The 55,399-nt window shown below is 52.7% G+C and carries 61 protein-coding genes and 1 tRNA gene (2 of these 62 cut by a window edge); 17 read left to right on the plus strand and 45 right to left on the minus strand.

The annotated features are described in order from the left end of the window. The 4 genes in view from ABJM21_RS09375 to hisI are tightly spaced (at most 55 nt apart) and all read right to left on the minus strand, a layout consistent with a single transcriptional unit that may run on beyond the window. A protein-coding gene (locus ABJM21_RS09375; RefSeq protein ID WP_348301411.1) for an acyl-CoA dehydrogenase C-terminal domain-containing protein crosses the window boundary here: on the minus strand, positions 1-513 show its beginning. 1,290 nt of this gene lie to the left of the window's left edge; the window shows 513 of its 1,803 coding nt (coding positions 1-513); it begins with the start codon at positions 511-513; the stop codon falls past the left edge of the window. 55 nt (positions 514-568) lie between these two features. After that, a complete protein-coding gene (locus ABJM21_RS09380; RefSeq protein WP_348301410.1) occupies positions 569-1,006 on the minus strand; it encodes a MerR family DNA-binding transcriptional regulator in 438 nt (145 codons plus the stop codon). Positions 1,007-1,043: 37 nt separating this feature from the next. After that, positions 1,044-1,580, minus strand: a complete 537-nt coding sequence (locus ABJM21_RS09385; protein ID WP_348301409.1) for a hypothetical protein — start codon at positions 1,578-1,580, stop codon at positions 1,044-1,046. Beyond that, on the minus strand, positions 1,577-1,951 hold the full coding sequence (hisI, locus tag ABJM21_RS09390) for a phosphoribosyl-AMP cyclohydrolase (RefSeq protein WP_348301408.1): 375 nt from the start codon (positions 1,949-1,951) through the stop codon (positions 1,577-1,579). Before hisI ends, ABJM21_RS09385 begins: the two co-directional genes overlap by 4 nt. Before the next feature lie 197 nt (positions 1,952-2,148). Between hisI and purF the strand changes: the two genes are divergently transcribed. Continuing rightward, positions 2,149-3,642: an amidophosphoribosyltransferase gene (purF, locus tag ABJM21_RS09395; protein ID WP_348301407.1), complete on the plus strand. Its 1,494-nt coding sequence runs from the start codon at positions 2,149-2,151 to the stop codon at positions 3,640-3,642. 27 nt (positions 3,643-3,669) lie between these two features. Further along, a complete protein-coding gene (locus ABJM21_RS09400; protein WP_348301406.1) occupies positions 3,670-4,371 on the plus strand; it encodes an SDR family NAD(P)-dependent oxidoreductase in 702 nt (233 codons plus the stop codon). On the opposite strand, the gene ABJM21_RS09405 is transcribed toward ABJM21_RS09400, so the two are convergent. The 7 genes from ABJM21_RS09405 to ABJM21_RS09435 form a co-directional block, all read right to left on the minus strand. Then, a complete protein-coding gene (locus ABJM21_RS09405; RefSeq protein ID WP_348301405.1) occupies positions 4,364-5,596 on the minus strand; it encodes a serine hydrolase in 1,233 nt (410 codons plus the stop codon). The genes ABJM21_RS09400 and ABJM21_RS09405 overlap by 8 nt on opposite strands. A 15-nt stretch (positions 5,597-5,611) precedes the next feature. Continuing rightward, positions 5,612-6,871, minus strand: coding sequence for a cyclopropane-fatty-acyl-phospholipid synthase family protein (locus ABJM21_RS09410; RefSeq protein WP_348301404.1), 1,260 nt, complete (start codon positions 6,869-6,871; stop codon positions 5,612-5,614). Positions 6,872-6,938: 67 nt separating this feature from the next. Next, on the minus strand, positions 6,939-7,721 hold the full coding sequence (locus ABJM21_RS09415) for an SDR family oxidoreductase (RefSeq protein ID WP_348301403.1): 783 nt from the start codon (positions 7,719-7,721) through the stop codon (positions 6,939-6,941). A gap of 160 nt (positions 7,722-7,881) precedes the next feature. Then, on the minus strand, positions 7,882-9,273 hold the full coding sequence (locus tag ABJM21_RS09420) for a deoxyribodipyrimidine photo-lyase (RefSeq protein ID WP_348301402.1): 1,392 nt from the start codon (positions 9,271-9,273) through the stop codon (positions 7,882-7,884). Next, positions 9,270-10,292, minus strand: a complete 1,023-nt coding sequence (locus ABJM21_RS09425; protein ID WP_348301401.1) for a metal-dependent hydrolase — start codon at positions 10,290-10,292, stop codon at positions 9,270-9,272. The genes ABJM21_RS09420 and ABJM21_RS09425 overlap by 4 nt, the downstream gene beginning before the upstream one ends. Positions 10,293-10,500: 208 nt before the next feature. Then, positions 10,501-11,529, minus strand: coding sequence for a 2-oxoacid:ferredoxin oxidoreductase subunit beta (locus tag ABJM21_RS09430; protein WP_348301400.1), 1,029 nt, complete (start codon positions 11,527-11,529; stop codon positions 10,501-10,503). Further along, positions 11,526-13,415: a 2-oxoacid:acceptor oxidoreductase subunit alpha gene (locus ABJM21_RS09435; RefSeq protein WP_348301399.1), complete on the minus strand. Its 1,890-nt coding sequence runs from the start codon at positions 13,413-13,415 to the stop codon at positions 11,526-11,528. The genes ABJM21_RS09430 and ABJM21_RS09435 overlap by 4 nt, the downstream gene beginning before the upstream one ends. Before the next feature lie 200 nt (positions 13,416-13,615). Between ABJM21_RS09435 and ABJM21_RS09440 the strand changes: the two genes are divergently transcribed. Genes ABJM21_RS09440 through ABJM21_RS09450 form a run of 3 tightly spaced genes read left to right on the plus strand, consistent with a single transcriptional unit; the run spans position 13,616 to position 16,027 of the window. Next, positions 13,616-14,560: an alpha/beta hydrolase gene (locus ABJM21_RS09440; RefSeq protein ID WP_348301398.1), complete on the plus strand. Its 945-nt coding sequence runs from the start codon at positions 13,616-13,618 to the stop codon at positions 14,558-14,560. Next, positions 14,557-15,045: an RNA pyrophosphohydrolase gene (locus ABJM21_RS09445; RefSeq protein ID WP_348301396.1), complete on the plus strand. Its 489-nt coding sequence runs from the start codon at positions 14,557-14,559 to the stop codon at positions 15,043-15,045. Before ABJM21_RS09440 ends, ABJM21_RS09445 begins: the two co-directional genes overlap by 4 nt. A 31-nt stretch (positions 15,046-15,076) precedes the next feature. Then, positions 15,077-16,027 carry a DUF481 domain-containing protein gene (locus tag ABJM21_RS09450; protein WP_348301395.1) on the plus strand — a complete coding sequence of 317 codons (951 nt, stop codon included), beginning with the start codon at positions 15,077-15,079 and terminating at the stop codon, positions 16,025-16,027. 27 nt (positions 16,028-16,054) lie between these two features. Here the strand turns inward: ABJM21_RS09450 and ABJM21_RS09455 are convergent, their stop codons facing one another. The 5 genes from ABJM21_RS09455 to ABJM21_RS09475 all read right to left on the minus strand — a co-directional run bounded on the left by ABJM21_RS09455 (position 16,055) and on the right by ABJM21_RS09475 (position 21,126). Then, positions 16,055-16,588 (minus strand): tetratricopeptide repeat protein, encoded by a 534-nt coding sequence (locus ABJM21_RS09455; RefSeq protein ID WP_348301394.1) that lies wholly within the window; start codon positions 16,586-16,588, stop codon positions 16,055-16,057. An 84-nt stretch (positions 16,589-16,672) separates the two neighbouring features. Further along, positions 16,673-17,851: an RsmB/NOP family class I SAM-dependent RNA methyltransferase gene (locus ABJM21_RS09460; RefSeq protein ID WP_348301393.1), complete on the minus strand. Its 1,179-nt coding sequence runs from the start codon at positions 17,849-17,851 to the stop codon at positions 16,673-16,675. After that, positions 17,848-18,057: a hypothetical protein gene (locus ABJM21_RS09465; protein ID WP_348301392.1), complete on the minus strand. Its 210-nt coding sequence runs from the start codon at positions 18,055-18,057 to the stop codon at positions 17,848-17,850. Before ABJM21_RS09465 ends, ABJM21_RS09460 begins: the two co-directional genes overlap by 4 nt. 12 nt (positions 18,058-18,069) lie before the next feature. Continuing rightward, positions 18,070-19,536 (minus strand): IMP dehydrogenase, encoded by a 1,467-nt coding sequence (gene guaB, locus ABJM21_RS09470; protein WP_348301391.1) that lies wholly within the window; start codon positions 19,534-19,536, stop codon positions 18,070-18,072. 63 nt (positions 19,537-19,599) lie between these two features. Then, a complete protein-coding gene (locus ABJM21_RS09475; RefSeq protein ID WP_348301390.1) occupies positions 19,600-21,126 on the minus strand; it encodes a M28 family peptidase in 1,527 nt (508 codons plus the stop codon). A 103-nt stretch (positions 21,127-21,229) separates the two neighbouring features. Here ABJM21_RS09475 and ABJM21_RS09480 point away from each other — a divergent pair, with 103 nt between their 5' ends. Both ABJM21_RS09480 and ABJM21_RS09485 read left to right on the plus strand, forming a co-directional pair. Next, the gene (locus ABJM21_RS09480) at positions 21,230-22,198 is read left to right on the plus strand and encodes an SPFH domain-containing protein (protein WP_348301389.1); all 969 of its coding nucleotides are present in this window, start codon (positions 21,230-21,232) and stop codon (positions 22,196-22,198) included. A 2-nt stretch (positions 22,199-22,200) separates the two neighbouring features. Further along, on the plus strand, positions 22,201-22,659 hold the full coding sequence (locus ABJM21_RS09485; RefSeq protein ID WP_348301388.1) for an NfeD family protein: 459 nt from the start codon (positions 22,201-22,203) through the stop codon (positions 22,657-22,659). Positions 22,660-22,688: 29 nt separating this feature from the next. On the opposite strand, the gene ABJM21_RS09490 is transcribed toward ABJM21_RS09485, so the two are convergent. Both ABJM21_RS09490 and ABJM21_RS09495 read right to left on the minus strand, forming a co-directional pair. Further along, complete coding sequence (locus tag ABJM21_RS09490; protein ID WP_348301387.1) at positions 22,689-23,069, minus strand: hypothetical protein; 381 nt, start codon at positions 23,067-23,069, stop codon at positions 22,689-22,691. Between the two features lie 28 nt (positions 23,070-23,097). Further along, the gene (locus tag ABJM21_RS09495; protein WP_348301386.1) at positions 23,098-23,673 is read right to left on the minus strand and encodes a DUF937 domain-containing protein; all 576 of its coding nucleotides are present in this window, start codon (positions 23,671-23,673) and stop codon (positions 23,098-23,100) included. 233 nt (positions 23,674-23,906) lie between these two features. Between ABJM21_RS09495 and ABJM21_RS09500 the strand changes: the two genes are divergently transcribed. Together ABJM21_RS09500 and ABJM21_RS09505 are read left to right on the plus strand one after the other, a co-directional pair. Beyond that, complete coding sequence (locus ABJM21_RS09500; protein ID WP_348301385.1) at positions 23,907-24,272, plus strand: DUF3597 domain-containing protein; 366 nt, start codon at positions 23,907-23,909, stop codon at positions 24,270-24,272. Positions 24,273-24,323: 51 nt separating this feature from the next. Continuing rightward, positions 24,324-24,974 (plus strand): uracil-DNA glycosylase, encoded by a 651-nt coding sequence (locus ABJM21_RS09505; RefSeq protein ID WP_348301384.1) that lies wholly within the window; start codon positions 24,324-24,326, stop codon positions 24,972-24,974. Here the strand turns inward: ABJM21_RS09505 and aguB are convergent. From aguB to rpsD, 8 genes are all read right to left on the minus strand, one after another. Continuing rightward, positions 24,971-25,822, minus strand: coding sequence for an N-carbamoylputrescine amidase (gene aguB, locus ABJM21_RS09510; protein WP_348301383.1), 852 nt, complete (start codon positions 25,820-25,822; stop codon positions 24,971-24,973). The two genes, ABJM21_RS09505 and aguB, sit on opposite strands and share 4 nt — an antisense overlap. A 7-nt stretch (positions 25,823-25,829) precedes the next feature. Further along, positions 25,830-26,180, minus strand: a complete 351-nt coding sequence (locus ABJM21_RS09515) for a DUF3147 family protein (RefSeq protein WP_348301382.1) — start codon at positions 26,178-26,180, stop codon at positions 25,830-25,832. A 14-nt stretch (positions 26,181-26,194) separates the two neighbouring features. Continuing rightward, positions 26,195-27,046 (minus strand): methyltransferase, encoded by an 852-nt coding sequence (locus tag ABJM21_RS09520; RefSeq protein ID WP_348301381.1) that lies wholly within the window; start codon positions 27,044-27,046, stop codon positions 26,195-26,197. Between the two features lie 66 nt (positions 27,047-27,112). Further along, positions 27,113-27,973, minus strand: a complete 861-nt coding sequence (locus ABJM21_RS09525; RefSeq protein WP_348301380.1) for a hypothetical protein — start codon at positions 27,971-27,973, stop codon at positions 27,113-27,115. Positions 27,974-28,048: 75 nt separating this feature from the next. Continuing rightward, positions 28,049-29,569 (minus strand): FMN-binding glutamate synthase family protein, encoded by a 1,521-nt coding sequence (locus ABJM21_RS09530; protein ID WP_348301379.1) that lies wholly within the window; start codon positions 29,567-29,569, stop codon positions 28,049-28,051. Positions 29,570-29,657: 88 nt separating this feature from the next. Beyond that, positions 29,658-30,632 (minus strand): agmatine deiminase family protein, encoded by a 975-nt coding sequence (locus ABJM21_RS09535; RefSeq protein WP_348301378.1) that lies wholly within the window; start codon positions 30,630-30,632, stop codon positions 29,658-29,660. Between the two features lie 21 nt (positions 30,633-30,653). After that, the gene (locus ABJM21_RS09540; protein WP_348301377.1) at positions 30,654-32,333 is read right to left on the minus strand and encodes a M28 family metallopeptidase; all 1,680 of its coding nucleotides are present in this window, start codon (positions 32,331-32,333) and stop codon (positions 30,654-30,656) included. 147 nt (positions 32,334-32,480) lie between these two features. Next, positions 32,481-33,095 (minus strand): 30S ribosomal protein S4, encoded by a 615-nt coding sequence (gene rpsD, locus ABJM21_RS09545; RefSeq protein ID WP_108809763.1) that lies wholly within the window; start codon positions 33,093-33,095, stop codon positions 32,481-32,483. 219 nt (positions 33,096-33,314) lie between these two features. Here rpsD and ABJM21_RS09550 point away from each other — a divergent pair, with 219 nt between their 5' ends. Further along, positions 33,315-33,626: a chorismate mutase gene (locus ABJM21_RS09550; protein ID WP_348301376.1), complete on the plus strand. Its 312-nt coding sequence runs from the start codon at positions 33,315-33,317 to the stop codon at positions 33,624-33,626. A gap of 12 nt (positions 33,627-33,638) precedes the next feature. Here the strand turns inward: ABJM21_RS09550 and ABJM21_RS09555 are convergent, their stop codons facing one another. The 4 genes from ABJM21_RS09555 to rpiB are packed head-to-tail and all read right to left on the minus strand — an operon-like array spanning position 33,639 to position 36,629. Beyond that, complete coding sequence (locus ABJM21_RS09555; RefSeq protein ID WP_348301375.1) at positions 33,639-34,370, minus strand: RNA methyltransferase; 732 nt, start codon at positions 34,368-34,370, stop codon at positions 33,639-33,641. Positions 34,371-34,380: 10 nt separating this feature from the next. Beyond that, positions 34,381-34,857: a transcriptional regulator NrdR gene (gene nrdR, locus ABJM21_RS09560; RefSeq protein WP_348301374.1), complete on the minus strand. Its 477-nt coding sequence runs from the start codon at positions 34,855-34,857 to the stop codon at positions 34,381-34,383. Positions 34,858-34,872: 15 nt separating this feature from the next. Then, the gene (gene glyA / locus ABJM21_RS09565) at positions 34,873-36,183 is read right to left on the minus strand and encodes a serine hydroxymethyltransferase (protein ID WP_348301373.1); all 1,311 of its coding nucleotides are present in this window, start codon (positions 36,181-36,183) and stop codon (positions 34,873-34,875) included. Then, entirely contained in the window at positions 36,180-36,629 is a 450-nt protein-coding gene (gene rpiB / locus ABJM21_RS09570; RefSeq protein ID WP_348301372.1) for a ribose 5-phosphate isomerase B, read from the minus strand. Before rpiB ends, glyA begins: the two co-directional genes overlap by 4 nt. A 140-nt stretch (positions 36,630-36,769) precedes the next feature. Here rpiB and ABJM21_RS09575 point away from each other — a divergent pair, with 140 nt between their 5' ends. Further along, a complete protein-coding gene (locus ABJM21_RS09575) occupies positions 36,770-37,390 on the plus strand; it encodes a class I SAM-dependent methyltransferase (protein ID WP_348301371.1) in 621 nt (206 codons plus the stop codon). A gap of 2 nt (positions 37,391-37,392) precedes the next feature. Here ABJM21_RS09575 and ABJM21_RS09580 read toward each other — a convergent pair whose 3' ends face one another. The 8 genes from ABJM21_RS09580 to ccmC form a co-directional block, all read right to left on the minus strand. Beyond that, complete coding sequence (locus ABJM21_RS09580; RefSeq protein WP_348301370.1) at positions 37,393-39,333, minus strand: potassium transporter Kup; 1,941 nt, start codon at positions 39,331-39,333, stop codon at positions 37,393-37,395. A gap of 152 nt (positions 39,334-39,485) precedes the next feature. Continuing rightward, positions 39,486-40,139 (minus strand): tetratricopeptide repeat protein, encoded by a 654-nt coding sequence (locus ABJM21_RS09585; protein ID WP_348301369.1) that lies wholly within the window; start codon positions 40,137-40,139, stop codon positions 39,486-39,488. Then, complete coding sequence (locus tag ABJM21_RS09590; protein ID WP_348301368.1) at positions 40,139-40,552, minus strand: cytochrome c-type biogenesis protein; 414 nt, start codon at positions 40,550-40,552, stop codon at positions 40,139-40,141. The genes ABJM21_RS09585 and ABJM21_RS09590 overlap by 1 nt, the downstream gene beginning before the upstream one ends. Continuing rightward, positions 40,549-41,076, minus strand: coding sequence for a DsbE family thiol:disulfide interchange protein (locus tag ABJM21_RS09595; protein ID WP_348301367.1), 528 nt, complete (start codon positions 41,074-41,076; stop codon positions 40,549-40,551). The genes ABJM21_RS09590 and ABJM21_RS09595 overlap by 4 nt, the downstream gene beginning before the upstream one ends. Next, positions 41,073-43,010 (minus strand): heme lyase CcmF/NrfE family subunit, encoded by a 1,938-nt coding sequence (locus ABJM21_RS09600; protein WP_348301366.1) that lies wholly within the window; start codon positions 43,008-43,010, stop codon positions 41,073-41,075. Before ABJM21_RS09600 ends, ABJM21_RS09595 begins: the two co-directional genes overlap by 4 nt. Continuing rightward, complete coding sequence (gene ccmE, locus ABJM21_RS09605) at positions 43,007-43,456, minus strand: cytochrome c maturation protein CcmE (protein ID WP_348301365.1); 450 nt, start codon at positions 43,454-43,456, stop codon at positions 43,007-43,009. The genes ABJM21_RS09600 and ccmE overlap by 4 nt, the downstream gene beginning before the upstream one ends. Before the next feature lie 13 nt (positions 43,457-43,469). After that, a complete protein-coding gene (locus ABJM21_RS09610; RefSeq protein WP_348301364.1) occupies positions 43,470-43,604 on the minus strand; it encodes a hypothetical protein in 135 nt (44 codons plus the stop codon). Next, the gene (gene ccmC, locus ABJM21_RS09615) at positions 43,601-44,317 is read right to left on the minus strand and encodes a heme ABC transporter permease CcmC (protein WP_348301363.1); all 717 of its coding nucleotides are present in this window, start codon (positions 44,315-44,317) and stop codon (positions 43,601-43,603) included. The genes ABJM21_RS09610 and ccmC overlap by 4 nt, the downstream gene beginning before the upstream one ends. A 248-nt stretch (positions 44,318-44,565) precedes the next feature. On the opposite strand from ccmC, the gene ABJM21_RS09620 reads away from it, so the two are divergent. After that, positions 44,566-46,755, plus strand: a complete 2,190-nt coding sequence (locus ABJM21_RS09620) for an EAL domain-containing protein (RefSeq protein WP_348301362.1) — start codon at positions 44,566-44,568, stop codon at positions 46,753-46,755. 49 nt (positions 46,756-46,804) lie between these two features. Here the strand turns inward: ABJM21_RS09620 and ABJM21_RS09625 are convergent, their stop codons facing one another. From ABJM21_RS09625 to gspJ, 4 genes are all read right to left on the minus strand, one after another. Next, positions 46,805-47,854 carry a Glu/Leu/Phe/Val dehydrogenase dimerization domain-containing protein gene (locus ABJM21_RS09625; protein ID WP_348301361.1) on the minus strand — a complete coding sequence of 350 codons (1,050 nt, stop codon included), beginning with the start codon at positions 47,852-47,854 and terminating at the stop codon, positions 46,805-46,807. Positions 47,855-47,987: 133 nt separating this feature from the next. Then, positions 47,988-48,064 (minus strand) — tRNA-His (locus ABJM21_RS09630). 120 nt (positions 48,065-48,184) lie between these two features. After that, positions 48,185-49,174, minus strand: a complete 990-nt coding sequence (gspK, locus tag ABJM21_RS09635; RefSeq protein WP_348301360.1) for a type II secretion system minor pseudopilin GspK — start codon at positions 49,172-49,174, stop codon at positions 48,185-48,187. Continuing rightward, positions 49,171-49,797, minus strand: a complete 627-nt coding sequence (gene gspJ, locus ABJM21_RS09640) for a type II secretion system minor pseudopilin GspJ (protein WP_348301359.1) — start codon at positions 49,795-49,797, stop codon at positions 49,171-49,173. The genes gspK and gspJ overlap by 4 nt, the downstream gene beginning before the upstream one ends. Before the next feature lie 109 nt (positions 49,798-49,906). On the opposite strand from gspJ, the gene ABJM21_RS09645 reads away from it, so the two are divergent. Genes ABJM21_RS09645 through ABJM21_RS09665 form a run of 5 tightly spaced genes read left to right on the plus strand, consistent with a single transcriptional unit; the run spans position 49,907 to position 54,175 of the window. After that, the gene (locus ABJM21_RS09645) at positions 49,907-50,545 is read left to right on the plus strand and encodes a 2OG-Fe(II) oxygenase (protein WP_348301358.1); all 639 of its coding nucleotides are present in this window, start codon (positions 49,907-49,909) and stop codon (positions 50,543-50,545) included. A 48-nt stretch (positions 50,546-50,593) separates the two neighbouring features. Further along, positions 50,594-51,814, plus strand: coding sequence for an Nramp family divalent metal transporter (locus tag ABJM21_RS09650; RefSeq protein ID WP_348301357.1), 1,221 nt, complete (start codon positions 50,594-50,596; stop codon positions 51,812-51,814). Further along, complete coding sequence (gene pxpA, locus ABJM21_RS09655; protein ID WP_348301356.1) at positions 51,811-52,569, plus strand: 5-oxoprolinase subunit PxpA; 759 nt, start codon at positions 51,811-51,813, stop codon at positions 52,567-52,569. The genes ABJM21_RS09650 and pxpA overlap by 4 nt, the downstream gene beginning before the upstream one ends. Then, positions 52,566-53,231: a carboxyltransferase domain-containing protein gene (locus tag ABJM21_RS09660; RefSeq protein ID WP_348301354.1), complete on the plus strand. Its 666-nt coding sequence runs from the start codon at positions 52,566-52,568 to the stop codon at positions 53,229-53,231. The genes pxpA and ABJM21_RS09660 overlap by 4 nt, the downstream gene beginning before the upstream one ends. Continuing rightward, positions 53,228-54,175, plus strand: coding sequence for a biotin-dependent carboxyltransferase family protein (locus ABJM21_RS09665; RefSeq protein WP_348301353.1), 948 nt, complete (start codon positions 53,228-53,230; stop codon positions 54,173-54,175). Before ABJM21_RS09660 ends, ABJM21_RS09665 begins: the two co-directional genes overlap by 4 nt. Before the next feature lie 30 nt (positions 54,176-54,205). Here the strand turns inward: ABJM21_RS09665 and rpmE are convergent, their stop codons facing one another. The 3 genes from rpmE to ABJM21_RS09680 all read right to left on the minus strand — a co-directional run. After that, on the minus strand, positions 54,206-54,436 hold the full coding sequence (gene rpmE / locus ABJM21_RS09670) for a 50S ribosomal protein L31 (protein ID WP_348301352.1): 231 nt from the start codon (positions 54,434-54,436) through the stop codon (positions 54,206-54,208). Positions 54,437-54,556: 120 nt separating this feature from the next. Further along, on the minus strand, positions 54,557-55,015 hold the full coding sequence (fabZ, locus tag ABJM21_RS09675) for a 3-hydroxyacyl-ACP dehydratase FabZ (protein WP_348301351.1): 459 nt from the start codon (positions 55,013-55,015) through the stop codon (positions 54,557-54,559). Between the two features lie 9 nt (positions 55,016-55,024). Further along, positions 55,025-55,399: the 3' portion of an OmpH family outer membrane protein gene (locus tag ABJM21_RS09680; RefSeq protein WP_348301350.1), read on the minus strand. 282 nt of this gene lie beyond the right edge of the window; the window shows 375 of its 657 coding nt (coding positions 283-657); the start codon falls outside the window, past its right edge; it ends in the stop codon at positions 55,025-55,027.

The raw sequence follows: 55,399 nt of genomic DNA on the forward strand, positions 1-55,399 counted from the left end.
GCCGCAATGTGGTTCGGTCAGGTTCATTGTACCGGTCCATTCACCAGACAACATTTTGGGCACGAACTTGGCCTTCTGCTCTTCGCTACCTTTTGCAAGAATCGAGGAAATAGCACCGTGAGTAAGGCCCGGATACATAGCAAAAGCCATGTTGCCGCTGGCCATATATTCCTCAAAGGCCATGGAAACGATATGGGGCAAGCCTTGGCCGCCAAATTCTTCTGGACCCGACAATGTACCCCAACCTGCTTCGCGATATTGTTTATAGGCATCTTTGAAACCGGTAGGCGTGGTCACGCTGCCGTCTTCGTGCCGCGTGCAACCCTCTAGGTCGCCGACTTGATTGAGAGGGAACAGTACATTCTCGATGAATTTGCTACCTTCGGTCAGAATGGCATCAATCATTTCCGGCGTCGCATTTTCAAACCCTGGCAGGTTAGAATAACGCTCCACACCCAGAACATTGTTGATGATAAATTGTGTGTCCCGCACTGGGGCTTGATAATTAGGCATTATCCAAAACTTTCTCTTAATTGGGTACAGCCAGACAATACTGGCGCTCTATCCTCTAATTTTGTTGCGCTTTGGCGTCCGTTACGGCGTCCTGCACAATCTTAATAAATTCTGTCAGTTCTTTGATCGAACTATCAATGTCACTTCGCTGCTTTTTGAGAAGGTCGACCTTCTCTTGGCATCTGTCGAGAGTCACTTCCATTTGCGTGATCCGCCCGTCACCCAGATCATAGAGATCAATCATCTCGCGAATCTCAGTCAGGCTAAATCCGACATTTTTCGCGCGCATGATCCACGCAAGGCGTGCACGATCTCGCTTTGTATATATACGCGAAAGACCTTTGCGATGCGGCGCTATAAGCCCCTCATCTTCATAGAAACGAAGCGCACGAGCCGTGACGTCAAATTCTTCAGATAAATCCGAAATTGTAAAAGTTTCGCGATTCTTCAGGTCGGGCGTATCGATTTCAGCGTGATTAAGCGGTTTCGACATGGATCATGTATAGCTTACGCTAACGTAAACGTCAATACTATCCACCCGGGCACAGGTTTTCAATTTCACGACCACGCGTTGATCGCGCGACCGCGTCCCCTTCCCCAACCAGATAAAAGCTCACACCGTTCAAGCCGGCACGTGGCGTACAGTAACTTTCACAAGATTCCGGTAAATTTCCCGGTAGTCGAAGAGCAACGCCATCAAAGCTGGCGGTAAAACTACACCTTTGCTCACTGTCTAGGGTAATCCGAACATCTTCACCGTCTCGTTCAGCAGCGCCCAAGCCTTCACATTTGCTATCGGGACCAAAAACGGCAAGTAGCCCAACTTGATAGCCGCCCTGATCATTGCCCACTGCACAAAAGCGGTCCTCACCAAGATCGCTTTGCCGTTCGAAAGCGCCAGATAGACTTACATTTCGGACGTCAGGAATAACGCCAGCCTCGATCGCGGCTTGCTCCAGCGAAGATAGCGGTTCAGTCTGATTTTCAGTGGCGGGGCGTTTCTGATCAGCAATTTGGTCACAACCGCTTAGCAATAACAAAAAAAACAGTGCAAATTTGCGGGTCACTCAACGCGTTCCAGTTTGCCGCTCTCTATTTTACGATAGAAGCAACTTGCCACTCCGGTATGACAAGTGGGACCTGCTGGCTTGGCCTTGATCCACAAAGCGTCCTGATCACAATCAATCAGCAACTCGCTTACATGTAGAACATGACCCGATGTTTCACCCTTTTTCCAAAGGCTCTGCCGGCTCCGCGAATAGAAATGCGCAAATCCCGTTTCTTGCGTCAAGGCAAGCGCCTCAGCGTTCACAAAAGCGATCATCAGAACGGCACCTGACGAATCATCTGTCACTACGGCGCTCATCAAACCGTTCGAATCATATTTCGGATTAAGCTGCGATCCGCTCTCCCGGTCGGCATTTTGGTCATGTGTCATCCTTTTCAATTAGGGTTCCGAAGCGTGCTGTGCAACGCAAAACCGGCCTTTGTTCGATTGAAGCGATCCAGGGCTAAAAAATATGATATTTTTATGACCAAGGGGGCAGACAAACTGAGGAATCAAATCTATATCCCTGCCATCCCCTGCTGGCGTCATTACGGCGCGTGTATTTTGGGCAGCAAACAAGGTGCGATATGCTTACAACTCACCCGTTTGACGATGACAAGCTACGAGAAGAATGCGGCGTTTTTGGTGTCGCCGGTGTTGAAGATGCCGCAGCGATGGTTGCACTGGGCCTTCACGCCTTGCAACATCGTGGACAGGAAGCCGCGGGCATCACATGCCGTAACGGGCGTGAATTTTATAGTCATAGAGCCCTTGGCCCTGTCGCAGGTAACTTCGATAGCCAGGAAGTTATGGACAAGCTGCGCGGCGACTATGCTTGCGGCCATGTACGATATTCCACTACGGGCGCAGGCACTTTACGGAACATCCAACCGCTAGAAGCAGACCTTGCCTCTGGCGGTTTTGCTATTGCCCACAATGGCAATATATCCAATGCATTGAAACTTCGCGAAGAGCTGGTGCGCAACGGATCGATATTCCAGTCTACCAGTGACACCGAAGTCATTATCCATCTGCTGGCAACATCAAAATATCGCACGCTTCTGGATAAGTTTATTGACGCGTTACGGAAAGTGGAAGGCGCCTATTCCCTCATCTGCATGACGCCAGAGGGCATGATCGCATGCCGTGATCCATTAGGTATCCGTCCGCTTGTCATTGGCAAGATTGGTGATGCTTATGTGTTCGCGTCCGAAACCGTTGCTCTCGATCTTGTCGGCGCAGAATATGTGCGCAGTGTGGATGCCGGAGAGTTGATTGTCGTTTCAAATGGCGAGATGCGCTCGCACAGGCCATTTGGGGAAACCAGTGCACGCCCCTGCATTTTTGAGCATGTCTATTTCTCGCGCCCCGATTCGATCGTTGATGGGTCATCAGTTTATAGCGTCCGTAAAGAAATCGGCGCTCAACTGGCAATCGAAAACCCGGTTGATGCTGACTATGTAATCCCTGTGCCAGACAGCGGAACCCCCGCAGCCATTGGCTATGCTGAACAGTCCGGCATTCCATTTGAACTGGGAATCATCCGCTCTCATTATGTTGGGCGAACATTTATTCAACCTGGCGATGGCGTTCGACATCTCGGCGTGAAACTAAAGCATAACGCCAATCGGCCGCTGGTGAATGGGAAGAAGATCGTCCTTATCGATGACAGCATCGTTCGCGGCACAACCAGCCTGAAAATCGTTCAGATGATGCGCGAAGCGGGGGCCGCTGAAGTACATATGCGCATTGCCAGCCCGCCAACCATGCATAGCTGTTTTTATGGTGTGAACACACCTCAGCGTGAGAAGCTGCTCGCGGCGATGAAATCGGTTGAGCAAATGTGCGAATATATTCAAGCGGACAGCCTGTCCTTCATCTCTATTGATGGCCTTTATCGCGCCGTTGGTGAGGAATCACGACAGGACATCCAACCGCAATATTGTGACGCTTGTTTCACCGGTGCCTATCCGACACCGCTAACAGATCAGGAAGGCCTGCAACAACCCGATCAGTTGACAATGTTGAACGAAAAGGTCGGAGCCAACGAGGCGCCGATACTGGCTGAACAAGTTGGGTAGTTGTGACGCTTACAGGTGGATTTACCAATGAGTTTTGAAAATCAACTAGCGCTCGTTACGGGTGCAAGTCGCGGTATCGGTGCTGCAACTGCAATTGCACTGGCCGCAAAAGGTGCACATGTCATATTGACGGCGCGCAACGCCAAAGACCTAGAGGCGGTTGAAGAAACAATTCATCAAGCTGGCGGTCACGCGACTATTGCGCCGCTGGATCTGACCGATGGCGACAGTGTTGGGCGGCTTGCCCAAGCTATCTCAGAGCGCTGGGACGCGCTTGATATCATGGTTTTGAATGCCGCAATGCTAGGAACATTGACGCCCGTGCCTGCCATAGATGGCAAAGAGTTTAACAGCGTTCTGACTCTCAACCTTATTGCCCAGCAAGCCCTTATTGCCGGATTTGATCCGATGATGCGCAAGAGTGAAGATGCCCGTTTACTGGCCATTACCAGTAGCGTTGGCCGATCTCCTCGCGCCTTTTGGGGCGCCTATGGCGCATCCAAAGCGGCTCTGGAAACACTGGTGATCAGCTATGGCGAAGAGATGCGCAATCTCGGTAAATTACGTACCGCTATCATCAATCCAGGGCGCACTCGTACTGATATGCGTGCAAAAGCCTATCCCGGCGAAGACCCGCAATCGGTGAAATCGCCAGAGGTTGTGGCTGATCGCATGATTGAAATTCTCGCCAGTGACTTCGAGACTGGCGAGAGTTTCGATATCAGTTAGCAGCAGCGTTTTCTGGCGCCTCTCCAGCCTCTGAATCCAGATATGTTTTCACTGCATTGAAAAAAGCAATGCGCTGGTCTTTCTGCTCATCTGGCGTCGCGCTTGGCCAATTGCCGTTGCTGGCAATAACCAATTTGCGGGCAGGATCGATAAATATCCCCTGTCCGAAAATCCCCTGCCCGGCAAAGCTACCATCATCAAAAGTCCACCATTGATAGCCATAGCCGCGGCCCGGAGCACCGATATCCGCCTGTTTCGTGCCGGCCTTGGCAAACCAGCCATCGGGCACCACGGATTCCTCGCCAATCATGCCGCCATTCATCGCAAATTGACCAAAGAGCGCATAGTCCCTGACGGTGGCGGAAATGCAGCAACCGCCAATTTCCTTGCCGCCTTCATTGAGCAACCATTCCCCATCTTGTGACATGCCATAAGGCGCCCAGACTTTCTCCGACAGATATTCGGAGATGGTCTTTCCTGTCGCCTTCGCCACCAAAACGCCGATGAGATTGGTCTCGCCGGTATTATATTGCCAGCGCGTACCGGGCTCAGCCTCATTCTCCAGAGTCTTCATGTAAACAATGATTGGATCAATACCATCAACCGGTTTCGTATCGTTGAACAAAGCCACATCGGACTTCGGATCGGCATAATCCTCATTCCATTTCACACCTGATGTCATGGTTAGAAGCTGCTGCACCGTCACTCCATCATAGCCGCTGCCTTTCAGCTCAGGGATATAGTCTGTCAGCGGATCATCGATCGATTTGATAAAGCCGTCTTTGATCGCCGCGCCCACCATGGTTGAGACCAGTGACTTGGCAACAGAGAAAGACGTCCAGCGATCATCCTTCTCAAAATCCATGCGATATTCTTCCAGCCGGATTTTGCCGTCCTGCAATATCACAATGCCAGCCGTGCGCTGGTCAGCCATATATTGATCGACAGACAGCATCTTGCCATCCACTTCAAATTCTGTCGGGAGTGCTTCGCCTTTTTCCAACACCTTCGGTGCTTCACCAGCCGCGATCGTGTTCGACGGGACCAGCGTATCCATCATCCGGAAGGCTTTGTTGCGCTGATCATCGGTCCAGAAAAGGATGTTCTTGTCGGTCGGCAGTCCAGCGGCGTCCGCAGCTACTTCCTTGACCTTCTCACAACCCGGTAATGCCAGACACAGGCCAACACCTGTCATCGCAAGCGTCAGTTTTTTACTCAAACCCATGATCCACTCCCGTTCCTATTTTTCTTTTGTCAAAGTAACTTGCGCGACGTTGATACCACCGCCACTGAAACCACCTTCGCAATAGGCGAAATAATAGCGCCAGAGCCGGACAAAATGTTCATCAAATCCAGCCGGCAATTGGCCCTGCTCGACAACCGCATCGAACCGCTCGCGCCAGAGCCGAAGGGTCTCGGCATAGTCAGGGCCGAAATCATGCTGATCCAACCAATTCAGGCCCCGTTCTTCGGCCAGCGCCCGAAAGCGGCTTTCGGACAGCAACATTCCACCGGGGAATATGTAAGTCTGGATAAAGTCTGCACTAGCCGCATATTGTTCAAAAATATCGTCGGCTATGCTGATATATTGGATTGCGGCCCGCCCGCCGGGTTTCAGATTGCGCGCAATACAATCGAGGAAATCCGGCCAATATTTCTGACCGACCGCTTCGACCATTTCAACGCTGGCTATCGCGTCATATTGGTCATCAACATCGCGATAGTCCTGAATAAGATAATTGGCTTCCGGATGATGCTCCCGCGCCCATATGGTTTGCTCGTCCGACAAGGAAATGCCTGTCACATCCAAATCATATTCACGCGCCAAGGTTCCGGACAGATATCCCCATCCGCAACCTATCTCCAAAACCTTCTCACCGGGCTGGCTGTCCAACCGCCGCGCTATCGCCCCAACCTTTTTGGCTTGCGCTTCCTCTAGCGTCTTCGCTTTGCCGGCGGTGTCTTCAAAAAGCGCGCTCGAATAGCTCATGCTTTCGTCGAGCCACAACCGGTAAAAATCATTGCCCAGATCATAATGATATTGGATATTCTGACGTGCGCGCACCTTGTCATTGTGGCGCCGCGAATGGCGTAACTTCGCGATCATCCGGAATATCCCGCCGGCTCTTCCTGTATCTTTCAGGCCAGCGCGGTTGCGGGTGAATAGATCGAAAACCGGAACGAGATCGGGGCTCTCCCACTCACCCAATTCCCAAGCGCGATACCAGCCGACGGAACCGCTATTCACCAAGCGCAACAAGGCATTCCAGCTATGGAGCGTAATTTCCGCCATTGGCCCTTCGCCGCGACCGCCGACAATACGCGTAGTGCCATCGGGCAACTTGCCTTCAAACGTACCGTGATCCAATCCCGCATCAATCCGGTCCAATATCCGGTGAAATCCTGGCGCAGCGAGACGCGCGAGCAGCCCACCACCTGTCCCGAAGCGCTTGCGCGCGTCGAGCAGGTGGTTGCCACGTTTTGGTGCCTCAGCATTCATCGCGCAAATATGGACCAGAGGTAACTGCTTGGCAATGCGTTACTATCCTTAGGAAACAAACGCTGCTTCATGAACCCGGAGCCGCAGCAGAACCAGCCAGTATGCCGCCGTCAATCGTCATCTCGGTGCCGGTAATATAGCTTGCTTCATCAGAAGCCAGCAGCACAGCAACCGCCGCGACTTCATCGGCCTCTCCAAAACGTTGCATCGGCGTGTCTTTCACCAATGCTGCCATCGCAGCCTCGCGCTGCTCGCCCTCACCCAACATGGGTTCCCACATTGGAGTCATAATCGCTGCGGGATGGATGGAATTACAGCGGATATTTAAACCCAGTTGCGCGCAATAGAGCGCCACCGATTTGCTGTGGTTGCGGATCCCCGCCTTGGACGAGGCATAGGCCGCAGCACCGGGAATGCCGACCATGCCGGAACGTGAAGAGATGTTGATGATTGAACCCGCCCCCTTCTCCTTCATGGCGCGGATCGCATAACGGCACCCCATGAACGTGCCGTCGAGATTAACCCGGTGCACGGCCCGCCAGTCTTCAAGCGACGCATTTTCCGGATCATGGGGCGCTAAGCCCGCTTCAAATCCGGTAATGCCGGCATTGTTGACCACGACATCTGCCGTGGGATGCAGCTCTGCCAGTTGTTTCCAATCGGCTTCTTTTTCCACATCAAGGACGAGGGTTGGGCTTCCCAATTCCTGTCCAGCCTGCGCCAATGTTTCAGCGTCCTTATCGGTCAAAAGGACTGACGCCCCTTCCTCGACAAAGGCTGTGGCAATAGCTTTACCAATACCGCGGGCAGCACCGGTGATAACGCAAAATTTTCCTGATAGTCTGTGCATAAAAGATCCTGAATCTAGGTGTCAAAATATCCAGCCCAAGGGACTGAAGTCACTTCATTTTGATGTGCCAAATGGCGACCTACTTATTCATCGACCTGATATCCTTCTTCAGATTGCGATTATTGATAATCGACCTCTATCGGGATTACAATCCCTTCCCTCACTTCACCTGCGCATAGGCATCCAAAGCCCGTGCACGCGCCACTTTATGGGCGATGATCTTTGACCTGTAGCGCGCGGGCTTCGCGCCGCTTTCTTCCGGATCGTGGATGTACGGATCGCTGACATCAGCCAGCTCCGGCACCCATTTGCGGATATAGTCACCGGCGTTGAATTTTTCTGACTGGGTCAGCGGCGCCATGATCCGGACGAACATATTGCTGTCGACTCCGGTGCCCGAGGTCCACTGCCAATTGACGCTATTCGATGCAAAATCGGCATCGACCAACGTGTCCCAAAACCATTTTTCGCCCTCGCGCCAGTCGATCAGCAAATGCTTGATCAGGAAGCTCGCCGTGATCATCCGCACGCGGTTATGCATCCATCCTGTTGCCCATAGTTCTCGCATGCCGGCATCGACAATCGGATAACCGGTCTGACCGTGACACCAGGCGTTGTAATCCTTGCGCACCTTGGGGTCAGACATATCGCGCCACGGGAATGCCCGGAATTTTTCGCGATAGCTTTCCCCGCCATATTGCGGGAATTGCTGAACGACATTCTGCGCATAGTCCCGCCAGACAATCTCTTTCAGATAGGTTTCTACTTTGGCGCCCTGCCCGGCAATCCGGTTCCAGATCGCTGCTGGACTGATTTCCCCGAAATGAAGATGCGGAGACAGGCGGGACACCAATTGTTCGGATGGCAGATTGCGGCCTTCATCATATTGCGCGGCTTTATCGACAAAGGCTTCAAGACTGTCCTGTGCGCCTTGCTCACCGGGAGACCACATATCCACAAAGCCGGTCGCCCAATCGGGTTTGATCGGCAACAAGTGCCAATCTTCGAGAGAGTCGCTTCCGGGCCAAACATCCGGCGCGGCAATATGTTCTGGCCCAGCCATAGGTTCTGCGGGCGGCATCCGCTCGCGGAGAGATTTCCAGAAAGGCGTGTAGATTTTATAGGGGCTGCCACCACCGGTTTTTAACGTCCCGGGCGGGAGCAGATAATTGCCGTGGTGCAAGATTAGTTCTGTGCTGCCATCCAATTTGGCCCGCAAGTCCTTCTGCGCATTAAGCCACCACGGTTCATAATGATGCAGCGCGTGGATTTCTTGGGCGCCGTGTTCCGCAGCAAGTTCAGCCAATATGTCGGCCGTCTTGCCGCGTCGCAAGATCAGCCGTGATCCTTTGACCCGCAGATCGGTGTCGAGAGATTTCAGGCTATGATGCAACCACCAGCGCGATGCGCCGCCCATTTTGCGGTGTTTTGGCGTTTCGTCGTCTAGTATATAAACTGGGATTACCGGGCCTTTGGCAGCGGCTGCGGTCAATGCCGCCTGATCAGAAAGACGCAAATCCCGGCGGAACCAGAGGATCGTGGGCGATGTCATTGGCCGCCTATGGCAGTTTCTCCTGCTCCCGGATTTTCATCGCTCGATATTACAGTGCTAACGGCAAAACGGTCCTGAACCAGAGGGCTGCGAAACCGCATGTCAGAGACATTCAGGGTCACACCTTCTTCGGATGCAGCACTCTTGTCCTGTTGCAAAATTGGCATTCTCGACCAAAAAAGATATGCGTCTGCATTTGGGTCTGATCTTTTAGCTTTTTCAACCATGGCCTGAGTTGCATCATTTTCAATCCATTCGCCTTTCCAATAAAAGGGCTCCGGATCGATGAGGTCAAATATCGTTTCGCCATATTTGGCATCGACACCTGCGCCCATTTGCCAAAGCATTTCCCGCCGCCAGAAAGTGATCGGTACGGGATTCGCCACCACCTGATCCGGTTTTTGCCCTGTATGCTGAACAACCGCCATTTCGGTATCTGCTTCCGCCTTGCCGGTAATCAACCCGTTGGCAAAAATATACGCACAGATGGTTGCAAAACTGACCCACGCCGGTCGCTGCCAGTCGTCCCTGCCCTTTTTCTCGCGTCGCCGTGATATCCAGACGCCTGCGATCAACGCCGCCCAAATCCAGATATCGATGATGAAGATGCTATCGCCGTAAAACCATTGCGACGAAAAGGGTTCGAGTAGACGAACGCCATAGCTGTTTAGCCAATCGAGCGCGGGGTGGCTGAGGCAACCAATATAGGCCAAGGCCAATAGCCAGCCTTTGTGGATCGGCAAGCGATCCGCTGGCCGCTTGCCACGCATGGTTTGCCAGCGATCGAACCACAACATGATGCCAGTGAGGATGAGCGGCAGCAATACCATCGCTATCGGCCCGTGCGTGATACCCCGGCGAATGGCAAGATGCTGATGCCCGTCTAGCAACGTCGCAAATGCATCAATATCCGGAATATTGGCCGCGATTATCAAGGTCGCCATGCCCAGACCGGTTTTCTTTTTCAGTCCGAGCTGGCCAAGAACGGCTCCGGCGAGACTGTGAGTCAGATTATCCATGCGATCGACAGCCGGCTAAATCGGTCCGAGAAATTATACAGTATATACGCAAAACGGGGGTCATCTTCGGTTGAACTGTTTCATATGAGCGACGAAATCTCTGTTCAGAATCGCCCCACCCCATAGCGTGACGAAAAGGACTGAAGCCTTACCCGCATGCTGGCAAAGCATTTCCTACATTGCAAGCATCAAGTATCGGAAAAGGCCGCTAAAGTTCCGGCCCGTCCTCGGTCACCGTCCAGGTCTGACCCTTGTTGAGCAAAGCCTGCAGATCCGCCTTCTTGTCTTCGGCCGCCTGCGCATTTTGCTCAACCACTGCCGCTTCGAAAGTGGGACGCGGATCATCATATAGCACGCCGATGGCCATCGGGAATTCCCCGAACGGCATTTCGATCAACATATGGGCGACCGAACGATTGGTCACATCATGGACAATCACACCCGCTGCCTGCCAGTCGCCATCAACAACATCGACCACTTTGAGCGAGAGCGTTTCGCGATCCATTGCGATGCCCTTCTCGCCTTTTTCAAACAGCATCGGTTCACCATTCGCGAGCAAAAGCTGCGTCGACGCGGCTGTTTTCTTCGCCGCAAATTCATCGAACACATCTTTGTTGTAAACGATACAGTTCTGAAAAATCTCGATAAAGGCAGCGCCCTTATGGGCATGCGCCGCTTTCAGAACATTGGTCAGATCTTTATGAATATCGATGCCACGCGCAATGAACCGCGCGCCTGAACCCAATGCAAAAGCACACGGACTAGCAGGACGATCGACTGACCCATAAGGCGTCGACGGAGTATTCGTACCCACCCGCGATGTTGGCGAATATTGCCCTTTGGTCAGGCCGTAGATTTCATTATTGAACAGCATGATCTGGCAATCCAGATTACGTCGCAACAAATGCATCGTGTGATTACCGCCAATGGAAAGCGCGTCGCCATCACCGGTTATGATCCAGACATCCAGATCAGGATTGGCGAGTTTCGCTCCGGTCGCCACGGCAGGCGCACGGCCATGGATCGTATGAAAACCGTAAGTTTCCATATAATAAGGAAAGCGAGAAGAACAGCCGATGCCGCTGATAAATAACGTATCTTCCGGGCGCACACCAAGTTCCGGCATGGTCCGCTGAACCGCTTTCAGGATCGCATAGTCACCGCAACCCGGGCACCAACGCACTTCCTGATCGGTTTCCCAGTCTTTCAGCGTCGTGATTTTTGTCATCTCGTTCATGAGAGATTCTCCTCAATCGCCGCATCAATTTCGGCAATGGTAAAGGGCTGGCCCGATACTTTGTTGATCGGTTTCGCGTCGACCAGATATTGATCGCGCAATACGGTTTTAAGCTGCCCGGTATTCATCTCTGGCACAATCACGCGGTCATAGCTTTTCAGCAACTCGCCAAGATTTTTCGGCATCGGCCAGATATTCCTAATATGGATATGGCTTACGTCTTTACCAGCCTCCACCGCACGGCGCACGGCCTGATGGATCGGGCCATAGGTTGAACCCCAGCCAACAACAGCCAGTTTACCGCCTGCATTGCCCAAAGCAACATCCTGATTGGGGATACTGTCCGCAACACCCAATACCTTGTCACGCCGAATCTCGGTCATTTGCTGGTGATTGGCAGAGCCATAATCAATATGGCCGGTATCAATGCCTTTTTCGATGCCGCCAATACGGTGCATCAATTCCGGGGTGCCCGGCTTAATCCATGGCCGTGCGAGCTTGTCATCGCGGCTATACGGTTTCAGGCCGCCGTCCGGCATTGTGTCGAGATAGGTGACCGGAAATGGCTCCAGTGAACCAACATCGGGAATTTGCCACGGCTCTGCTGCGTTGGCAATATATCCATCGGTTAGCAGCATGACTGGCGTCATATATTGCACGGCGATCCGAACTGCTTCAATCGCGCATTCAAACGCATCGCTGGGCGAACGAGCGGCGATGACTGGCATCGGCGCATCGCCATTGCGGCCATAAATCGCCTGATAGAGATCCGATTGCTCGGTCTTGGTCGGCAGGCCTGTCGAAGGTCCACCACGCTGCGAATTGATAATCACCAATGGAAGCTCGGTCATGATAGCCAAGCCCATGGCTTCGCCTTTCAGCGCAATACCTGGACCCGATGATGACGTAATGCCGAGTTTACCAGCATAGCTCGCGCCAATTGCCGCTGCGATAGCTGCGATTTCGTCTTCCGCCTGAAATGTCGTCACATCAAATTCTTTAAGCCGCGACAGGTGGTGGAGAATCGCAGAGGCTGGCGTAATCGGATAACCACCAAAAAACATTGGAATATCAGCCAGCTGTGCACCGGCGACAAGACCAAGGGACAATGCTTCCGCACCCGTCACGGTACGATATTGGCCGGGTGCTGACGGAGCAGCACCCACTTTGCGGGTGGTCAAATGACCGCTACCGAGTCCATCACCGGAAAGCTCAGCGGTTTCGCCATAAGCATGACCGGCATTTAACGCTGCGATATTGGCATCTGCGACATCGGGCAGTTTCGCAAACTTCGCCTTGAGCCAGTCGATAATCGGTTGCCGCTCGCGCTCGAACATCCATAGCGCCAGACCCAGCGTCCACATGTTTTTACTACGCAATGCTTCTTTATTGCCGAGTCCAAACGGTTTCACTGCTTCCAGCGTCAGCGCAGAAATATCCAGCTTGAGCAGCTGCCACTTGGCCAAAGACCCGTCTTCCAGCGGATTATTCTCATATTTGGCTTTGTCGAGATTGCGTTTCCCGAACTCGCCGGCGTCCGCGATGATCAAACCGCCTTCGCGCAGAGCATCCACATTGGTTTTCAAAGCAGCGGGATTCATTGCAATCAAGACATCAGGCTGGTCGCCCGCCGTTTCAATCGCGCGGCTGCCGAAGTTAATCTGAAACGCGGAAACACCAAATAAAGTGCCTTGCGGTGCCCGGATTTCAGCGGGAAAATCTGGGAATGTCGCCAGATCGCTGCCCGCCAATGCGGTGGACAAGGTAAATTGCCCGCCGGTAAGCTGCATGCCATCGCCGCTGTCACCAGCGAAACGAACGACGACATTTTCCGCATTCTCCGGTTGGTTGTTGCTATTGTCGTCCTGTTTAAGCGCCGTAGCCATATATAATTTCCGTACCCAAAACTCTTTAGAAGATGCGGTAAAGCACTTCTCCCCTCTGCTTCAAACCATAAAAACTACTAGGGATAAAGTTTTTGTTTGAAGCTGAAGAAATAGATTACACCTTGCCTAGTGAACCCTGGCTGATCTAGTCGCCAGAAGTTCAGTAGCAAATCAATATGCAAAAATACGGAGATTAAAGGATGACGACGGCTTTTGTGCGACCCGATACCCAAGCGATGTTGGCCATGCTGGAAACCGCCATGGAGGTCCCAATGGACCAGATGGAGCCAGCCGCAGCGCGCGAAGTATATGTTGGAATGCGGTTTCTGGTCGATGCGGAACCTACCGAACTGGCGGTTATCAAGGATCTGACTTGCCCCGGACCTGCCGGTGATATCAAGCTGCGCTATTATGACAAACGGGAAAGCCGTGAAGCCGGTCCGGCGATTATTTTTTATCATGGTGGCGGTTTTGTTATTGGTGATCTGGAAAGCCATCACCCTTATTGCACGGAAATGGCGGCGCAGATGGATTTGCCGTTGATTGCAGTTGACTATCGTCTCGCGCCGGAAGCGCCCTTCCCGGCCGCACCGGACGATTGTGAAGCGGCCACCCGGTGGATTGCGGAGAATGCGAAGACAGCTTTGGGTATCGAGATAGATGGCCTTATCCCATGCGGTGACAGCGCCGGCGGCAATCTCGCAATTGTTGTGGCACAAGACTTGGCTAAAAACCCGGCAGCAGCCCCCGTTATTGCGCAGGTGCCGATCTATCCTGTTGTCGACAATGCAGCTTCCGAAGGATCCATGGAAGAATTTGCAGAAGGTTTTTTACTGACCAAGGACTCGATGGAATATTTCATGGGCCATTATGCCGGCGTTGCAGGCGACCCGCGCTGCGACCCAATCCACGGCGATTTGGCAGGCAGCCCGCCAACCGTGCTGATTACAGGCGGACTCGATCCGTTAAGGGATCAGGGTCGTGCCTATGCCGCCAAGCTCATAGAAGCTGGTGTTCCGGTCAACTTTACCGAAGCAAAGGGCAATATCCATGGGTTAATCTGTCTGCGCAAAGGCATTCCATCTTCACAACAAGATGTCGATGGTATCTGCAACGCCCTGAAAGCGACCCTGGCGGCCCTATGACCGATTTTAGCGACCTTCCTTACCGTCCCTGTGCTGGTATCATGCTTGCCGACAAGAAAGGGCAAATTTTTGTTGGCCAACGGCTGGATGCAAAAGACAGCGCCTATCCCGATTCCTGGCAAATGCCGCAAGGCGGTATTGATGATGGTGAGGAGAGCGAGACGGCTGCCGTTCGGGAGCTGGAAGAGGAAACCGGCGTCACCACATCGCATGTGGAGATAATCGCCCGCAGCGCGGAAGAATATTATTACGATCTGCCCGATGAGCTATTGGGTAAAATCTGGAAGGGAAAATATCGCGGCCAGCGCCAATCATGGTTTCTGATGCGGTTTACAGGCGAAGACAAGCATGTCAATATTGCCACAGACCATGCGGAATTTTCGGATTGGAAGTGGGCCGATCCGTCAGATTTACCGGATATGATCGTGCCGTTTAAAAGAGATCTTTACCGCGCGATTTTGAAGGAATTTGGACCGCTAATCTGAGTGTAAACTGTAATAGCCACAGGATTAGAGTATGTTGTACAAGGTAGTTTGGCCGTTTTCTCTGGCGGCCGTTGGCTTTGTTTCGCCAGCACAAGCAGCCCTTCCGGAACCTGTAAAAGCGATGATCGATGCCGCGATAGAATCCGGTAAAGACGCTGAAGTCAAATCGGTAATCAAGTTTGCCAAAGTGGTAAATCCCGATGATATCGCTGAAATTGATGCAATGCTGGCCACATATACCGCAAAGCGCGCACAGCTCGCAGCGGCCGAAAAAAAAGCAAAAATGGAAGCGCCCTTCTTTGAAAATTGGAAGGGCGAAGGAGAGCTTGGTGGGTTTCGTAACACCGGCAATTCGAGCAACGTTGGCTTGAGTGCTGGAGTTAAACTCGCCAAGGATGCCGTCAAATGGCGCCTCAAATTTCGGGCCCGCGCCGATTATCAGCGCAGCAATGGCGTAACTAGCAGAGAACAATATGCCGCCGCACTGGAGCCCGAATATAAAATTGATGATCGGCTATTCATCTATGGCCTAGCGCAATATGATCGCGATCGTTTTCAGGGCTTTTCCTCACGCTACACGGTATCTGGCGGTATCGGTTATTCGGTGATCAAAGAGAAAGATATCTTCCTCGATCTAAAAGCTGGTCCGGCCTGGCGGCTTACCGAGTTTACCGATGGCGGGTCTGATAGCAGTCTCGCTGGTCTGATCGGTCTGGATATGGGATGGCAAATCGCGAAAAATCTCAAATTAACGCAGGGCGCAGGCGCGACCGTGGCCTCGGATGCGCAAAGTTTGACGAGTGCCAATGTGATATTTTCATCGGGTACCAATACCCTTACCGCCACGACGGGGCTTGATGCCAAGATAAATGGCAAGCTGAAAGCCCGTCTATCCTATGCGATTGAGCATGAAACAAATCCGCCAGAAGGTCGCCAGAAGACGGACACACTCAGCCGAGCAACGCTGGTTTACGACTTTTAAGCTGGAGTTTGCGGCTTTTGATTGCCGTTAGTTAGGCGCAACTTCTTCCGATTTTTCGTCGCCGACTTTTGGTTTCGGCGTTACAGCCTGTGCTGACAATACAGGCGTTTTCTCCGATGTCTTGATAACAGAAGAAAGCTGTGTTGTCTGTGAACAACGGGTTCGGCACAGGGTTTCAATCCGCGAAAGATTGATCTTCGCTTTTTCAACGGCTCCGCGCTGAACAAGCGCTTCGCCCTGCCCAGCCAGTGCATCCAGATTATTGGGATCGAGGATCAACGCCTCACGGTAAAATCTTATGGCTTTGCCCGGCAGTTTCTGCACTCGCGCGATCTGAGCAAGAGCGATAAATGCTGATCCATTGCGCGGATCCACTGCCAAAGCGGTCTCGTATAAATCCGTCGCCAGTTCGAGATTGCCTTGTTTCTGCGCCGTTTCACCCTGCTCCATATAGGCAACCGAACGGGCCTTGATTTCCACATCAGCGGACTGGCCAAAACCAGCACTGGAAACAGTGGCTAAAACCAGGGACATCGCAAGGGCGGCGGGTGAAAAACGCATAATTAGCTCCAATAAAGACTCAGGCTTTTTAGCAGGGCCACCTGCACGTTCGGTGAACATGCCTGCGCCTGTCATGATCTGCTATCACAATTTTTCGAGGCAGGTAAAATAAAAGCCATCCGTTCCGTCTTGATACGGGGTGAGTAGAGTTCCTTTACGATATGGCCGCCCTATCGGCAAATCAACCTCTATATCCCGCCATTTCGGATGGTTTTTCAGGAAAGCCTCTGCTTGATCACCACCTTCAGCGTCCAGAAGGGAGCAAACCGCATAAACCAGCCGTCCGCCGGGAGCGACCATATTGCTAGCCAGTTCCAGCAAGCGTGCCTGCAATTTTGTCGTTTGATCCAACCTTTTCGACGTCATCCGCCAGCGTAATTCCGGGTTACGCCGCCACGTACCGGTACCGGTACAAGGCGCATCGACCAGCACCAGGTCGCACTTGCCCTTGAACGGGCCAAGCGCCTCTTCTTCTTTATTGGGTGATAACAACACTGTTACGATGTTTCGAGCGCCGGACCGGCGCAGGCGCGGTTCTATGCGACTCAAACGGCCGCGATCCGTGTCAGCGGCAATGATCCGCGCATCATCCGGTAATTGCGCCGCCAGTCCCAGAGTTTTACCGCCTGCCCCTGCACACATATCCAGAACCAGTTTCGGCGCGCTAGGTAAACATGCAGCGACTATTGCCTGACTTCCCAGATCCTGAATCTCGATCTCGCCGCCGTTATACTGCTTATCATTCTCGACATTTGTTCCGGTCGGCAAGCGATAGGCATTAGGTAAAGGCAACGCTTCGATTTCCGGCCAAGCAGCCTCGATCGTCTTGGCATCACCTTTTTTGGGATTAAGCCGGATATCCAAAGGCGCGCGGTCAAACAACACCGCCTGCTCGTTACCATCAATCAGCGCGGCAAACCGATCCAAAAGCCAATCCGGTATTGTTTCACCGCTTGCTCGAAGCTCACTGTCCGTAAGCGCAGCGGGGCCATAAGCGGATCCATCGAATAGCTCCTGCAATTCGGGCTGTTCTGTCGCCAATCCGACCATTGCAGCGCGTCCATTTTCTGGCCGATCCCCAAAACGCCGGATCGCGGTATAGACATGTTCGCGTACAGCACGGCGGTCTTTGGACCCGGCATAGCGACGCGCTTTGAAAAATCTCTTGGCGATATTGTCGCCCGAAGCTCCATTGTCCCGCGCCGCGACAATGATTTCGTCGAGCAGTTCAATGGCTGCCTGTAGGCGCGCTGAGGGCGTCATTCCTTGATACGGCTATCTTTGTTCAGACATTGAAATTGCGTTTGAGCATTAGCGCCATGTTTCTTTATCGCGTCTTCGACGGCTATTATCGCATAGTCCTGACAGGCCGCGACAGTCTCGAAGGGTTCAATTGTCCACAAGGGATCGCTTTGATCCTGCCCTTCGGGCCAAACCAACAGCAGCAAAAATATTTTCAATTCTACCATGGATCGCCCTCTTTAACGGGTCGGATAATTGGGCGCTTCGCGGGTAATGGATACATCATGGACATGGCTTTCCTGCAACCCGGCATTGGTAATCCGCACAAATTCAGCATTTTCACGCAAATGCTGCAATGTCTCTGAACCGGTATAGCCCATGGCCGCTTTAACGCCGCCAACCAATTGATGAACGACATCACCTGCTGGGCCTTTGAACGGCACTTGCCCTTCAATACCTTCGGGCACCAGTTTCATTTGGTCTTTAATATCCTGTTGGAAATAGCGATCAGCGGAACCGCGCGCCATAGCGCCTACAGAACCCATACCGCGATAGCTTTTATAGGCCCGTCCCTGATAGAGGAATGTCTCGCCCGGTGCTTCTTCCGTACCGGCCAGCAGCGAACCGACCATGACCGATGAGGCACCAGCGGCCAGCGCCTTGGCAACATCGCCTGATGTCCGCAAACCGCCATCCGCGACAATAGGAATACCAGATTTAGCCGCTTCCTCGGCGCAATCCATAATGGCCGTCAATTGCGGCACACCGACACCAGCAACCACACGCGTGGTACAAATCGAACCAGGACCGATGCCGACTTTGATACCATCCGCACCCGCATCGATCAGCGCCCGCGTTGCAGCGGCGGTCGCCACGTTTCCGGCAATAATCTGGGTCTGATTGGAACGCTTTTTGACCTCTTCCACTGCCTTAGAAACCATTTTACTGTGGCCATGGGCTGTGTCGATGACAACCAGATCACATTCTGCGTCGATCAAGGCTTCCGTGCGTTCGAGACCAGTATCACCAACCGTAGATGCCGCAGCCACGCGCAGGCGGCCGGTACTATCTTTCGTCGCATGGGGATAGGTCACCGCTTTTTCGATATCTTTTACGGTGATTAGACCCACACAACGATAGTTGTCATCAACTACCAACAGCTTTTCAATACGCCGTTGATGCAGCATGCGCCGTGCTTCTTCCTGACTGACACCGACCGGCACCGTGACAAGATCATCTTTGGTCATGAGTTCGGAAACCGGCTGCCGAGGATTTTCTGCAAAACGCACATCACGATTGGTGAGTATCCCGACTAGCTTGCCGCTCGCTTCCACCACCGGAATGCCGGAAATCTTGTTTTGCGCCATGATTGCCTCGGCATCGGCCAATGTTGCGTCCGGCGCGATCGTGATCGGATTGACCACCATACCGGATTCAAAGCGCTTCACTTGCCGCACCGCTGCAATCTGTTGCTCCAGCGTCAGGTTACGATGGAGCACGCCAATGCCACCCATTTGCGCCATGACGATCGCCATATCGGACTCGGTCACGGTATCCATGGCAGAGGACAAAACTGGAATATTCAGCGCGATATCCTTGGTTAGCCATGTCTGGGTATTGGCTTGACTGGGCACAATGTCAGATGCACCGGGCTGCAGCAGGACGTCATCAAATGTTAGTCCGGTTCGGATTTCTCTGCTGCTCATGGAAGGCCACTTTCTGATATGCTGGATTTGATTCTGTGGCGGCCCATGTAATCAGTTCTGTATCTATTCGCCAGCACTATTAGCAGCACTATTCGGGTCAGATTCCTTCCGATAGGTGTCGACATTGCCAAAATAGCGTCCCAGCGCGACATGAAAATTAGCATCGTCGGCGGCACCGCCAAGCAATAGTTGCTCATCAACTTCATCGCTGGCGTCATGATAGCGGCTTTCCAAATAGCTATCGAGCCGCTTCTGATCAGAAAAAGCGCTGGTGATCATGAAGGCCGGAATATCCTGTTCTAGAAAGACATATGCGTCCTGACGTTTGATAAACGCATTGGCTTTGTCGCTTTTGTCTATCTCTCTCTCATGCGCAGCTGCCACTTTCTCCAAATCTTCATCCAGATCAGTTTCCCCCCGTCCTACTACAGCAATCAGCTTGCCATCTGGAGCCAGTGCTACCGTGTCAGCGTTGAAAACCGCGACCAGACGATCAAGCGTAAAACTTGGCTGTGCCGCAAAGGCGCGTGCGCCAAGCAACCCACTTTCTTCCGCGGTTGTCGCCAGAAAATAAATATCGCGATCCAGCCTGCTGCTGGTCAATCGTTTGGCGGTCTCGATGAGCAAAGATATCCCGCTCGCATTGTCCACTGCTCCATTACAGATGCGGTCGACTTCGGCTTCCCCGCGACATTCGCCAAGATGATCCCAATGTCCCATAAACAGAACGGCGCCGCTGGCCGGTTTGCGTCCTGCTATCTTTCCGATGACATTATGCGATTGATAGGTTCGGACCTGCGTTTCAGCCGATAAATCCGCATAGACACCGGTCATTATGGGCTGAAATTCCTCCAATTTTGCATCTTCGAAGAGCTTCTTGGGATCAATTCCGGCTTTGCGTAGCAATTTATCGACTGCCTTGCCGCTGATAAGTCCCTCCAGATTGGCGTGCTTGCCCTTGCCATCCAAACTCGTACTGGCCGTGCGAAAGCGTCGTGCAGTCCGTGCAAAGCGGGATTCACTTCTGATCACAGTTAAGATGCCGGACGCGCCAGCAGCGATGATATTTGCTTTTCGCTCGCGATAGCCGGGAAAATCCTTCGCACCGGGCCGTGATGAGAGAAACATCAAAGCAAGTTTGCCCGATATAATCGGCTCCATTTCTTCAACCGGACGATTGCCATAGCCGACATGGATGACAGGCGCATTGGACAAAGTGCCAAATTGCATGGCCCCCCGAAGGAAAATCTGATCGTCATCAATCCGAACGGTTTTCGTCCGCTTGCCGTTTGAATATTTGAAATCAAAGGTTTGTTTCAAAGGTGTCCTGTCCACCAAACTAACGGGAGCATACCATGAGTTTGTCCCTGTTCCTGTCTGCAATCCCGCCTTCTGCCATTCTGTTGCAATATATTCGACTGTCTTGTTCTCACCCACCGTCCCGGGTTTACGGCCACCAAAATCGTCGCTGGCCAATATTTCTATATGCCCGCGCAAATCAGTTTCTGAAATTTCTCCCAATATATCTTTGGCTTGAGCGCCTCCTGAAAAAAACAGCATGAGAATGGCGACAGCAACAGAAAGACGCATAGACTGTGATAACCTTGTTCTTTGGCGAAATATGCGCTTTTTCCTTGGCATTATAGCGCAAATAATCAATGACAATCGGACATAAAGTTGGAGGGCTTAGCAGATGGAATTAACAGCCGCATTTTTCTTTTTCCTTTTGGTGATCATATATCTGGGTGCCAGCATCAAGATTGTTCGTCAGGGCTATCAATATACGATCGAGTATTTTGGCCGTTTTACCAGCATCGCAAAGCCCGGCTTTAACTTTTTTCCCGCGTTTTTTTATCGCGTCGGCCGCAAGGTCAACATGATGGAGCAGGTCTTGGATATTCCTGGACAGGAAATCATCACTAAAGATAACGCGATGATCTCCACCGACGGCGTGGTCTTCTTTCAGGTGCTTGATGCACCCAAGGCGGCCTATGAGGTCAATGATCTTTATAACGCCATCCTGAACCTTGTGACGACCAACCTGCGTACGGTGATGGGCTCGATGGATCTGGATGAAACATTGTCCAAGCGCGACGAGATTAACGGGCGCCTGCTAACCGTAATTGACGATGCGACGACACCTTGGGGCATTAAAATTACGCGTGTGGAAATTAAAGACATTCGGCCGCCACAAGATATCATCAACGCCATGGCCCGGCAGATGAAAGCAGAACGTGAAAAACGTGCTAACATCCTTGATGCTGAAGGCGCTCGTGCTTCTGAAATTCTTCGTTCAGAAGGCGAGAAACAAGGACAGATTCTACAAGCAGAAGGTCGCCGGGAAGCCGCGTTTCGTGACGCAGAAGCCCGTGAGCGTGAAGCAGAAGCAGAAGCCAAAGCAACCCAGATGGTGTCGGAAGCAATAGCAACCGGAAATGCGCAGGCGATCAACTATTTCGTCGCGCAGGATTATGTCAAAGCGGTCGAAAAATTCGCGACTTCACCCAATGCAAAAACCATCTTGTTCCCTGTCGAAGCGACCCAGCTTATCGGCACATTAGGCGGCATCGGCGAACTGGCCAAAGAGGCGCTGGGTGAGCATGGCGGTGCCATTACACCGCCGCCACGTCGCAAAGGTCCGTTTGAACAACAAGGCGAATAAGCATGGATATCATTGAACAGGTAATGTCGCTGGAATCGCATTATCACTGGCTGATAATCGCGCTGCTCCTGGGTATCGGAGAAATATTGGTGCCCGGCGTGTTCCTGATCTGGCTGGCTGCGGCCGCAGCGGTTACCGGCTTTGTCGCGATGTTCGTTGACATTACTGTTGCTGGTCAATTCACACTGTTCGGATTGCTTTCGCTGGCATCGGTCTTCTTCGGCCGCCGTTGGTATCTGACAAACAAGGTCGAAAGCGAGGATCCGCTGCTGAACGATCGTTCAGCGCGGCTGGTGGGTCAAACCGTTACAGTGGTTGAGGCGATTAGCGCGACCGGGGGCCGAGCAAAGGTCGGAGATGGCGAATGGCCAGCCACCGGACCTGATATGAAAAAAGGGACCACCGCACGTGTGTCAGCTGTCCAAGGCGGCGTCCTCCAACTCGAAGCGTTGGAGGACTAGAACCGCTTTTTGTCTAAATCAGCCAGAGCCTATTTCTTAAAGAAGCCCTTGGCCATATCCGTGATATCGTTCAGTGGATTGCCATCGCCATCGCGGTCCAGAAAACCGCCAACTTTGCCAAGAAGACCGCCTTCACCGCCCAATTTCTCCATCAGGCCGCCTTCGCCGTCCAAACCGGCTTTTTCAGCCATCGCAGGCATCAGACCTTTCAGCTTTTCCGCGTCAACACCGGCTTCTGCGGCCGCTTCTTTGATCGCCGTAGCTTTATCGACACTGCCGTCCTGTAGTTTGGAAAACAGAGCTTCGCCGCCGGATTTCAACTCATCCGCAGACATGCCAACTTTCTCAGCCATAGATTCCAAGTTTACATTGTCGGGCAACATACCCAATGCGCTATCCAATAGTCCCATTTTCTATCTCCTTCAGTTGATAATCGTCTTAGCGGACAAGCTTACCGGCCATGCCGATAATGTCATCCAGCGGATTTCCGTCGCCATCAAGATCAAGCAATGATCCCAGACCGCCGAGGCCGCCGGACGATGTATTTGAGCCGCCGCCGAGCAGACCGCCGATAAGCCCCCCTAAGCCGCCGCCACCGCCAGAGCTCTCACCGCCCTGTTTGGCCATATAACCGGCAACCATCATCGCAACGACGGGAAGCATCTTCTTGAGCAAATCGCTGCTAATGCCTGTTTGTTGCTCGGCTCCGGCCGCAACCGTACGGCTCACTTCTTTCGAACCGAATATCTGGCCGAGCACCTCATTACCCTGATTGACCGGTGTAGGCTGGGTGCCAATGACGCTGTCTAACAGCCCTCCACCGCCTAGTTGCCCCAAAAGGCCGCCTAGTCCGTCGAGGCCGCTTGGCTGTGCCTGGGTCGTCTTCTTGAAACCGCCCAATATGGCAGGAAGCAGCGCCGCAGCACCAGCTTGCGCAACATTCTCGTTAATGCCCAATTCCTTGGCCATGGTCCCGATACCACCCGATTGCTGCAAGATTTCTAAAATGCTCATACCCGTCTCCTTCGGCTCTTTTGGCCCCATCATTGATTCTGCTGATCGACTCGATAGTAGCATATTTTTTGCTTTAAAATCGGGAACTCGAAAGCTTTACCAGTGTTTACACACCTGTTTACCTCAAGCTTGTAGAAAATAGACATCCGGCATTTGACTCTAGCCTATGTAGGACCGAAGAAAGATCGCAAGGATAGCAAGTTTATCCCCCATGAAAAAAGAGGAGCATGATCATGAGCATATTCGGAAAAATCAAAAGCGCGATTTTCGGCGGCGAAGCCAAGGCCGCTGAGCCAGAGGCAGCAGCCCCAGCAGCAGAAGCGGCACCAGCGGCCCGCGCAGCAATTACCGAAGTGGACGTTACCGCTCGGCTGAACAGCATACCGGGATCAGACAAGCTGAACTGGCAATCGTCAATTGTCGACCTGATGAAGCTTGTCCAGATTGATGCGAGCTATGAAAACCGCAAAGCACTGGCGCAAGAGCTAGGCAATGCCAGCTATAGCGGATCTGCGGAAGACAATATCGCTCTACACAAGCGAGTCATGTCGGAAATTGCAGCCAATGGCGGTATTGTTCCAGCTGAATTGAAAGACTGATTATTCAGTCCTTTACTGGACGTAATGTCCAAATGATTTTAGGCGGGGGCTATGAGCGATCATAGCCCCCTTCCTTTTGCCGAAGCGCCGAAAAACTGCCGCCGCTGCCCGCGCTTGGTGGGCTTACGCAAATCGCTCCGCAAAGAGCATGATGACTGGTGGAACGCCCCTGTTCCAGCTTTTGGTGATCCGGACGCATGGCTGGCAATTGTAGGTCTCGCACCGGGTAAGGAAGGTGCAAACCGGACGGGCAGACCTTTTACTGGAGATGCATCGGGTGACCTGCTTTTTGCTACGCTGGATAAGGTGGGGCTATCCAACGGCTCTTTCCAATCCCGCATAGATGATGGTGTGACCCTGAATGGCACCATGATCCTCAACGCGGTCAAATGCCTGCCACCCGAAAACAAACCGAATGGTGCAGAGATTAACAATTGCCGCCCCTATATGATCAAGGCGCTGGGCGGCTTGCCCCATTTGCAAGTAATATTGGCTCTTGGCAAAATCGCCCATGACAGCGTGATCCGAATGGCAGGAGCAAAGCTCGCTGATCATAAATTTGGCCATGGCGCAGAGCATACACTGCCGGACGGCCGCCTTCTGATCGACAGTTATCATTGCAGCCGATATAATGTGAACACGAAGCGATTAACGCCAGAGATGTTTGAAGCGGTTTTCAAAGCCGCAATCATGCAGCGCTAGCGATCCTCAACCAACCGCCCATAAAGCTCCGGTCGGCGGTCCCTAAAAAACCCCATGCCAGCACGATGCTTGCGCGCCTGTTCCAGATCAAAAGTCGCGACCAAAACACCGCTTTCCTCCGCGCCATATTTCAGCACCAGATCACCCCATTCATTCGCGATGAAGCTGTGACCGTAAAAGGCCTGTCCCTCTTCCTCGCCAATGCGATTGCTCGCCACGATTGGCATACAATTGCTCACCGCATGCCCCTGCATCGCGCGCCGCCACATCCGGCTGGTATCTAGATCGGCGTCATAGGGCTCTGATCCGATGGCGGTTGGATAAAACAAGATTTCTGCACCCATCAGCGCCATCGCCCGCGCTGTTTCAGGGTACCATTGATCCCAGCATATCCCGATGCCAATGGTCGTGCCAAACACATCCCAGACCTTGAAACCGCTATTGCCGGGACGGAAATAGAATTTTTCTTCATAGCCTGGGCCGTCGGGAATATGGCTTTTGCGATAGATGCCCATGATCTCACCATCGGGATCGATCATCGCGATGCTGTTATAATAGTGCTGACCATCCCGTTCAAAGAAACTGGCCGGGATCGCTACGCCCAGACGCTTCGCCATTTTTTGCATGGCCTGAACCGGCGCGCTGTCTTGCGCCGGTTTGGCGAGCGCGAACAACGCTTCATCTTCGGTCTTGCAGAAATAGGGCCCGGCAAATAGTTCCGGCGGCAAGATAATCTGCGCGCCTTGCTCCGCTGCTTCGGCCACATGCGCGCTGATTGCTTCGATATTTTCCGCTTCGCTGCCATTTAAGGAAAGCTGCAGAGCGGCAACCGTGATATTCTGTGTCATGCGGCGCTCATAGCTTGATGCCGAAACGGGCCGCAATCGGAATCGTTGCGATATACAGGATTATCGTGACCAATATGCCAGCCGACAGCGAAGCCCAGAAATTCATCCCCTGCCGCAACATGATTGGAATGATGAGAAACATGGGAAGGCTGGGAATGACATAGAAGAAAGTCGCTTGCACATGCCCGGCGAGCAACTCTGTATCGCCGGTATCCCGCCACAGCCAGATCATCGCCAATATGGAAATAAGCGGCAGCGACGCGATCAGCGCGCCCATGGCGGGATAACGTCGGGCGATGATTGCAACAATAGCCACAATCACGCCCGAAACTATCGCCCGAACCGCGAATTCACCCATTGCTCAGCCGGCAATCATGGTAGTTTTTTGAACAGCAAAGTCATGCGGTCAGACTCGCCGATTGCAGCATATTTTGCCTTGTCGGTATCCCCTTCTGCATAGCGTGGGGGCAGCGTCCAGACACCTTTGGGATAGTCCGCCGTATCTTTCCGGTTCGCATTTATCTCCGACTGTTTGACCAGTTCAAAGCCATGAGCCTCCATGAATTTGACAACCGTATCTGTTCTCAAATAGCCCTTATTGCCGTCGGCATAGCTAAATGGCGTCCCGTCTTTGGCACGGTGTTGAATGATGCCGACCATGCCGCCATCTTTCAGCATGTTACGCATCACTTTGATTTCGCTATCCGCCAGATTCCAGCGCATCAGATTGTGCATCATGCGCGGGATGATGACAAAATCGGCTGTACCATTTGCTTCTTCCGGCACTTTGTCGGTGGTGTAGGCGGTAAATTTTGCTGCCGGCATGCCAGTCCATTCTGCAACATCATTTGGAAATTTCGTCGGAAAATTGCGAATGCGCTCTTTCGCCTCATCGCCAAACGGCAAAGGATCTGGCGCAAAGGTCAAACCGATAAACTTGCCGTTATCCGCTACATAAGGTGCCAATATCCGGGAATACCAGCCGCCACCGGGCACATATTCCACCACCGTGTGATTGGTTTTAATGCCAAAGAAGCCAATTGTCTGGGCTGGGCGACGGTATTTGTCGCGCGCTTTGTCTTCTGCGCGGCGTTCATGCGTGATGATAGTGCGCAGATTCGTTTCTTTGTGAGCGCCGTCTTCTTCATGATGTTTTGCCGAAGCGGGGGCCATGGCAACCACTCCCAGCGCCGTCAACGCGCCGATCATCAGTTTCTTTTTCATCATCATTCCTTTCATTCCAATTCATGCGATGGCCGGAAGAAAGCCCAGCTGCTCGCTCGTGTCAAACTAAGGTCGTTTCTTGAACAGCAATGTCATGCGATCAGATTCACCGATGGCTTGATATTTAGACCTGCCTTCATCCTTGTTGGTCAGAACGGGCGGCAGTGTCCACACGCCTTTCTCATAGTCTTTCGTGTCTTTGGGGTTGGCATTTATCTCGGATGAATCAACCAGTTCAAAGCCGTTTAACTCGAACAGCGCGACAACCGATGCCTGCTTCAAATAGCCTTTGGTTCCCTTGGACATCGCGTAAGAAGCGTCGGCATTTGCACGATGCTGGACAACTCCAATCATGCCGTCATCTGCCAAAATTTCCCGGAGGTTCTGCAGTTCAGAATCAGACCGAGCGCCATTCAGCATTCCGTGCATCGAACGGAAGATCAAAACCCGGTCAATCTTGCCCTTCATTTCATCTGGCACTTCATCGCTTTCAAAAGCAGCAATCTTGTCCGCAGACACATCGGTCCATTTGGATGCTGCGTCCGGGAAGCGTTCTGGCCAGCTTTTTGAACGACCTTCGCGCGAACGACTGGTAAAATTGATGCTGTCGCTATCCCCGTTGATCGCAACATATTTTCCGTTGCTGCTCAAATAAGGCAATAATATCCGCGTATACCATCCGCCACCCGGACCATATTCGGCAACCGTGTGCGTGGGCTTAACCTGAAAAAAAGCCAAAGTTTCAGCAGGATTGCGATAAACATCGCGGGCCTTGTCATCCTTGCGCCGATCATGGCTGATCACCACTGACAGGTCGGCATCACTGTGCATCGCGCCATCTTTGGCATGATGCTTCGCAATCGCGGGAACCGCAGCCGTTGCCAATAATCCAGTCGCGATACCAGCGAATAGGAGCTTCTTTGTCATTCTTACGGGCCTTTCAGTTGGGGAATGTCTTTCTGATAGAGAACATAAATCAGCTGCACGGTCATGCAAAGCAGTTTATCCAGAGACGTCTTCTATCACCTTGAATTTCTTGAGAACCTCTGGTCGAGGATAGAGTTCATCAAGAGGAACAGACTTGCCGGTATCCTGGACAATACGAACATGTTTACGGCCCAATTGACGCGGTTCATCAACGCCGCAACTATGAGCCAGAACTTCCACCTCATGAACCAGACTTTTACAATAGTTCGCAACCTTGACCTTCTTATCCGATGGATCAAGGCCGCGCTGGAGACGGGGGTCGTGGGTTGTAATCCCGGTCGGACAGGTATTCTTGTTGCATTTCATCGCCTGAATACATCCTAGCGAGAACATGAAACCGCGAGCACTGTTGACGAAATCCGCACCCGCACAAATTGCCCAAGCGACCTCACTAGGTGTAATCCTTTTCCCCGATGCGATAATCCGGACACGCTGCCGCAGATCATATTTGTGCAAGATATCAGAGAGCATCGGCAGGCTTTCATCCAGCTGCAGACCAACATTGTCCATCAATGGCATGGGCGCTGCGCCCGTCCCGCCATCGCCGCCGTCGAGGGTGAAAAAATCCGGTGCACTTTCGATACCGCGACGATGAATTTCCTCGCAAAGGCTTTCCAGCCAACCATAAGCGCCAACTACGGCCTTGATACCGGTTGGCTTGCCAGTGACTTTGCGGACATGCTCGATAAAATCCAGCATGTCTTCCACGCTATTGATCTCGGGGTGACGATTGGGAGAAATCGACGCTTGGCCTTCCGGAATGCCGCGCACTTTCGCTATTGTCTCGGTGACCTTCGCGGCCGGCAGGATTCCGCCCTTGCCCGGCTTTGCGCCTTGCGACATTTTAATCTCAAACATACGGACTTGCTCGTGGTCCGCTATTGCGCGTAGTTTATCATCATTCAGGCTACCATCATCATTGCGCACGCCATATTTAGCGGTGCCAATCTGAAAGACAATATCACAGCCTCCTTCAAGATGATAAGGCGACAAACCGCCTTCACCGGTATTCATCCAGCATCCCGCCATTTTGGCACCGTGAGACAAAGCTTGCACGGCAGGCACAGACAGCGCGCCAAAACTCATCGCGGAAACGTTGAACAGTGATTTTGCTTCGAAGGGTTTTTCGCAATAGGGGCCTAATGTGCATGTTGCGGTTTCGGCCGCATCTTTTTCCAGCGTTGGAAACGGGCAATTCACGAAAATCGGCGTGCCCGCAGGATCAAGGTTTTTGGTAGAGCCAAAAGCAATGGTGTTGCCGGTGCCCTTTGCCGCACGCCCTACCCATTCCCGCTCTGCTCGATTGAAGGGCATTTCTTCGCGGTCCATGGCAAAGAAATACTGCCGGAAAAATTCTCCCAGGCTGCTGAACAGATGGCGAAACCGACCGATGACCGGATAGTTACGGCGCACGGCATCTTGTTTCTGCGTCACATCTATGACGAACAAGGCAATCACCCCTGCCAGCCCAAGACCAAGCAGAAAAACCAATATATATGTGAGCGTGCTCAAAACACTCAAAATTCCATCGGCCATCAACTATCCCCTAAAGCATCTGAAAGAGGATTAGCATTTTGCTCCCCTCAAACATAGTTCGATCGAAACGGGCAGAGGTTACAGTCAGTCAAAGCTTTGGAATCTGCTGAGAGATGCAATGAAAACTTCCGCCACCATGCAGCAAGGCCGTGCTGTATAGTCCCACCACTTTTCGCTTCGGAAACAATTTAGCAATGGCCTGCACCGCAGCAGCATCAGACCTAGTTCCATATTGCGGCACGACAACAACTGTATTGCCGATGTAGAAATTCATATAGCTCGCAGGCGCAACCTGACCGTCAATTTCATATCTGCCTGCGGATGGAATCCGAACAACGTCCAGGCCAGCGGAGGCGGCGCGGTTCGCAGCATCGTCAAAAATATCACCATTAGGGTCATCAGCCTCACTGGCTTCCGGAATTGCCACCTTACCCACCGCCACAAAGCGCGCAAGATTGTCGACATGACCATCGGTATGGTCAGCCATCAACCCATCACCAAGCCAGCAGATATGTTCCATGTTCAGGGCTTGCTGTAACTTCTCACCCACCTGCTCCTTGCTCATATTTTCGTTGCGGTTGGAATTGAGCACACATTGTTCGGTAGTAACAAGATGGCCAGCGCCGTCTCCATCAATCGCCCCGCCTTCAAGCACCCAATCATGCGAGATGACGGACATTTCTGTTGGTGCAGCAAGGCGCTGGCCAATATCTTGATCACCCGCCATTTCAAATTTTCGGCCCCAGCCATTGAAGCCAAAATCATGCGCCTGGCGATTCTCACCAACCGTAATAATTGGCCCCGTATCCCTCAGCCAAATATCCCCAAACGGTTCGACCAAAATTTCGACATGATCAAGGGCAAGTTTGGCAGCTCGATCGGCATCTTTCTGATCCCGGCAAACTAGCTTGATCTGTTCGCCACAACCATCATCGCAAATGGCATTGGCGAAGGCGGCAACTTCACGCTGCGCCTCCACCAATTGCCCTGGCCATTCTTCAGGATTGCCCGGAAAGCCAATCCAGACCGATTCATGCAGTTCCCATTCGGCTGGCCATCTCATCGCTAGTTCAAAAGCTAGAGATCAGGTCCCAGCTCGACTCTTGTCACGAATGTCGCGGAATTCATCGCCGTCATTCCAGTTCGGCCAGTCTTCCGTCATCGCCAACATCCGTGCGACCGTATAATAGACTTTCAGATCACCCATGACGCCGTCCCAGTTCCAATCCGGATTAAATTCATCCTTAGGTCCATGGTAGCGGTTCTCAGTATAATCCTTACTGATCGCTTCTCCGGCTTCACGGCCGCCTTCGACAAGGTCTTCGCCACCTTCAAAATAGATCATCGGCACGCCCAGCTTCGCGAAGCTGAAATGATCGGAACGATAATAAAAACCTTTTTCCGGTGTCGGTTCCGCCTCTGCGGTCCGCCCGTCGACAGTCAAAGCGCCTTCGAGATAGCGATCCAGTTGAGATTTGCCCTTACCAACCACGACAACATTTTTCGCAGGACCGGCCATACCAAAAGCATCCATGTTCACACCGCCAACTGTCTTGTTCAGCGGATAGACTGGGTTCTCAGCATAATATTTCGAACCAAGAAGGCCGGATTCTTCCGCCGTTACCGCCAGAAAAATAATGCTGCGATCCGATGCGCCTGCCTTCACATGCGCTTCGGCAAGAGCAACTAGAGCCGCGGTTCCGGTCGCGTTATCGACCGCACCATTGCAAATATCATCACCATCCGGCGCTGGCTTACAGCGGCCCAAATGGTCCCAATGCGCGGTGTAGAGCACATATTCATCGGGCCGAGTCTTGCCTTTGATCATGCCAATGACGTTTTTGCTGTTCATCTTGCTGATGTCATTTTCAAAGGACATCGAGGCAGTCACGCCCAGCGGCACGGCTTTGAAATCCTTGTTCTTCGCAGCCGTCATCATCGCTTCCAGATCCTGACCGGCACTGGTAAAAATCCTAGCGGCCACATCTTTCTGAACCCAGCCATTGGCTTTCGTTTGATCAGAACCGCCATTGGCTGACTGCGCATAAAATTGCGGGCCGCTCCAGCTGGATTCAACAACATTCCAACCATAAGCGGCAGGAGCCGTATCATGAATGATCAGCGCCGCCGCCGCACCCTGACGCGCGGCTTCTTCATATTTATATGTCCAGCGGCCATAATAGGTCATCGCTCGACCACCAAATTCGCCTTCAAGGCTCTCGGTACCGAAATCCGGATCGTTCACGAGGATGACAACGGTTTTGCCTTTAACGTCTATACCTTCATAGTCGTTCCACTCTCGCTCCGGCGCATTGATGCCGTAACCGACAAAGACAAGCTCACTATCGGCGACATCAATTTTCGGTTGTTCCTGATAGGACGTGATGACCATCTCAGGGCCATATTTGAAACTCATGTCGCCCGTGCCGCCCTTGACCGTCAGATCAGACACGTTCTTGGCTTCAATCTCGACCAGCGGTACATCCTGAAACCAGCTATCGCCATTGCCTGGCTCGATGCCCGCTTCGGCAAATTTCTTCGTCAAAAGAGCAAGGGTCTTTTCTTCACCCGGAGTGCCCGGCGCGCGTCCTTCGAAAGCATCAGAAGACAGCTCACGCGTAATATCGCGCATGGTATCAACCGACAATTCCGGTGCAGCGACCTCTGGCAGTGGGACAGCGTTTTCGGCATCATCCACCTGTATTACACAAGACGCCAAAGCCAGCGCCGGTGTCAGCGCAAAGGCAAACCATTTCTTTTGCATTTCAGAGTCCTCATCCAAATTTAATCGTCAAACTGATTTCTATTGTCACTAGTGGCAGTGTCCTTGATTTGGCGCAAGCCTTTGCCATTAACACAAACAAAAAAGGCGGCCTTTGCGGACCGCCCTTTTATAACCTCTTGAAAACAATTAGCGTGAGTAAAACTCGACAACCAGATTTGGTTCCATCGTCACCGGGTAAGGCACTTCGTCCAGCGTTGGTACGCGGACATAGGTGACTTTGTCGGTGCCGTCTGGCGTGACATATTCTGGAATTTCACGCTCTGGCAGGCTCTGTGCTTCGATAACCAGAAGCATTTCTTTGGCCTTATCGCTCAGCGATACAACATCACCAGGCTGCACTTTGCGCGAAGCAACGTTACATTTTACGCCGTTCACACGAATGTGACCGTGGCTGACAAGCTGACGAGCAGCAAAAATCGTTGGGGTGAATTTGGCGCGATACACGACCATGTCCAAACGCTGCTCCAGCAGGCCGATCAAGTTCTGGCTGGTATCGCCTTTCATGCTTGATGCTTCTTTATAAGCGCGCTTGAACTGTTTTTCGGTCACGTCGCCATAATAGCCTTTCAGCTTCTGCTTGGCGCGCAGCTGAATGCCGTAGTCGGAAAGCTTGCCCTTGCGGCGCTGACCGTGCTGGCCGGGACCATAGTCGCGGCGATTGACGGGTGATTTGGGGCGACCCCAAATATTTTCGCCCATGCGGCGATCAAGTTTATATTTCGAGCTGGTACGCTTTGTCATATCAATGACTCCTAATTTGCTGTTTCAATTCGTCCCGGAATGCACCGAAAATCCGCTTGGATTAACGCGGCTACCGCTTCACCGGGGTGCGGAGCCAATTGCAAGACGCGGCCTATGACGATCTAACCGGTGATTGTCAAGCATCCGTAGGCCCAAAATTCGCACCAAAATCCCCATCATTACTCGACTTGAGCGATCTCAGTGATTAAAGGCGCTGACATGACAGAAACGACCACGCTTCCACCGATGGAAACCATGACTGATGTCCGCGAACAAGTGGACCGTATTGATAGTGAACTCATCGCTCTGATGACCCAACGCTTCGCCTGTATGGACGCCGCCGCGCGGATCAAACAGGATCGCACTACCGTCCGGGATGAAGGGCGAAAAGCGCAGGTTCTGGAACATGTGAAGCAGCTTGCTAGCGAAGCTGGCGTTCCGGTTCCTACCATGGCTGCGATATGGGAAATGCTGATAGAAACGTCGATCAGCTATGAATTGCAAAAATGGGATCAACTGAGAGACAGTTAGTCGCTCAGGCGGTCATTTTTTGACAAACGGCTTTTCAAGAGAGCTGATCACCCCTCGCCACGTCTGAACCTCCTCATTGGTCCATGCCGGCTTGGTAATCATATTGCGCAGCGTCACCTTCGTCGCAGGCGCGCGGTCCGGCGGATAGAAATATCCTGCCCCTTCCAAAGCGCGTTCCAAATGCTCGAAGAAACGATCCAGCTCAATCTGCGGGGCCGGTTCCCGTTTTTTCTTTTCGATGGTCGGTTGTACAGTTCCGGCATTGTCCATCTTGGACAGCTCATAAGCCACCAATATGACCGCTTGTGCCAGATTAAGAGACCCGAATTCGGGATTAATCGGTACTGTGATGATCTTCCGTGAAAGTTCCACGTCGACGATTTCCAGACCGGAACGCTCGGGGCCGAACAATATCGCGCATTTACCGCTCGCAGACGCCATATCAGCCGCCGCCTCAACGGGTGTCAGCACCTCTTTGGTCATTCCGCGCTTTCGCACCGTTGTTGCATAGACATGCGAACAGTCCGCTACCGCCTCTGCCGTAGTCGCAAAAACCTGTGCTTCTTCCAGAACATTATCCGCGCCCGCTGCTGTTGGCCCAGCCGATGGATTGGGCCAGCCATCGCGAGGATCAACAATCCGCATTTCGGTCAGGCCAAAGTTCAGCATCGCACGCGCCGCTTTACCTATATTCTCGCCAAGCTGCGGCTTTACCAGAACGATAATCGGTTTTCCGGTACTCATTTGGCGCCGCTCATTTCCCTGCGGTGTCGTTGATCGCAACATCTTTCACGCTGCCGGCAAATTCTTCAAAGTCCTTGGCTTCTGTAAAGTCCTTATAGACCGATGCGAACCGGATATAGGCGACGCTGTCGAGCCCTTTCAGGCCGTCCATTACCATCTCACCAATGCGTTTGGATGGTATCTCATTCTCGCCACTGGTTTCCAGTTGGCGCTGTATGCCAGAGACCAGTTGATCCATTTGCTCCTGCGCAATCCCGCGCTTGCGACACGCTAGCGATACAGACAGATCAATTTTCGACCGATCAAAAGTCTCACGCCGTTCTTCACTCTTTACCACGGTAATCTCGCGAAGCTGTATCCGCTCAAAAGTCGTAAAGCGCGCACCACAACCTTCGCATTGCCGCCGCCGCCGGATGGTGGTTCCATCTTCGGTCGGCCGACTATCTTTTACTTGGCTATCGTCAAAGGCGCAAAAGGGACAACGCATAAAAGTTGGTTTCGCTTATTCTGGGTAAATGGGAAAACGACTGCAAAGTTCTTGAACACGCTCGCGAACATTGGCCTCAACGGCCGGGTCACCGCTCTCGCCTTTTTCACGCAGTCCGTCGAGTACATCGGCGACCATATCGCCGATCATCTGAAATTCAGCGGGGCCGAAGCCACGCGTGGTGCCAGCTGGTGAACCGACGCGAATGCCGCTCGTTTTCATGGGCGGCTGAGGGTCGTTTGGAATGCTGTTCTTGTTGCAAGTAATGCCGGCTCGTTCGAGCGCTTCGTCAGCATCACGGCCGGTAATGCCCAGCGGTGAGAGATCGATCAAAGCCAAATGGGTATCCGTTCCGCCAGCAACTACATTAGTGCCGCGTTCTTTCAGACGCGCAGCCAACACTTTCGCATTTTCGATAACGGCCGCGGAATAGCTTGCAAATTCAGGCCGCAACGCTTCCCCAAAGGCGACCGCTTTCGCAGCGATGACGTGCATTAACGGGCCGCCTTGCAGGCCAGGAAAAACAGCTGAATTTATCTTTTTGGCAATGGCTTCATCATTGGTCAGCACCATGCCGCCACGGGGGCCCCGCAGGGTCTTATGCGTTGTCGTGGTAACAACATCAGCATATTCCAGCGGGTTTGGATGATAGCCAGCGGCGACCAGCCCAGCAAAATGCGCCATATCAACCATGAAGATGGCACCGACTGCATCTGCAATCGCCCGGAACTTCGCAAAATCAATCTGGCGGGGATAGGCAGAACCACCGGCGATGATCAGTTTCGGCTGATGCTCTTTGGCAAGCGCCTCAACTTCTTCGTAATTAATCAGATGATCATCTTCGTTCACACCATATTGAACAGCGTTAAACCATTTGCCCGATTGCGCGGGCTTAGCGCCATGAGTCAAATGTCCACCAGCATCAAGCGACATGCCAAGGATGGTATCACCCGGTTTGGTCAGTGCCAGCATGACAGCTCCATTTGCTTGCGCTCCTGAATGCGGCTGAACATTGGCAAAGCCGCAATTGAATAGCTGCTTGGCACGATCAATCGCCAGCGTCTCGACATCATCAGATGGCGCGCAGCCCTGATAGTAGCGACGGCCAGGATAGCCTTCTGCATATTTGTTGGTGAACACCGATCCCTGCGCCTGAAGCACAGCCTTGGACACGATATTCTCAGAAGCAATCAGTTCAATCTGGTTCTGCTGACGCGACATTTCTGCGTTCATCGCACCGGCAACAGCAGGGTCACTCTCATCAACAGAAAAATCGAAAAACCCGGTCTGGCGGATATCCTGTATATCTGCGACATTACTCATCACGCTGCTCCTTCGGTTAATGGTGCGGATAGTTTATCAACGCGGCGCTGATGCCGGTCTCCGCCAAATTCTGTGTTCAAGAAATTGTTCAGGCAATCTTTTGCAATTTCGATCCCGACCAAACGCGCGCCGATTGCAATGACATTGGCATCATTATGTTCGCGGGAAAGCTTCGCAGAAAGGCCTTCGGAAACCAGTGCGCATCGACAAGCCGGATTGCGGTTGACCGCGATGGAAATACCAATGCCGGACCCGCACAGCGCTACGCCGCGTTCGGCACTCCGGGATGCAACAGCATCGGCCAGCTTATAACCATAGTCAGGATAGTCGACGCTGTCCGTTGTCATCGGCCCCAAGTCATCCACCTGATGCCCGGCCTCGGTAAGCCACTCTACTAAAGCGGCTTTCATTTCTATGGCGGCATGGTCAGAAGCAATGGCGACACGCATAAGCTTTGTCCTCAATATCAAGACAAGAATCGAATGCCCGCTATCTAGTAGACGTCATCCTTGTGCGCCACCAAATATTGCCCTTGCGGGTGAAAAATTTACGATAGACAAATGCCAGAGTTCACAAGACACTGTTATGCATGAAAAACGACTTTATTAGCGGCACGGAAGGCTATGCGGACCAAGCCCCTTTCCTCTTGGAGCAATATGAAAGCCTCTCGTTCGAAGAGAGCTATCGGGCGGTAATTGATTATTTTCCGAAAAAGCGCTCCAAAATTCTCGACATTGGTTCGGGTACCGGAAGAGATGCCGCATGGTTTGATGAGAGACGGCATGACGTCACCGCTGCAGAACCAACCAAAGAACTGAGGGAGGGAGCAATCCGCTTACACCCCTCACCAACCATTAGATGGCTGAATGACAGCTTACCTGGTCTGACAAGCGTCAGAAATTTGAAGGAAAAGTTTGACTTCATAATGATCAATGCCGTGTGGATGCATCTCGACGAGGGCCAAAGGGAAGCCGCCATGGGTGCCGTCACAGCCCTGCTCGCCCAAGGTGGTCGTCTTTTTGTTTCGCTAAGACATGGTCCAGTCCCTCGAGGCAGGAGAATGTTTGCGGTTTCCGCGGAAGAGACAATCGCACTGGCATCGCAGCACAAGCTCGTTCCGCTTTACAACGAGCGATCTGAATCCATTCTACCCAATAACAAGGCCACAGGCGTTTGGTGGACAAAGCTGATATTCGAACGTCAGTCCTAGCGTCAGATTTCCATCTGGCTGCCGAGCTCGACCACACGGTTGCTCGGAAGCTTGAAAAACTCCATGGCCGTCGCGGCATTACGTAACATCCACGCGAAGATCTTCTCTCGCCAGATCATCATCTTTGGCTTCTCTGACGGCAATAATGTCTGCCGCGATAGGAAGAAGCTGGTGGTCATCATGTCAAAGTCCATGCCGCATTCTTTGACCTTTTTCAGGGCCGCAGGAACATTGGTTTCTTGCATGAAGCCATAATTCAGGATCAAACGATAGAAACCATCGCCGAGATCCTTAACCTCGATCCGGTTTTCAAACTCTACATAGGGCACGTCTTTGATGTTGACGGTCAGCACGACCACCCGTTCGTGGATGATCTTGTTATGCTTGATATTGTGAAGCAAAGCCGACGGAACACCAACCGAGTTAGACGCCATGAAAATCGCCGTTCCGGGCACTCGGGTCGCGCTGTTTTTCGCCGACTTGGTGAAAATCTCAATCGGCATGGCTGCTTCCGCCATATTTTCGCGCATGATCTTGCGCCCCTTAGCCCAAGTGGTGAGCAGCAGGAAGGCGAAGCCGCCGACCATGAGCGGGAACCAGCCGCCTTGCGGAACCTTGGTGAGATTAGCTGCAAAATAGGCACCATCTACAACGAAGAACAGTGCGATTAGTGGCACCGCATACCACCATTTCCACTTCCACAATGTGAATACCAGAACGGCGAGCAGACAGGTATCGATCAACATCGCGCCGGTAACAGCGATACCATAAGCAGACGCCAAGCTGCTGGAGCTTTGGAAAGTGAGTACCAGGATCAGAACTGCGATCATGATGGTCCAGTTGATCACTGGGATATATATCTGACCAGCTTCCGATGCGCTGGTATGCTTGACCGTGAGGCGCGGGATGAAGCCCAGCTGGATCGCCTGATGCGTAACGGAGAAAGCTCCCGATATAACAGCTTGGCTGGCAATGAAGGTTGCCATGGTCGCCAATATAACCAGCGGCAGACGAAGCATCTCAGGGGCCAGCAAGAAAAATGGGTTCTGGATTGCGGCTGCTGCACTGGCGTCATCCATGCCAATGATCATCGCGCCTTGGCCAAAATAGTTGCACAGCAAGGCAGGCATCACAAAACCGAACCAGGCGATGCGCATCGGTTTCCGGCCAAAATGCCCCATATCGGCGAACAAAGCCGCTGATCCGGTCACCGCCAACACGACCGAACCCAAGGCCAAAAAGGCCTTAAACCCATCAATCAGAAAGAATTGAAAAGCATACCAGGGGTTTAGCGCCAGCAATATTTCCGGTGTCTGGAATATTTGCGTCAGCCCCAAAATGGCTATGACAGTGAAATAAACGAACATGACCGGCGCAAATAATGCCCCGATTTTTGCGGTTCCCCGCGACTGGATCATGAACAGAAAGACCAGCAAGCCCACGGCAATAGGTATAACCATTGGCTGCAGGCCGCTGTTCACAACTGTTAGGCCTTCAACAGCTGACAATACAGAAATAGCAGGCGTAATCATGCTATCGCCGTAAAATAGAGAAGTCGCAAAAACGCCCAATAATATCGCTACCCAGCCGAATTTTGATCGTCGCAAGGCCCCGGACAACAAGGCGACGACGGCGAGACTGCCGCCCTGCCCTTTATTGTCCGCGCGCATCAATATGGTCACATATTGGATCGCAACCACCAAGGTCATCGACCAGAAAATCAAGCTGACGACTCCCAATACGTGAAGCTTGTCGAGCTCCAGAGGATGGGCACCAACAAACGTCTCACGAAACGCATAGAGCGGGCTCGTACCAATGTCGCCGAACACAATACCAATCGCACCAGCGGCCAGTTTTGCAACGGCGCTTCCTTCTTGGCGTGAACCGTGAGGCTGGATTACGCGGTTGCGTTTCCGTTTCGGTTGTGACGTCGATTCAGACATTGATTGCCGTTTTGGCGGTCCCCTGATTGGGTCAAAGCAGTTGCACTATTCCGGCGCGCCTGTTTCGACAAGCGCGCGCGACTAGCATGAGCCTCTATAGCACGCAACTAAACCAACAGATACGACCTTCAAAATACTGATAATGCTATGTTTTAGTTACCGGCTGCAGGTTCGGCAACGGCCGGAAGCGATGGCTGCATTCGTTCCATCGAAGCCAAACGCGACTCGAGATCCTTACGCCATGGTGCATCTTCCGGACTGCGCTCCAGCAGCTCTGTCCAGATCGCTCGGGCCTGATCAATCTTCCCAGATTGCGCATAGGCCATGCCAAGGAAAAAAGGCGGTCCCGGATGTTCGGGTGAAATGTCAGCCGCTTTTTGAAAAGCAAACTGGGCCGCTGGTGTAATGATACCATCGGCATGAACGACCAGCGCATTGCCTAGCCCGACCCATAGGTCAGGGTCATTGGGATGCTCCTTGACACCATTGCGCAAATAATTAGCTGCCGCACCGTGTTTTCCCCGCCGATTCAGGGCATCTGAAAATACCAGCCATTGCCGAGCGGTACCAAAGCGCTCACCCATTTCATCACGTGAAACCGTTTTTTCGTCATCAAAGCTATTGGGCTTCTCGGTCGGTTCAATTGACACCCCTGCCATGCCGGGGTTTCCCTGCCACGCATAGCCGGCAACGCCAAGCAAGAGCGCTGCACCCGTCAATTCATATGTACCACGCGGCAATTTCCCGAACCAGATCAGCCCAGCAACAAGCAACAGCAAAAAGCCCAAGAGGATCAACCAACCCATTAGCTTTTATCCTTTGCCCGGCGAAACCGGCCGCGTGCAAGCCACAGGGCAGCGATAACCATGAAAATTGGCGCGATCCACAGCGGCCATGTCACCGCCGTCACAGGCGGATCATAAGTTACCCAATTACCATAACGTTCAATCAGCCAGCTTCTGATTTGCTCTGGTGTTTGGCCCGCAGCAATACGCTCCCGAACCTGACTACGCATGTCACCAGCCATCGGCGCATTGCTATCCGCGATCGACTGGCTCTGACATTTCAGACAACGTAATTCTTCCATCAACTCGCTGGCCGCAGCTTCCTTAGCTGGATCATCCAATTGCCGGTCGGCATAAGGCGCTGGCGGCAATCCGGTTTGCGCAGCGACTGGCCACGCAAAGATCAAAATCGCGATGGAAACCAGGTATCTCATTCGGATTCCTCCAAAATCTTTAGCAATTCGGGGACATTTTCTTTCCGGATATCGCCAATATGTTGGTGCACAATGATACCATTTCCATCGATCACAAACGTCTCCGGAACACCAGATGATCCAAGCTCCAACTGTACCGAGCTCGTCGTATCGGATCCAATTTTGCTATAGGGATTGCCCCAGCGGTTGAGGAAATTGGCAATATCTTGAGGAGTATCACGACTGGCAATGGCGTGAATCTCAACACCAGCTTTCTCGAGCGCCAATAATTGCGGCGCCTCTGCAATACAAGGCACGCACCAGCTGGCGAAGATATTGAGCAGCTTGGGTTTGCCATCTGCCAAATCATTACTGCTCAATCCTGGACGCTGTTCAACGGCGGCAGGCAGAGTGAAAGCTGGCATGGGTTTGCCAACCATTTTCGATTCTATGATATTGTCTTTTGGCATCATCAAGCCGACGGCAACCGCCGCGAAAAAAAGCCCGAATAGAGCCAGAGGCAGCCAAAGGAGCCAGCGGTTCATAGCACTAGTTCCGCATAGTCTTTTTGTTTGCGCTGCAAATAGCTCCGCCGCAGACGCCCTATTACGGCAAGAAGACCGCCCAGCGCGACCAATATTCCGCCATACCAAATCAATGTCACAAATGGTTTCCACCAGGTCCGAACCTGCCAGCGCCCTTCAGTATCGCCATCGCCTAGCACGACATAAAGCTGCCCATTCCAACGCGTCAGCAAGGCAGCTTCGCTAGTTTGCGTTTGCGCGGAGGCGAACATCCGGTTCTGTGGTGCTACTTCAACAATATTGCCGTTGTCATATTTAGCCGTCATGCGCGCTTCCAAAGCGGTCCAGTTCGGACCTGCCACTGGTTCAATCGCCTCGAATTTCAATTTCCATTTGTTGACCGTGATTTCATCACCCGGTTTTGCAGCAACCAGTTTTTCCTCGGTAAAGCTACTTTCCGAAGCCATGCCAACCAAAGCCACGGCGATACCGAAATGCGCGATTACCATGCCGTAGGTGTGAAGCGGGGTCCGGCGCAAATTGCGTTTCCAAAGCGGTGCAAAACTTGCCACCGCAATGCCAGCCGCCAGCGCCATGCCCAGCAATGATAATACTGACATGGTCGTCGTCAGCAGCACCAGCAGGAAAAGTGCGCCCGCGGTAATCACGATCGGAATGGATATCCGGTTCAGCAGCGCTTTGGCACTATCCCGCCGCCAACGCAGCAAAGGCCCGGCTGCCATGATCGCCACCAATATGAGAGCCACTGGCCCACTAGCGAGATTGAAATAGGGAGGTCCAACCGACAGCTTTTCGTTGGTCAGCGCTTCCACCACCAGAGGATAGAGCGTTCCGACAAAGACAATGCCCAATATCGCGGAAAGGAGTAGGTTGTTCGCAACCAATGCGCCTTCGCGGCTGACCAGTTCAAAGCGTGCGCCTTCTTTGACCGTCCCGACCCGGAGAGCAAAAAGCGCCATCGCGCCGCCAATATAGATTGCCAGCAATGCTAATATGAAGCTTCCCCTTTCGGGGTCGACTGCAAAGGCATGAACGCTGGTTAAGATGCCCGACCGTACAAGGAACGTACCAATCATCGACATCGAGAAAGCCACAACCGCCAGCATCACGGTCCAGGCCCTCAAACCATCACGCGTCGCCAACACCGTAACTGAATGCAGCAAAGCTGTCGCTGCCAACCAAGGCATCAGAGACGCATTCTCAACCGGATCCCAGAACCACCAGCCGCCCCAGCCAAGCTCATAATAAGCCCAATAACTACCCGCGGTGATACCGAGCGTGAGGAATATCCAGGCACCCAGCACCCATGGCCGCATGGCCCGCGCAAAGGCCGGACCGACATCACGGGTGATCATCGCGCCGACTGCAAAGGAAAATGCGACCGACAGACCGACATAACCGAAATAAAGCGTCGGTGGATGAAAAGCGAGGCCCGGGTCCTGCAACAGCGGGTTTAGCCCCTGCCCATCCGGCGGAACGGGAAACATTCGCTCAAACGGGTTTGAAGAGACCAGCAAAAAAGCATAAAAACCAAGACTGATAAACGCCTGCGCCGCCAATGTTGTCACCAGTGTCTTGACCTTCAAACTGCGCTCCAACAGAGCAATGCAAGCTCCGGCCAGCCCCATGACCGTAACCCACAATAGCATTGAGCCTTCATGATTGCCCCAGGTGCCCGCAAATTTATAGAGCAGCGGCTTTACCGACGCGCTATTTTTCACCACTAGCGAAACAGACATGTCCGACCGCAAAAACAGCCAGATTAAGAGCAGAAAAGATAATGTGACCAGCGCGCCCTGCGCCACTGCTACCGGACGGATCGCAGCATAAAATTCCTCTCGCTCCGCTCGCACGCCAATGGCGCCCAACGCAAATTGCAGCAGCGCTAGTCCGGCGGCTAGCCATAAAGCGATCAGACCTGCTTCTGCAATCATTCGACCAGCGTATCCGTTTTCGTCATGTTGCCAGTCATATCAATGCCTTCCAGCTCACGCGGGATATAATTTTCGTCATGCTTGGCGAGCAGACTTTCTGCCACAAATGTCCCGTCGCTGGTCAGCTTCCCATCGGCAACAACACCCGACCCTTCAACAAACAAGTCCGGTGTAATCCCGGTGTAAAAAACCGCTTGTTTTGCCGTGCCATCATGCACGATAAAATTAACCGTCACGCCATCAGCTTCATGACGAATGGATCCTTCTTCAACCATGCCGCCCAGCCGAATGGCTTTGCCTGCAACAGGCTTTTTTTCAACAATGTCAGAGGGTGTGTAAAAATAATTGGCCTGATCCTGCAGCGCAAAGGTTGCAAGCAAGCCCGCGCCAATCAACGCGACCAAAGCGAGCACCGCCAATGTCAGTCTTTGATGTTTCGCCTTCACTTGCTGATCTCTCTCATTTCCTAGCCTTTTTAAGTTGATCCGCCTTAGCTTCCGATTTGCGCATCGCTGCATAGCTTCCGGCAATAACCGTCGCTGTGCCAAGCAACACAATCGCATAAGATGCAATCACAAAAGGCCAATGGTTCATTCTGCCGCCATCCGTTTCAATCTCGCCTCAACTTTGGTTTCCGCCAATATCCCGCGCATTCTCATCAGGACGATTGCGCCAAATATAAAGCTAAAGCCAATTACATTTATAGCCAGTGGCCATAGAAAGGCGGTATCAATTGATGACCCGCTCACAGTGATACTCGCCTTTTGATGCAGGCTGTTCCACCACACAACGGAGCGGTTGATAATCGGAATGTTAATTGCGCCAACGATACCAAAAATCGCTGTTACACGAGATACACCTCCCTTTTCACCACTAGCATTGGCTAGCGCTATGTAAGCGAGATAGAGGAAGAATAACACCAATACCGATGTCACCCGGCCATCCCATACCCACCATGTGCCCCAGGTGGGCCGCGCCCAGATGGCCCCGGTAATCAAACCCAGCGCCGTAAACAAGGCTCCGGGCACCGCCACCGCACGCGCGGCAACGGCCGCCAGAGGATGCCGCCATGCGATTTGCACAATGCTGGCAATCGCAATTGCGGTCCATCCGCCCATGGCCAACCAAACCGTTGGGACATGGATATAAAGAATGCGGACACTATCACCCATCAACCGGTCTGCGGGCGCGTAAAAAAGGCCATAAGCCGATCCAACAGCGATCAACAGCAGCCCCAGCAGCAAAAACCAAAGCGTGAACGGCCTGGCAAGCGAAAGAAAGCGAGTAGGATTTGCGTAAGCGTGCATTTAAAAAACGGTCATTGCCTCTGGCTACTGTGCGACCAGTAAAATCTGGATTTTTGATGGCAGAACTGTCGCAAGCCGACAAGTGTTTTTCTGAAACTGTATCCATTCGAAAATTCAGCGCAGCCAAATAGGATATCAAAAACAAAAGTTATTAACCGACGTTAGCGCTATGTAAACCATGTGCTGCTATTCCCACTCATTAGAGACCAAAAATCAATCTTCGGTGGGGCTGAGGTTAAACAATATTTATGGCAGTAAAAGGTTTACTGAAAGCATTTTCAAATGGTTCACCCGGTGAATCAACATCAGTTATTACGTCCGAAAACCAAGCTAAACGCTTGGAAGTAATAGATGATTTTGAACAAGCAGGCATAAACTGGCTATGGGCCACCGATGCGGACGGTCGGTTCGTATATCTTTCGGAAAAAGCGGCAGAAAGCTTGAACTTACCGGTCAGCGAAATATTGTCCCAGCCATTTACCTCATTGTTTGAGAATGATCCCGACAATCCTGATGAAAAATCGGATCGTCCACTAAACTACCAACTCAGCAAGCGCAGCAAACTGCATGATCTGGTAGTCCGCCGCGTGCCGGTGACATTAAGCCGCGAAGACCGACCCACATGGTGGATGATTTCAGCGCATCCGAAATTTGATGATTCCGGCAATTTCCAGGGCTATCGAGGCAATGCCAAGGATGTTACGGTCGAGTATCAGCGTAAGCTGGAAGACTCCCGCCTCGCCGAATTTGATTCGCTAACCGGACTTGCCAATCGCCACCGCATGGACAACCAGCTCAATGGAATCCTTGGTGCCTTTAAGGCAGCGGGCCGCAGTTGTGCGATCATGATGCTCGACCTCGACCGGTTCAAGCAGGTTAATGATACAATGGGTCATCCGGCCGGTGACGAACTGCTCAAGCAGGTTGCGATACGAATCCGCAAAATCATCGGCGATCGCGGCGAAATTGGCCGATTGGGCGGTGATGAATTTCAGGTCATCTTGCCTGACCTGGACGATCGCGGAAAACTGGGCGAAATAGCCGAGAAAATCGTCAAGATTGTCTCGCAGCCTTATCCAATTGACGAAAAGAGCGCCGTTATTGGCACATCCATCGGGGTCGCAATTGCACCCTATGATGGAGTTGAGAAAGAAGAACTGGTTCGCAGTTCGGATCTCGCACTTTATTCCGCCAAAAATTCTGGACGCGGCCAGTTCCGTTTTTACTCCGCTGACTTGAAGGATGAAGAGGAAGAGCGCCGGCTGTTGGTTGAAGACCTGCGACACGCGCTCGACAATGACCAGCTAGAGCTCCATTATCAACCGGTAGTCCGCACCGATGACCATATGGTCGTCGGCTTTGAAGGCCTGATGCGTTGGGTCCATCCTGAGCGGGGCGCAGTTAGTCCGGGCGTATTCATTCCGATTGCGGAAGAGCTGAATCTAATCAATCAACTCGGCGAATGGGCGTTGCGCAAAGCCTGCACCGATGCTCTGCAATGGCCGCACTCGGTCCGCATTGCGGTCAATGTCTCGGCCGTGCAATTTGCGAATAGCGGATTTCCCGAAATAGTTATGAACGCGCTTGCGGCAAGCGGTCTGGCCCCGGAACGGCTCGAACTCGAACTGACCGAGAGCGTGTTCATGGGCGACAGCGAAACAATCGATAACACGTTCAAGATATTGAAAGAACTGGGAGTCAGATTGGCTTTGGACGATTTTGGCACCGGCTATTCCTCACTGAGCTATCTACGTTCCGCTCCGTTTGACAAGATCAAGGTCGACAAAAGCTTTGTCGATTCTTGTACGCAAAAAGACAAAAACAGCGCCAAAATCATTGCCGCTATTGTCAGTCTGTCGGAAGCACTAGGCATGGAAACAACGGTTGAAGGCGTAGAAGCCTTCGATCAGTTCGAGCTCGTCTGTTCCAAGGGCGCACGATATATTCAGGGTTGGATCTATTCGAAAGCCCTAAGGCTCGAGGAAATTGACGAAAAACTAGGCAGCGGTGAATTCCGTATCGAACCGGATGGACCGGATCTGTATCGACCAGACCGGCGGACGGTTTTCCGCCGCATCGGCGCGATCCATGAAGACCATCACTATGATGTTGTCATGCGGGATCTTTCCAAAACAGGTGCGCGGTTCGAAGGGATGCTTGGAGTGCCCGTAGGAACCCATCTTGTCCTTGATCTCGGCGGAGGCCAGCTGGTCATCAGTACTGTTATCAGAGTAAAAGAAGCGACGGTGGCTACTGAATTTGAAACACCTTTAGTCAGCGACGGTGCTGGCGGACTATGTACGCGCCACCGCGTATCGCCCTACGACCTTGCCGCTGCCGGGATGCCGCTAGCCGCTCTGCCGCCGGGTAATTATCCGCTGGCGCAAAATGCAGCTGATCAGGCTAGCAAACCAAAGTTCATGCAGGTAGCGATCTAAGAAACTTTGGCGGAATGCCTGAATATTGATTGAGGAAAGATCTGTTGGCTTACCGGCCAATTAGCGCTTGTGCCATATTGTCAGCAACCACTGCGGACGGCAATTGGCTCGACGCGCTTTCGTTCCAAATTTCGGTTAGGCGACCAGGAATATTTTCGACTCGCCGGTTCACCTCATTAACGTCGCTATCGCCAAGATATTCCAGCCCGACACTGATGATACCGCCCGAATTGATAACATAATCAGGCGCAAACAATATGTTACGGTCAAAAATCCGTTGGCCGTCTTCCGGTGTCGCCAGCTGATTATTTGCGCCGCCTGCAACGATCGGTACATTGAGATGAGCGATAGAAACCTTATCCAGTATCGCACCTAAAGCATTGGGACTAAACACATCTGCCTCCAGACGCATCACATCATCAAGGCCGACTACCGTAGCGCCCAATTCTGACGCCAAATTGGTCGCATGATCCTTGTTGATGTCCGCGATGCTAAGCCGCGCGCCGTCTTTGGCCAGCAACCGGGCCAATCCGCCGCCAACACTGCCAACGCCTTGGATCGCGACATGGACATCTTCCATGCTATCGCGGCCCAGCTTGTGTTTTACCGCAGCTTTAACGCCAAGATAAACACCCATGGCGGTAAAAGGGCCGGGATCGCCGCCCGCATCGCCATGATCACTAACTGGCAGGCCAGAAACATATTTCGTCTGTTTGGATACAGCGACCATATCTGCCGTGCTGATACCGACATCTTCTGCTGTCACATAGCGCCCGCTGAGCGAATCAATCATCCGTCCAAAAGCGGCCAGCATTTCCGGCGACTTCCTCCGATTGCCATCAGCTAATATGACGGCCTTGCCACCACCTAAAGGTAAGCCAGCCATCGCATTTTTAAAACTCATACCGCGGGAAAGCCGCAGCGCATCGGTCACCGCCGTCTCGCGATTCTCATAATGCCAGAACCGCGTACCGCCTGCGCCGGGACCCAAATGCGTAGAATGAAGGGCAATAATTGCGCTGAGACCTGTTTCCACATCGTGAAAAAAATGGACGGCTTCATGACCGTCAAAATCTGGCAGATCCCACATTACCGACATTTGGAAAAACCCCTCGCTCGCTGAGAAATATAATTTGGTTCTAGCGTAATAATATTACAAAACCATTTTGTCACCCCAAGATGTCTCGGGAACCGCTAACCATTTGAATATGCTATAGGAGTGGTTTTGAAAATGGGGCGACCGAGGGGTCTCGAACCCCCGACCTCCGGTACCACAAACCGGCGCTCTAACCAACTGAGCTACGATCGCCACAATCGCGCGACATGCGAACATGCCTGCTGCGCCGCGCTGCATAGGGATGCATAGGGGCAGCCGTCAAGTATTTAGCACATCAAAAACGCGAAATAGCCATCCCCAAATAAATCCCGCTTACAAGGCGTCCCCGCGCTGACGATGGACCAGCCGTGCCGGTTGGCGCGCTGCATCGACCAAAGCGCGCTCCTCCACCAAAGCGCTTTGCATTTCCACTGCTATGTCGAGCCGGAACCAACGGGTCATCAACTTCACCTGACCCTGCACCTGCGATGGCGCGAGAAAGCCAGCTGGAAAGGGCTCAGCCCAGAAATCGTTGAGACTGCCATAGCCGGTTTCCGTCCGGCGACCGAGAAACTGACGAGATCCAACTATGTCTGGCGTGTTGGAGAGCATTGCCAACAAAACTGCCCGCTCTGGGCGCAGCGTATTGATATTAATGGGTGATAAATCGGTTGTCGGCAGCGCACAAAGCCATGGAGCGATCCGGGCATAGACTGCACTGGTGACACCTTTCACGGTGCGGAGCTCGCTAATGTCCAACATGATCGCATTGGCCGTGCGATAGGGCTTTTCCAATTGGGCATAATATTCGTCCTCTGCGCCGCGCGGCGATGGGACCGTATCGCTATCTATCCAGTCCGTCACCGATTCCGCTATATCCGCGGCCTCTCCTTCCGGGATTTCCAGCAAAGTCATCAACCGGACAAACTGCGTTTGGCCATCCGGACTTGCCGACAAAAGAGCGTCATTCTGGCTCACCAGACTATTAATATTGAAGCAATTTCCGCCATCGGTCAGCGCAGCAGTTATGACACCTCCCGGTACCGGAAAACGCCGTTCCTGGCCATTCCAGCCGCCCAAATTAGTGGTGCGCCCTGGCGAAAAACTGACAATTTGTTCTGCCGATTGCATGCCGATCGATTCTGCTGCGATCAGATAGGCCTTGGCCTGACTGAGTTCACGGGCGTTGGAGGCTAATTTGGTGGCTCCGGCCAACCGGTCTATCCCATGCGCCGCCAGCACCGCGATAACGGCGACCAACAACAGCACGGTCAAAAGAGCCGCGCCGCGTTCGCCTTCTCTCACCCGTCGAAGCGGCTTCATAGATAGCCCGTCCCGACCAGAAAAACATGGCGATAGTTTCTGTCGTTTTGTTCAAATCGCAACTCCACCGCACGCGGCAGGTCATTGAGCCGTTCGGTTTGCCAATTGCTGGTCCACTGCCCTCTTTTATCACGAAAGCGCAGTTCCAATTCACTGATACCATCAAGCAGTTCGGCTGGTTCGCTGATCGATCCGCCATCCGTGGTTTCATATTGCAGCCGTTCGAGCCGGCCATCATTCAATTTATAGGAGATACGCTGAATGTTGGACCGTGGCTTGTTATTGATATTACTCTGCCCGCCCCGACTGAAAGACAGAATGCCACGCCCGCCAGTGCCGGTCTCACTAATAAAAGCAGCCACTCGGTCGCCGTCTTCGTCGCGATGGGGCCTAGGCAGCGCCTGGCTCAAGTCCGCTTCCATCAGCGATACGAGACGCTGCATCTGCGCCATATCGCTTAGTTTCGCGTCGGTGACCTCATTACTGTTTACCGCGCCGCGCAGAAGAGCGACACCCGCAACCGACAGCAGAGAAAAAATGAACAGGGCGACCATCATCTCGACCAGCGTGAACCCGCCTTGGGTGTTGATGCTATCGCCTTGACTGTTTTTTGCGCCTGCCATGATTGCCCTATCTATATCCACATTGTGCCAGACAGCAAACAGCGGTTGCGGCAGACAATTTTTCATCTAATCTGATCTTCCGATATTAGGAGTGATCTCGGAAGGTTCGATGACAGATAACAACACTACAGCAGACTATCTGGTCGCCCTCGGCCAAGTGCAACGCTATCCAAATAAAAATGTAGAGCTCTGCATGTTGAAGAATTTTCTGACAGCGGACGAATGCGAAAAACTTATTCACCTAATCGACGAAAAACGCCGACCGTCGACGATCGCGGATGCCAATGGTGATGATTATTTCCGTACTAGTGAAACATGCGATCTCGATCACAACGACGCGTTTGTTGCGGAAATCGATGCGAAAATCTGCAACTTTGCGAATATTGATCCCCAATTTGGTGAACCCCTGCAGGGACAGCGCTATGCCGAAGGTCAGGAGTTCAAGGCGCACACCGATTTTTTCGATCCCAATGGTGAGGATTATAAAAAATTCTGCTCCCTATCCGGTCAGCGTACCTGGACGTTCATGATCTATTTGAACGAACCGGACGCTGGCGGCGCGACCCGCTTTGTGAAACTGAACAAGAAATTCGTTCCCAAGACTGGGAATATATTATGCTGGAATAATATGCAGCTAGATGGTGATATCAACAGTTTGACACTCCATCATGGAATGAAAGTGCGCAGTGGCACCAAATATGTGATCACAAAATGGTTTAGAGAACGCGCTTGGCCATGGCCCGAATGAGCCCGCACAGAATAGGCAAACAAGGATGATCATATTGCAGCAACTCCGATGAAAATATCCAGTTATCGTCCCGGACCAGGCATGATGGTTTCAGCAGCCTTCATTGGCCCCGGCACAGTTACCGCCTGCACCCTGGCCGGTGCGAATTTTGGTTTTGCTCTGATCTGGGCGCTGGCCTTTGCAACGGTGACGACGATTATTTTACAGTCCATTGCGGTTCGTGTCGCTTTGGTCTCTCGCATGGGCCTTGCCGAGGCGATGATGCAGACGGTTGCGTCACCGCCGCTACGCTGGCTTGCCGCTGCCCTGCTCATCGCGGCGTTGGCGCTTGGTAATGCAGCTTATGAAGCTGGCAATATCTCTGGCGCTCTGTTGGGGCTGGAGGCACTTAACGGTGACTTGTCTGAAAATCGCGGTCTGGCCATTGGCGCAATTGCCGTGCTTGCCGGGTCACTTATCCTGTTTTCCAAACCACGCTGGGTCGAGCGGATATTAATCGCCATGGTCGTTTTCATGTGCGCGGCGTTCTTGCTCACTTTCCTGATCACACGGCCCGATATCACCGCAATTTTGGGTGGATTTATCCCGAATATTCCCGAAGGCGGACTGTTGACCGCTATCGCACTGATTGGAACAACGATCGTCCCCTATAACCTGTTCCTCCACGCCGCCAGCGTCAGAGAGCGCTGGAAAGAAGAGAGTGATCTGGCTGTAGCGCAAACGGATAGCACTCTCTCCATCGGGCTTGGCGGATTGGTATCCATCACCATATTGGCAACCGCAGCGGCCAGCCTGTTTGGCAGCGGCAAGGAAATTGCCAATGCCGCCGATATGGCAGAACAACTGAACCCCCTATTTGGCAGTTTTGCGACCGCGACACTTGGCGCAGGCCTGTTTGCCGCGGGGCTGACGTCCGCTATCACGGCCCCGCTTGCCACCGGATATATTGTACAGGAAATATTTGGTAAAACGAGCGGTGATGTATCGCGTACACCCTTCAGAATCGGCGCATTGCTAGTCATATTATCCGGTACATTTGGTGCGCTGCTAAACTACAAGCCGGTAGAAATTATCTTCGTTGCCCAGATCGCGAACGGATTGCTCTTACCGATCATCGCCTTTTTCCTGATCAGACTTGCCAATGACAGCGCGCTGCTTGGTTCTCATGTCAACGGATGGAAAGGCAATATCGCTGGTACGATCATTTTGGCGATCACAACCATGCTCGGTATCCGGCTTATCGCCAGAGCTATGGGATGGTGGCCATGACCACCGCTATTGATCTGAATGCCGATCTCGGTGAGGATGATAGTCCCGAAGCCATGGCACGCGATGTGGCGATTATGGATATTATATCCAGCTGCAATATCGCCTGTGGTGGACATGCAGGTTCGGCGGAAACCATGCGCGCCATGTTGGTGGCGGCAAAAGCTAAAGGCGTATCCGCTGGTTCCCATCCCTCTTATCCTGATCGTGAAAACTTTGGGCGAAAGAGCATGGAAATTGATCCCGCCCATCTCGCGAACAGTTTGTTGGAGCAGCTGGCCGCGATCAATGCAGCAGCCTCAGCTGTGCAAGCCGAAATCACCCACCTGAAACCCCATGGCGCGCTCTATAATGATGCGCAGGACAACGAAGTGCTGGCAGATATTCTGGTTGAAATCGCGCGTGCCGAAAAACTGGCGCTGGTTGGCATGGCGGATTCCATCATACAGCGGAAAGCAAAGAAAAGTGGCCTTCGCTTCATCGCCGAAGCCTTTATTGATCGGCAATATTCCGAACGCTGCCGTCTCGTGCCACGGACGGAAGCCGGTGCCGTCATCGGCGATGATGCTGCGCGCGTAGAACAGGGATTGGCTCTGGCGCGAGGAGAGCCGATTGCGACAGCCGGCAACCAGTCAAAAATCATCGCAGCCGAAACGCTATGCCTCCATTCCGATAGCGATGGAGCGCTCGCAACGGCAACATCGATGAAGCTGGCCCTGGAGTTAGAAGGCATATCCATCGCGGCACCGTCAGCGTGAATGGTTTTGATATTCATGCCTGCGACGACTGGCTCACCTGTCAGCTGAAAAGCCTAGACACTGTTCACGCCGCAAGTGCCGTTGTCAGAAAGCAAGAAATGTGGCTAGAGGTCGTGTCAGGACTGGACAGCATCGCGGTCCAATTCGATCCTGCCCGAATCACACCTGTCGAAGCGATAAACCTCTTCCGCGAACATCTGTCAAAGCCCCAAACCTCTAGAGGGACACTGGCAGCGCCCATCACGATTCCGATTTGCTATGAAGAGGAGTTCGCACCAGACCGGCAATGGATAGCCCAAAAAATGGGACTGACGGTAGAGGCGTTGATCGAATGGCACAGTGCCTTGCAATGCACAGTAACAATGCTCGGCTTCATGCCCGGCTTTGCCTATCTGCAATGCGGCGAAGATGTTACAGAAATTGGTCGTCTACCAAAACCCAGACAGCAAGTATCCGCTGGCTCTATCGGGATCATTGGCAACCAAAGCTGCATCTATTCGTTCAACAGCCCTGGCGGCTGGCCGATAGTCGGCCGCACACCATTTACGTTGTTCGATCCAGCAAAGGACGAACCTGCCTTGTTATCTGCAAATCAAAACATCTCGTTCCGATCGATAAGTCGCTCCGAATTTGATGCGATCTCTAGAGAGTTAAGTAGATGACGCTCACGGTCGTCAAACCCGGCTTGCAAACAACGTTGCAGGGTGCGCCCTATTTGGGCCATCGGCATCTGGGCATGCCCGCCGCTGGTGCAGCGGATTGCCTTTCTCTCGCTTTAGCTAATCATTTGGTCGGCAATGCTCCTGACGCGATAGCAGTAGAAATTACGCTGGATGATGTGAAGCTGACTGTCAGGCACCCCATAGCTCTGGCTTTGACCGGCGCGGCTGAGTTTCTGCGCGTCGGCGATGAAGATCGCGCTTTGCATGCGTTGGTTTACGCGAAGCCGGGTGATGAAATTCATATTGGCCCAGCGACTCAAGGCTGCCGATCCTACTTGGCGGTTTCTGGACAAATAAAAGCGCTATCCCTGTTGGGTGGTGGCTCCACTTATCTCGTTGCCGGTCTGGGCGGGTTTAAAGGGCGCGCGCTGCAGGCCGATGACGTTATTGAGTGTAAGCAAGCGGCAATATCCGAAACCACAGGCAAAAATACGCCCGATGGCCTGCGGCCAATAATATCGGATCGATTTATAATGCGCGTCACGATTGGCCCCGAACTCTCGTCCCTAAGCCTTGATTCTCAAAAGATGATATTTGAAAAAAATTGCCAGGTCGGAGCGCGAACCAACCGCATGGGTCTTAATCTGCAAGGCCTAGCTTTGGATCAGGAAGACGGATCGCAAATGCATAGCGCACCTGTCTTTCCCGGCACTATTCAATGCCCTCCGGATGGCGAACCATTCTTACTTGGGCCAGATGCGCAAACAACTGGTGGCTATCCGAGGATAGCGCAAGTCATCAGGGCTGATCGACACTTGATCGGGCAATTGCATCCGGGTTCAGAAATACAGCTAGTGCCAGTCTCAAACGAACGGGCGACAGAAATCTATCGCCAGAAGCTTTCACTTCTCACGCCATGGCTGGGTGCCATGAGCCTGTGGTAAGCAGAGGCGCGGAGCCCCTGCCCAAACCACTTAGTTCTTCTTGAGTGACAAACCGCCGAAACGCTTGTTGAAGCGTGCAACCTGACCACCGGCATCCATAAGACGCTGGTTGCCACCGGTCCATGCTGGGTGCGATGTTGGATCAATATCAAGCTGCAGGGTGTCGCCCTCTTTGCCCCATGTAGAGCGGGTTTCGAACACCGTACCATCGGTCATCTGGACCTTGATCATGTGATAGTCGGGATGTGTATCTTTTTTCATTTTCTGCTCCAAAACGGGCTGGTTTCCGACCAGATCCCTAAGCGTATAATAGTCTGCGAAGCGGCGCATTAACTGCCGCCGCTTCAAAGTGCAAGATTCTTTTGTCGTCTAAGTCGTCAATTATGAACTGGGTGGATCAGCAATCATCGCTGTAAAACTGGCTTCAGCAGCCAATTTGTCGCCAATCATGGCTTTTCCAGAGAATTTGCAGACCCGCGGGCGTTTCTGGACAAATTCCACGTTCAGCGAAAGCAAACAGCCTGGTTCAACCGGATTGCGGAATTTCGCTCCATCAATCGCCATGAAATAGACCAGCTTGCCTGAACCAACCAGACCAAAGCTTTCCATCGCCAAAACCCCGGCAGCCTGCGCCAAAGCTTCAACAATCATAACACCCGGCATGATCGGACGTCCGGGGAAATGGCCCTGAAAAAATCCTTCATTCATGGTCACGGCTTTAACCGCACGAATGGATTCATCTTTGACCAGTTCTTCCACCCGGTCGACCAGCAACATCGGATAGCGGTGCGGCAACACCGCCATCACTTTGGTGACGTCATAATCCAACGGTTCAGACATGTCGGTCAGTTACCGGCCAGAAGGTTGCTGTGTCGCCGCCGGCTGCTGCTGGGCGTTCTGCTGCGCCTGTCCGGGTTTCCAGCCGGCTGGCGGCGTAATCGAAGCTGAAGGCACCAGCTTGTTCAGTTCCGTCACGATGGATTCGGTGATATCTACATAGGGTTCACGCGCAACCACGGCCTGGGGCTGGAGCACCAGGTCAACATTTTTGGCTTTCATCGCGGCTTTGATCGCGTCGTTCAGTTTCATGCCAACCTGCTCTTCGACATAGGCTGTTGCCAGAGTAACGCGCTGCTGCAAACGGGCCAATTCCTGCTGACCAGATTGACGTTTTGCCTGAAGCGCCTGTGCCTGCGGCTGAACCGTTTGCGCGTTCGCATTGGG

The sequence above is a fragment of the Parasphingorhabdus sp. genome (assembly GCF_039977335.1).
Classification (GTDB): domain Bacteria; phylum Pseudomonadota; class Alphaproteobacteria; order Sphingomonadales; family Sphingomonadaceae; genus Parasphingorhabdus.

Coding starts and splice junctions, on each gene's coding strand:
- ABJM21_RS09380 (WP_348301410.1), bottom strand. CDS start 1,006: ATGTCGAAACCGCTTAATCACGCTGAAATCGATACGCCCGACCTGAAG.
- hisI (WP_348301408.1), bottom strand. CDS start 1,951: ATGACACATGACCAAAATGCCGACCGGGAGAGCGGATCGCAGCTTAAT.
- purF (WP_348301407.1), top strand. CDS start 2,149: ATGCTTACAACTCACCCGTTTGACGATGACAAGCTACGAGAAGAATGC.
- ABJM21_RS09400 (WP_348301406.1), top strand. CDS start 3,670: ATGAGTTTTGAAAATCAACTAGCGCTCGTTACGGGTGCAAGTCGCGGT.
- ABJM21_RS09405 (WP_348301405.1), bottom strand. CDS start 5,596: ATGGGTTTGAGTAAAAAACTGACGCTTGCGATGACAGGTGTTGGCCTG.
- ABJM21_RS09410 (WP_348301404.1), bottom strand. CDS start 6,871: ATGAATGCTGAGGCACCAAAACGTGGCAACCACCTGCTCGACGCGCGC.
- ABJM21_RS09415 (WP_348301403.1), bottom strand. CDS start 7,721: ATGCACAGACTATCAGGAAAATTTTGCGTTATCACCGGTGCTGCCCGC.
- ABJM21_RS09420 (WP_348301402.1), bottom strand. CDS start 9,273: ATGACATCGCCCACGATCCTCTGGTTCCGCCGGGATTTGCGTCTTTCT.
- ABJM21_RS09425 (WP_348301401.1), bottom strand. CDS start 10,292: ATGGATAATCTGACTCACAGTCTCGCCGGAGCCGTTCTTGGCCAGCTC.
- ABJM21_RS09430 (WP_348301400.1), bottom strand. CDS start 11,529: ATGAACGAGATGACAAAAATCACGACGCTGAAAGACTGGGAAACCGAT.
- ABJM21_RS09435 (WP_348301399.1), bottom strand. CDS start 13,415: ATGGCTACGGCGCTTAAACAGGACGACAATAGCAACAACCAACCGGAG.
- ABJM21_RS09440 (WP_348301398.1), top strand. CDS start 13,616: ATGACGACGGCTTTTGTGCGACCCGATACCCAAGCGATGTTGGCCATG.
- ABJM21_RS09445 (WP_348301396.1), top strand. CDS start 14,557: ATGACCGATTTTAGCGACCTTCCTTACCGTCCCTGTGCTGGTATCATG.
- ABJM21_RS09450 (WP_348301395.1), top strand. CDS start 15,077: ATGTTGTACAAGGTAGTTTGGCCGTTTTCTCTGGCGGCCGTTGGCTTT.
- ABJM21_RS09455 (WP_348301394.1), bottom strand. CDS start 16,588: ATGCGTTTTTCACCCGCCGCCCTTGCGATGTCCCTGGTTTTAGCCACT.
- ABJM21_RS09460 (WP_348301393.1), bottom strand. CDS start 17,851: ATGACGCCCTCAGCGCGCCTACAGGCAGCCATTGAACTGCTCGACGAA.
- ABJM21_RS09465 (WP_348301392.1), bottom strand. CDS start 18,057: ATGGTAGAATTGAAAATATTTTTGCTGCTGTTGGTTTGGCCCGAAGGG.
- guaB (WP_348301391.1), bottom strand. CDS start 19,536: ATGAGCAGCAGAGAAATCCGAACCGGACTAACATTTGATGACGTCCTG.
- ABJM21_RS09475 (WP_348301390.1), bottom strand. CDS start 21,126: ATGCGTCTTTCTGTTGCTGTCGCCATTCTCATGCTGTTTTTTTCAGGA.
- ABJM21_RS09480 (WP_348301389.1), top strand. CDS start 21,230: ATGGAATTAACAGCCGCATTTTTCTTTTTCCTTTTGGTGATCATATAT.
- ABJM21_RS09485 (WP_348301388.1), top strand. CDS start 22,201: ATGGATATCATTGAACAGGTAATGTCGCTGGAATCGCATTATCACTGG.
- ABJM21_RS09490 (WP_348301387.1), bottom strand. CDS start 23,069: ATGGGACTATTGGATAGCGCATTGGGTATGTTGCCCGACAATGTAAAC.
- ABJM21_RS09495 (WP_348301386.1), bottom strand. CDS start 23,673: ATGAGCATTTTAGAAATCTTGCAGCAATCGGGTGGTATCGGGACCATG.
- ABJM21_RS09500 (WP_348301385.1), top strand. CDS start 23,907: ATGAGCATATTCGGAAAAATCAAAAGCGCGATTTTCGGCGGCGAAGCC.
- ABJM21_RS09505 (WP_348301384.1), top strand. CDS start 24,324: ATGAGCGATCATAGCCCCCTTCCTTTTGCCGAAGCGCCGAAAAACTGC.
- aguB (WP_348301383.1), bottom strand. CDS start 25,822: ATGACACAGAATATCACGGTTGCCGCTCTGCAGCTTTCCTTAAATGGC.
- ABJM21_RS09515 (WP_348301382.1), bottom strand. CDS start 26,180: ATGGGTGAATTCGCGGTTCGGGCGATAGTTTCGGGCGTGATTGTGGCT.
- ABJM21_RS09520 (WP_348301381.1), bottom strand. CDS start 27,046: ATGAAAAAGAAACTGATGATCGGCGCGTTGACGGCGCTGGGAGTGGTT.
- ABJM21_RS09525 (WP_348301380.1), bottom strand. CDS start 27,973: ATGACAAAGAAGCTCCTATTCGCTGGTATCGCGACTGGATTATTGGCA.
- ABJM21_RS09530 (WP_348301379.1), bottom strand. CDS start 29,569: ATGGCCGATGGAATTTTGAGTGTTTTGAGCACGCTCACATATATATTG.
- ABJM21_RS09535 (WP_348301378.1), bottom strand. CDS start 30,632: ATGAGATGGCCAGCCGAATGGGAACTGCATGAATCGGTCTGGATTGGC.
- ABJM21_RS09540 (WP_348301377.1), bottom strand. CDS start 32,333: ATGCAAAAGAAATGGTTTGCCTTTGCGCTGACACCGGCGCTGGCTTTG.
- rpsD (WP_108809763.1), bottom strand. CDS start 33,095: ATGACAAAGCGTACCAGCTCGAAATATAAACTTGATCGCCGCATGGGC.
- ABJM21_RS09550 (WP_348301376.1), top strand. CDS start 33,315: ATGACAGAAACGACCACGCTTCCACCGATGGAAACCATGACTGATGTC.
- ABJM21_RS09555 (WP_348301375.1), bottom strand. CDS start 34,370: ATGAGTACCGGAAAACCGATTATCGTTCTGGTAAAGCCGCAGCTTGGC.
- nrdR (WP_348301374.1), bottom strand. CDS start 34,857: ATGCGTTGTCCCTTTTGCGCCTTTGACGATAGCCAAGTAAAAGATAGT.
- rpiB (WP_348301372.1), bottom strand. CDS start 36,629: ATGCGTGTCGCCATTGCTTCTGACCATGCCGCCATAGAAATGAAAGCC.
- ABJM21_RS09575 (WP_348301371.1), top strand. CDS start 36,770: ATGAAAAACGACTTTATTAGCGGCACGGAAGGCTATGCGGACCAAGCC.
- ABJM21_RS09580 (WP_348301370.1), bottom strand. CDS start 39,333: ATGTCTGAATCGACGTCACAACCGAAACGGAAACGCAACCGCGTAATC.
- ABJM21_RS09585 (WP_348301369.1), bottom strand. CDS start 40,139: ATGGGTTGGTTGATCCTCTTGGGCTTTTTGCTGTTGCTTGTTGCTGGG.
- ABJM21_RS09590 (WP_348301368.1), bottom strand. CDS start 40,552: ATGAGATACCTGGTTTCCATCGCGATTTTGATCTTTGCGTGGCCAGTC.
- ABJM21_RS09595 (WP_348301367.1), bottom strand. CDS start 41,076: ATGAACCGCTGGCTCCTTTGGCTGCCTCTGGCTCTATTCGGGCTTTTT.
- ABJM21_RS09600 (WP_348301366.1), bottom strand. CDS start 43,010: ATGATTGCAGAAGCAGGTCTGATCGCTTTATGGCTAGCCGCCGGACTA.
- ABJM21_RS09610 (WP_348301364.1), bottom strand. CDS start 43,604: ATGAACCATTGGCCTTTTGTGATTGCATCTTATGCGATTGTGTTGCTT.
- ccmC (WP_348301363.1), bottom strand. CDS start 44,317: ATGCACGCTTACGCAAATCCTACTCGCTTTCTTTCGCTTGCCAGGCCG.
- ABJM21_RS09620 (WP_348301362.1), top strand. CDS start 44,566: ATGGCAGTAAAAGGTTTACTGAAAGCATTTTCAAATGGTTCACCCGGT.
- ABJM21_RS09625 (WP_348301361.1), bottom strand. CDS start 47,854: ATGTCGGTAATGTGGGATCTGCCAGATTTTGACGGTCATGAAGCCGTC.
- gspK (WP_348301360.1), bottom strand. CDS start 49,174: ATGAAGCCGCTTCGACGGGTGAGAGAAGGCGAACGCGGCGCGGCTCTT.
- gspJ (WP_348301359.1), bottom strand. CDS start 49,797: ATGGCAGGCGCAAAAAACAGTCAAGGCGATAGCATCAACACCCAAGGC.
- ABJM21_RS09645 (WP_348301358.1), top strand. CDS start 49,907: ATGACAGATAACAACACTACAGCAGACTATCTGGTCGCCCTCGGCCAA.
- ABJM21_RS09650 (WP_348301357.1), top strand. CDS start 50,594: ATGAAAATATCCAGTTATCGTCCCGGACCAGGCATGATGGTTTCAGCA.
- pxpA (WP_348301356.1), top strand. CDS start 51,811: ATGACCACCGCTATTGATCTGAATGCCGATCTCGGTGAGGATGATAGT.
- ABJM21_RS09665 (WP_348301353.1), top strand. CDS start 53,228: ATGACGCTCACGGTCGTCAAACCCGGCTTGCAAACAACGTTGCAGGGT.
- rpmE (WP_348301352.1), bottom strand. CDS start 54,436: ATGAAAAAAGATACACATCCCGACTATCACATGATCAAGGTCCAGATG.
- fabZ (WP_348301351.1), bottom strand. CDS start 55,015: ATGTCTGAACCGTTGGATTATGACGTCACCAAAGTGATGGCGGTGTTG.